We start from the raw sequence: 47,083 nt of genomic DNA on the forward strand, positions 1-47,083 counted from the left end.
ACACAGCTGGACCGGGTACATATCCGTTATTTAGGTAACGGCCACTTAGGGTTCCGCCTGACGGCGGGTCACTTTGGAAAAGAGCCGGAATGCCGGCCCAGCCCAAAGTAACCAAAGGGCTCTTGCCCCACCACTCGGCACCTCGCCTAGGCTCGGTGTGCCCGAACGCAGGCTTGAATCCGTGGGCCGCCGCCACGCGCCATCCATGGCGCGGGGGGCTAACCCGGCGTCCTGCCGGGTTACCCACGAATTCAAGCCTGCGTTCGGCCAGCGTGGTTTAACGGGGCGCTTGAGATCAAGATCAAGAGCAGAGCAAGAGCGACTCGCTTCGCATCGTGGTTACCGTATGCTGTTACAACCCACAAAGTTGTGTAGATACCTATGCCTTCGCAAGCCAGCTCACACATTTGGATCGCGGGGCATCAATTGGATCAACCTCTGCTAACAGCGCCCTCCCACACGTTTAGTCCTGATTCAGCCCCACCCGATACAACACACCGTCATCCTCATCCGTCAGCACATACAGAAAGCCATCCGGCCCCTGCCGCACATCGCGGATCCGCGCTTTCAATTCGCCCAACAAGCGTTCCTCGTGAACCACCTTGTCACCCTCGAACTGCAAGCGAATCAGCTCCTGGCTGACCAGCGCACCGATAAACAGGTTGTGCTGCCAGGCCTTGAACCGGTCGCCGTCATAGAACGCCATGCCACTGATGCCCGGCGACTTCTCCCACACATGATGGGGTGCCACTGTGCCCTCGGCCGTTTTGCCCTTGGCTTCGGGAATCGGCAACAGGGAATAGTTGATGCCATGGGTCGCCAACGGCCAGCCGTAGTTCTTGCCGCGTTCGATGATATTGACTTCATCACCGCCACGGGGCCCATGTTCATTTTCCCAGATCGTGCCGCTCCAGGGGTTCAAGGCCAGCCCTTGCGGGTTGCGCTGCCCATAGGACCAGATCTCCGGACGCACGCCGGGCTGACCGACAAAGGGGTTGTCATCCGGCACGCGCCCATCCGGGTAGATGCGCACCACTTTACCTTGCAGCTTGTCCAAGTCCTGGGCCGTGGGGCGGTCGTTGTTCTCACCCAGGGTCACGAACAGGTAGCCGTCACGGTCAAAGGCCAGGCGCGAACCGAAGTGATTGCCCGTAGATAGCTTGGGCTCCTGGCGCAGAATCACCTTGAAGTCCTCCAAGCCGCTCAAGTCAGCCGCCAGGCGCCCACGCCCTACGGCAGTGCCGGCCTTACCGCCCTCACCACCGCCTTCGGCGTACGACAGGTACACCAGGCGGTCCTGCTTGAAGTCTGGCGACAGCACCACATCCAGCAACCCGCCCTGCCCTTTGGCCCACACCTGCGGCACGCCCTTCAAGGGCGCAGAGAGCTTGCCGTCCGGGCTGACAAACCGCAGGTTTCCAGGCCGTTCGGTCACCAGAAAACCTTGCTGGTCGGGCAAAAACGCCAGCGCCCACGGATGGTCCAGACCCTTGGCGATCGGTGTTGCGGTGATGCTACCTTGCTCGCTGGGGAACTGTTGGCTATCGGCGGCATACACCGCGCTCAACGGCAGTAACGCGGTGGCGCACAGGGCGGCCATCAGGGTTTTACGTACAAACATAAGGCGAAATCCTCAGCGGCGATTGCCGTTGGCATCATAGGTGGGCACTTTGGGTGCGGTGGCCGGGCGGCTGGGGGCCGCCTCCTGCTTGGGGTAGCGGTTGCCGATGCCGCCGTTTTCCAGGGTCGGCCGCGGGTTGGCCGGGACAGGCTGAATGCTGGGAACCGCAGGTGCATTGGGCTGGGTGCCCTGCATGCTGTTGGGGTTGGCCCGGTGAATCGGGCCGTGGTCGCTGCTGCGGCCCGGCAGGTTTTGCGCCTGAGCCCATGGCCCAACGGCCAGGCCCAGCGCCAATGCTGCAAGATGACGTACACAAGGGTTCATGGCCAAACCTCTCTATGCCAGGTACTACGTGCTTTCGATAACACGCTACGCCGTGGGTTCGGGTGGTGACACTAAATAGTTTCTCATCAGGTGTAACACGATCTGTCCGAGCATCTATCCGCCGAAACTTTTGCCCTGCGCTGCGAGTCACCAGCACACAGGCTCTTCGTTGAGGAATCACACCTATGCCACGGGCAATCTGGAAAGGCGCCATCAGTTTTGGCTTGGTTCACATCCCGGTATCGCTGGTCTCGGCGACCTCTTCACAAGGCGTCGACTTTGACTGGCTGGACAAGCGCAGCATGGACCCGGTGGGCTACAAGCGCATCAACAAAACCACCGGCAAGGAAGTCACCAAGGAAAATATCGTCAAGGGCGTGGCCTTTGAAAAAGGGCGCTATGTGGTGCTCAGCGAAGACGAGATTCGCTCGGCCCACCCCAAGTCCACCCAGACCATCGAAATCATCGCCTTCGTCGCCAGCGACCAGATCCCCCTGCAAAACATCGACACGCCCTACTTCCTCGCCCCGGATAAACGCGGCGGCAAGGTCTATGCACTGCTGCGCGAAGCGCTGAAAAAAACCGGCAAGGTCGCGCTGGCCAACGTGGTGCTGCACACCAAGCAACACCTGGCTGCGTTGATGCCACTGGAGTCGGCCCTGGTGCTGGTCATGCTGCGCTGGCCCGCCGAAGTGCGCAGCCTGGACGAATTGGAACTGGGCAGCGATGTGACAAAACCGACCCTGGCCAAAGGTGAATTGGACATGGCCAAGCGCCTGGTGGAAGACATGAGCGCCGACTGGCAGCCCGATGAATACCGTGACAGCTTCCAGGACAAGATCCGGGCGCTGGTAGCGAAAAAGGCCAAGGCCGGCAAGATCGAAGACGTGGAAACCGCCGAAGGCGGCGAAGAGCGCAAATCTGCGGATGTCATCGACCTGACCGAACTGCTCAAACGCAGCCTGGCGGGTAAACCTGCGGCGAAAAAGAGCACCGCGAAAAAGTCCAATAACAAGGCCTCTTGAGCCTGCCATTGACGGGAGAACAACATGGCAAAGCCCCTGAGCGAGTACAACCGCAAGCGTGATTTCAAGATCACCGCCGAACCCGCCGGCAGCTCATCCAGCAAACGTAAAGCCTCTGCCTTAAGCTTTGTGATCCAAAAGCATGATGCGCGCAACCTGCATTACGACTTTCGCCTGGAACTTGATGGCGTGCTGTTGAGCTGGGCGGTGCCCAAGGGCCCGAGCCTGGACCCGAGCCAGAAGCGCTTGGCCGTGCATGTTGAAGACCACCCGCTGAGCTATGGCAGTTTCGAGGGCAGCATTCCCGCCGGCCAATACGGTGCGGGGGATGTGATCGTGTGGGATCGAGGCATCTGGCAACCCCACGATGACCCGCGCAAGGCCTACGCGGCGGGCAAACTCAAATTCACCCTGGTGGGTGAGAAGCTCTCAGGCGACTGGGCGCTGGTACGAACCCGTCTCAAGGGCAGCGGCGACAAGGAGCAATGGCTGTTGATCAAGGAAAACGATCAGCAAGCGCGCCCGGCCTCTGAATTCGATATTGTCCAGGCCGAGCCCGCCAGCGTGCTCAGCGATGCGGTGGTGGGTAAGCCAAAAGCCACGGCCAAGGCCAAGGCCAAATCCAAGGCAGCGCCAAAAGCCAAAGCGCCCAAGCGTACCGCTGCCCTGCCGGATGAGTTCGCCCCTCAATTGGCAACCCTGGTGGAGCGGGCGCCCGAAGGTGACTGGCGCTACGAGATCAAGTTCGACGGCTACCGCATCATGGCGCGCATTCGCGACGGCGAAGTGCGCCTGTTCACCCGCAACGGCCACGACTGGACCGAGCGCCTGCCGCGTCAGTGCAAAGCCTTGCAAGCCCTCAAGCTCAAGGACAGTTGGCTAGATGGCGAAGTGGTCAGCCTCAATGGCGACGGGCTGCCGGATTTCCAGGCGCTGCAAAACGCATTCGATATCGGCCGCAGCCTGGACATCGTCTATTACCTGTTCGATGCCCCGTTTTTGAACGGTCGCGACCAACGCGAAGATCCGGTCGAAGAGCGTCGTGCTGCGCTTAAATCCGCGCTGTCCGGCAGCCGAAGCAAACTGCTGCGCTTCTCCGAAGCCTTTGCCGCCAGCCAGCGCGATATTTTCGAAAGCGCCTGTGACCTGGCCCTGGAAGGGGTGATCGGCAAGCGTGCCGGCAGCCCCTACGTGTCGCGGCGCAGTGACAACTGGATCAAGCTCAAATGCCGCCTGCGCCAGGAATTCGTGATTGTGGGCTATACCCGCCCCCAAGGTTCGCGCAGCGGCTTTGGGGCGCTGCTGCTGGCGGTCAACGATGAGGCAGGCCTGGTGTATGCCGGGCGCGTAGGCACGGGATTTGATCAGGCGGCGCTGAAAAGTATCTATGCCAAGCTCACCGCGCTTGAGCGCAAGGACTCGCCACTGCAAAAGCCGTTGACCAGTGCCCAGGCCCGAGGCGTGCACTGGGTTGAGCCGAGCCTGGTCGGCGAAGTGCAATTTGCCGAGTGGACCCGTGAAGGCGTGGTGCGCCAGGCCGCGTTTGTGGGCCTGCGTACCGACAAGCCAGCCTCGCAGATCATTCATGAACAGCCGCGCGCGGCCAAGTCCGTCAAGGCACCCGAGGCATCGAAAGCCGGTAAAGCCCAGGCAACGGTGAAGAACGTGAAAATCACCCACCCCGAGCGCATTATCGACAAGCACAGCGGCACGCAAAAACAGCAACTGGCGCAGTTCTACACCGATATCAGCGAATGGATCCTGCCCTTTCTGCGCGGGCGCGCCGTGTCATTGCTGCGGGCGCCAGAAGGCATTGAAGGTGAGCAGTTCTTCCAGAAGCACTCTGAGCGCATGACCATCCCCCACATCAAGCAATTGGACCCGGCGCTGGACCCAGGCCATGCGCGCCTGATGGAGGTAGACAGCGTGGACGCCCTGGTGGGTGCCGTGCAAATGGGTACGGTCGAATTTCACACGTGGGGCGCCACCACGGACAAGATTGAGACGCCTGACCTGTTCGTCCTCGATCTCGACCCGGACCCGGCCCTGCCCTGGAAAACCATGCTGGAAGCGGCCCAACTGACCCTGTCAGTGTTGGATGAGCTGGGCTTGCAGGCTTTCGTCAAGACCAGCGGCGGCAAAGGCTTGCACCTGATCGTGCCGTTGGCGAGGCGCGATGGCTGGGACACCGTCAAGGCATTTGCCAAAGCCATTGCCCAATTCATGACCCGGCAACTGCCCGAACGCTTTACCGCCACCAGCGGCCCCAAGAACCGCGTGGGCAAGATCTTTATCGACTACCTGCGCAACGCCCGTGGCGCCAGTACCGTGGCGGCGTACTCAGTGCGGGCACGCCCGGGCCTACCCGTGTCGGTGCCGGTGAGTCGAGACGAGTTGAAAGGGTTGCGCGGCGCCCAGCAGTGGACGGTGGCGAACCTGCACCAGCGGTTGCAGGCCTTGAAGGACGACCCGTGGGCGGGGTATGCCAATCGGCAGAAGATCAGCAAAAAGATGTGGGACAAGTTGGGCGCGCAACCCCCTGGGTGATCCGCGCCCTGAGCCAGGTCAGATAAGAATGAAGATCAGCGCCAGACCGGCAAAGATCGCCCACTTTTCCAGGTAGTAGCGCGTGCGATTGCGCTTCTTGAGCTCTTTGCCACGCAGGCGAATCTTATACAGACGGGTAAAGGCACGGTTGAGACCGCCGGTCTTGTCGCCCGCATCGTTGGGCGAACCCGCGGCCGCCATCACATTGCGGCTGAACCAGCGGTTGAACGCAGCCGCCCAGCGGTACTTCATGGGCCGTTCGATATCACAGAACAGAATGATGCGGTTCTGTTGGGTGGTGTTTTCCGCGTAGTGAATGTAGGTCTCGTCGAACATCACCGGCTCGCCGTCGCGCCAGTAATAGCTTTCGCCGTCCACATTGATGTAACAGCCTGGATCGTTAGGCGTATCCAGCCCCAGGTGATAGCGGTACGAGCCAGCATACGGGTCGCGGTGACGCACCAGCTTGGAGCCCGGTGGCAGTTCGGCGAACATCGCGGCCTTGATCGAGCCGATGCTTTGCACCAACTCGGTGGTGCGTGGGCACAGCTTCATCGCCGAGGGGTGACTGTCGCCGTACCACTTGAGGTAGAAACGCTTCCAGCCGGTCTTGAAAAACGAGTTGAACCCTACGTCGTTGTATTGCTCCGAGCGTTTGATCTCCCCCGCCCGCATCAGATTCTGGCCTTCTTCGCGGATCTCTTCCCAGTGCTCCTGCAATGGGCTCAGGTCTGGAAAGTCGCTGGGCGAGAGGTAGGGACGGCTGGGCTGCTTGGAGAACAGGTACAGGAAACAGTTGATCGGCGCCAGGAACGTCGAGTGATCACTAAGCTGGCGACCCAGCTTGTGTCGCACCCGACCACGCAGGTGTACATACGCAATGGAAGCAACGTAGAGAGCAACAATGATGAGTTTCAAGGGATTCGTCACACGTCAGGGAGAGAACAGGCTGCTCCTGCGGGCCCACAACGGCCGAGGATGGATAAGCAGCACCTGAAATCACAATTCACATACAGGCGACACGCCCGGCGGATAACCGCCTGCGTGCGTCCATTGGCAGTTATTTAGCCACACTTTGTAACCAAAGGTTAACTAAGAATTGTGAAAAGCTGTCTACTGAGTGTGCTGGGGGTAGGCGCAGGCAGGCCCCTGAGCCTGCCTGTTTGAAGGGTTACAGCGGTGTGTCTTTATCCTCGCGGCGATCGCCTAATGCCGTATAAGGGACGGCCTGAGTGCGGCTGCGAACGAAGTAGCGGATCAGCGCAATCATCAGGCCCAGCAACAGCCCGCCGACCAGGCTCAGCGCGATGACCAGCGGTTTTTTCGGCTTGATCGGCGACAAAGGCTCCTGGGCTCGACGGTCAATCGTCACCAGCTTGAGGTTGCTCATGTCGATGTTCAAACCACGCAACCTGGCGACTTCAGCGCGAAGCGGCTCGACGTCCTGCAAGAAGATGTCTTCATTGCCACGCTTGCGCAGCACCTCAACCTCGCGGTTGCTTTCCAGCAGTTGCAGCTCTTTGCCGATCTCGGCAATGCGCGGGTTGGTAAAGTCATCACTGGTACGCTGCTGCAATGCAGCGCGCTCGGCTTCCAACGCCTCGGTCCCCATGAAATACAGCGGGATCTTCTGGTTGTTCACCTCGGTACGCATGACCTGGCTCGAACCCGTGCGGGTGGAGTCGGCCATAGAGGACGGCGTTGTCGGCGTACGAATGCCCATGGACTTGGCAATGCTGATCGCTTCGGCCAATTCGGCCAGGCGGTTGGTGCGCTCCATCTTCATCTGCAAGCGCAAAGCGCTGAGCTCGTCCTGCAGTTGGGCACGCTTGAGCCGGTCGGCTTCCAGCAGCTTGGCGATTTTCGATTCTTTATCGGTATCGTAGTTGGCGCGGGCGGCGTCGATCTTGCCCTTGAGCTCGCTCAAGCGGTTATTGACGATCACCTTCAGGTCAGCACCCACCTGCTGACGCTCGGCGGCAATGGCGTAGTCCACAAAACCGTTGAGAATCGCAACACCGTCGACGTCGGTCGGGTATTGCAGCTCCAGACGAATATAGCTGCTCAACGAATCGGATTTCTTCGGATCGGGCAAAATCAGATTGACCGAATTGCGGTTGAACGCCTCAAAGCTCTGCTCAAGGGTTTGCCCCGGTTTCTTGAACGCCTTGAATAACTCCTCATGGTCCTTGAAGAACCCCAGGCGCGCATCATAAGAGTCCAGCTGTGCACCTACTTTGAGCAACGCATCGGCAGGCGGCAACTTATACACTTCCGAACGGTTCAAGGCGTCTAGCTCGTTGATTGCAGCAGGCCGCAACACACTGCTGACTTCATAGGTCTTGGGTGCCAGAAAGGCATAACCTGCGCCTAATACCCCGGCCAGAAGCGTACACCCGACCACCAGCTTTTTTTGTCGCCAGATGGCGTGAAACAATTCAAATAAATCAATTTCATCAGACGCTGCGGAAGGTGGAAGCGGGGAAGTACGATTCAAAATAAGAACACCTTAAAATAATACTAAAAGGCCATCATTCTCAGAAGTCTAAAAGACTTCAAAAATCAGGGACAACGCCCTGGATACGGCAGACCAATGGCGATGTGACCACTCAGTCCCCTGAAATATCCCACAAACTTAGGGATTATTTCGGTTTCATTTCGGTGAGTAAGCCAAATGACACAGCCATGTCAGACTGATCTGGTTGCAAGCGTAGTCAATACAACATGAAAAAGCTGTCAAATACCTGTCTTATAAAGAAAAAAATTTCGCCTACAGGTGGAACAGTGTCAGCCTCACTACAATTGAACATTTTTTTGAACAGCAATAAGGAGTTTGCATGTCACCGCTTTCAGCCTCGGACTTTCACGCACTGCAAGGCACTTGGGAACAAACCGCCCTTGAAGACAGTGGCGTGCTCAACCCCGTGGATGCCCACAGCGCGCCGGGAGCGATAACGACAATTGCAGGGGATCGCTTCGAAGTGACCACGGTCGGTGGCGAAGTATTATTGGCAGGACGCTTCGTACTGGACGCCAGTACCACGCCCAAAAGCATTACCTGGACGGACGACATAGGTGATGACGCAGGCAAGCAGCTCCCCGCCAGTTACCGGCTCGACGGCGATGATTTCGTATTCATCGCAGCGGATGAAGGCATGCCCAGGCCCACCGTGTTCAGCACCGGCCCGGGGCAAACCATGCGCACCTTCGTACGGCGCTCTTGATCAAATGTGGGAGCTGGCTTGCCTGCGATAGCGGTGGGTCAGTCAACTAATCTGTCACTGATACACCGCTATCGCAGGCAAGCCAGCTCCCACATGTTGGAACGAGGGGCGTCAGGCAGATAGGCGGTGGCTGGCAGGCCGTTACGGGAGCAAGCTCCCTCGCCACAGGTGGACACATAAGACGTGATTATCCGATTTGATCACGGCATTTTCACAAGGCCTTCACTTTTCCACCTATAGGGTGAAGCCTACCTACTCCAGTGAATCACTTGGCCCGCCCTCTCCTCGCGGGCCTTTTTTTGCCTGCGCAAACCTTGATCAGCCATCACGCTTGATCGCTGTCAGGGTAAAGCACAGGGGCATTTGCGCGACCTGATGCTCATACTGTTCGTAAAGTTCTTCCCGGTTGCAATGCGGGTACTCCTGCAAATGAGCGATCCGCAACTGCGCTGCGATAGCCCCGCTGACCACGCTGCCCAGGGTATGTACGTACCAGTAGGAGGTCGGCCCGGGCCGCTCATCCTTCCCTTCATAGACAATTGCCTCCTGCAGCACAACGGGTTCACGCTGAAAGTAAGAACTGGCAGGCAGCATCGGGTTGGCCCCACAGGGGTCAAACACCTCGAGAAAGGGATGGGTTTCGTACATGACCAGCGTGCCGCCGGGCTTCAGCACACTGGCAACCTGGCGCATGAACAGCGCCACATCCGGCATCCAACCCAGCACGCCAATGGTCACCAGGGCAATATCGAAGCGTGCCTGCAAACGCTCGGGCAAATGGTGGATATCGGTCTCAATGAACTCAGGGCTATGCGGCGAGACCTCGGCCAATTCCCGTGCCTGTTCAAGAAACGCCCGGGATTGATCAACCCCCACCACCGAACGGGCGCCCAAGCCATACAGCGATAGGCTTTCGCGTCCGTTGTTGCAACACAATTGCACCACATCCTTGCCCATTACACCCACCTCTTGCAGCAAGGTGGTGATGGTCGGGTCAAGGCAGGAAAAATCAGGCTCGGCGACCGAGGCCAGCAGTGCCGTCCAGGTCGGAGTATCTTTGTGCAACCCGGCAGATTCATCCCAGGCATTTTTGTTGCTGGCGATCGCCTCTTGCGCTGAGGGCATGTCCATTGCTTCTCCAGAAACTCATTACAGTGGGCTTTGGAAAGTAAGTTAAATGCACGCAGGAGAAAAGCCTCCCCGACCGCGAAACTTATCACTCAGCCCACAGGTCACTAACCCAACGCGCGTTCAGCCCCTGAACGCCGCTCTTGAAGGTCGCATCGTGGCCCGTCATTCAGACCTGCGCATCGCTTTATCCCTGGACAGCCTGAACTTCTTTCTCGCCGATGTGCGCGACGGTCTCGGACCGTACCTGGCGATTTACCTGCTGGCCGTGCATCAATGGGAGCCGGCCAGCATTGGCGTGGTCATGACCCTGGCCGGCATCGCTGCCTTGTTGACCCAAGGCCCCGCAGGTGCGCTGATCGACCGCACTCGCAGCAAACGTGCGGTGGTAGCCCTTGCCGCGCTGTTGGTGACGGGCAGTTGCCTGATGCTGCCCTTTGTCAGTTCATTTGGTTGGGTGGCGTTGACCCAGGCCGCCAGTGCTGTAGCCGCCTCGGTATTTGCCCCGGCAATTTCCGCCATTTCGCTGGGGATCACCGGGCCGCGCGCCTTTACCCGGCGTACCGGGCGCAACGAGACCTTCAACCACGCCGGCAATGCCGTGGCCGCGTTGCTGGCCGGCGGGTTGGCGTACCTGTTCGGGCCGGTGGTGGTGTTCTACCTGATGGCCTTTATGGCGCTCGCCAGTGTCATTGCGGTCAGTTGCGTGCCGGCCAGGGCGATTGACCATGAGGTCGCCCGTGGTTTCGATCCAGCCCATCACACCGACCATGAACAGCCCTCGGGCCTGAAAGCATTGCTGGCCAACCAACCGCTGCTACTGTTCGCCATCTGCTGCGCGCTGTTTCACCTGGCCAATGCCGCAATGCTGCCGCTGGTCAGCCAGAAACTGGCGCAGATCAATTTGCAGATGGCCACCCCGCTGACTTCAGCCTGCATTGTCGCCGCACAGTTGGTGATGGTGCCAATGGCCTGGCTGGTCGGGCTCAAAGCCGATATCTGGGGGCGCAAGCCGCTGTTGCTTGTAGGTTTCCTGATACTGCCGCTGCGTGGCGTGCTCTATACCTTGTCCAGCGACCCCTACTGGCTGGTGGCCGTGCAGATGCTCGACGGTATCGGCGCCGGCATTTTCGGCGCCCTGTTCCCGGTGATCGTCAAGGACCTGACCCAAGGCACCGGGCGCTTCAACGTCAGCCTGGGCGCCCTCTCCACCGTATTTGGCCTCGGCGCGGCGCTCAGTAGCAGCCTGGCCGGTTTCGTGGTGCAGCAGGCTGGCTACAACGCGGCGTTCCTGACGTTGGCGGCGGTTGCAGCCGTTGCCTTGATGCTGTTGTGGCTGGCCCTGCCGGAGACCTTGGCAAAACCATCCTTCGCTCGCCATACAACTGTCGCCTGACATATGCGACAATGCGCGCCAAATTCCAACACACATCCAAAATTTTGTGTTCAGCGACCGGGTTTCGCGCCTTGACGTCGCTGTTGACGCATGCCTGAAGGCACCTGCCGTCACGCTCGCAACCCATTGATAGGTAAAGTAATTGATCTCCACAGCTAACATCACCATGCAGTTCGGCGCCAAGCCGCTCTTCGAGAACGTCTCGGTCAAGTTCGGCGCCGGCAACCGCTATGGTTTGATCGGTGCCAACGGTTGCGGCAAGTCGACCTTCATGAAAATCCTCGGTGGCGACCTCGACCCGTCCGGCGGGCAGGTCATGCTCGAGCCGAATGTGCGCCTGGGTAAACTGCGCCAGGACCAGTTCGCCTACGAAGAATTCACCGTGCTCGACACCGTGATCATGGGCCACGAGGAGCTGTGGAAGGTCAAGGCCGAGCGCGATCGCATCTACTCGCTGCCGGAAATGAGCGAAGAAGACGGCATGGCCGTGGCCGAGCTGGAAACCGAGTTCGCCGAGATGGACGGCTACACCGCCGAATCCCGCGCCGGTGAGCTGCTGCTGGGCCTGGGTATTCCCCTGGAACAGCATTTCGGCCCGATGAGCGAAGTGTCCCCAGGCTGGAAGCTGCGCGTATTGCTGGCCCAGGCGCTGTTCTCCGACCCGGAAGTGCTGTTGCTCGACGAACCGACCAACCACTTGGACATCAACACCATCCGCTGGCTGGAAAACATCCTGACCCAGCGCTCCAGCCTGATGATCATCATCTCTCACGACCGTCACTTCCTGAACAGCGTGTGCACCCACATGGCTGACCTGGATTACGGCGAGCTGCGCCTGTTCCCGGGCAACTACGACGAGTACATGACCGTGGCGACCCAGTCCCGCGAGCAACTGCTGTCGGACAACGCCAAGAAGAAAGCGCAGATCTCCGAACTGCAATCCTTCGTCAGCCGCTTCTCGGCCAACGCCTCCAAAGCCAAACAGGCCACCTCCCGCGCCAAGGCGATCGACAAGATCCAGCTGGCCGAAGTCAAGCCATCGAGCCGTGTGAGCCCGTTCATCCGTTTCGAGCAGAACAAAAAGCTGCACCGTCAGGCGGTCATGGTCGAGAAGATGGCCAAGGGTTTCGACGGCAAACCGCTGTTCAAGGACTTCAGCTTCCAGGTTGAAGCGGGCGAGCGCGTGGCGATCATCGGCCCGAACGGTATCGGCAAAACCACCCTGCTGCGCACCCTGGTCAACGAACTGACCCCGGACGCCGGCAGCATCAAGTGGACCGACGCCGCCGAGCTGGGCTACTACGCCCAGGACCACGCCCACGACTTCGAAGACGACGTGAGCCTGTTCGACTGGATGGGCCAATGGACCCAAGGCGAGCAAATGATTCGTGGCACCCTGGGCCGTATGTTGTTCTCCAACGACGAGATCCAGAAGTCGGTCAAAGTAATCTCCGGTGGTGAACAAGGGCGCATGCTGTTCGGCAAGCTGATCCTGCAAAAGCCCAACGTGCTGATCATGGACGAACCGACCAACCACTTGGACATGGAATCCATCGAAGCGCTGAACCTGGCGCTGGAGAACTACCCGGGCACGCTGATCTTCGTCAGCCACGACCGTGAGTTCGTATCGTCCCTGGCCACCCGCATTATCGAGTTGAGCCCTAGCGGCGTGATCGACTTCAGCGGCACCTATGACGACTACCTGCGCAGCCAGGGTGTGGTGTTCTAAGAGCAGCACTTAGCTGCAAGCAAAAGCCCTGCCCCTGTGACGGGGCTTTTTTGCATCAGCACTGTGCCGGGCGCTGATTCTGTGGGCCATGCATAACCAGTGTGGGAGCTGGCTTGCCTGCGAAAGCGGTGGTTCAGTTAAAGATTCAGTGACTGACACACCGCCTTCGCAGGCAAGCCCGCTCCCACAGGGATCGACGGTAGGCGTCCCTCGCTCCTACAGGGAGGCGGGATATGCCATGATGCTTTACCGCCCGCCAGCGATTGAGTATTCATGCCTGCCGCCCCCTCCTCCCTGTCGATCACCCTGCAGATCGTTTCCATCGTCTTCTATACCTTCATTGCCTTTATCTGCATCGGCCTGCCGATTGCGGTGATTCCAGGCTATGTGCATGAGCAACTGGGCTTCAGCGCCGTGGTGGCCGGGGTGACAATCGGCTCGCAGTACCTGGCCACGCTGCTCAGCCGCCCGATGGCTGGGCGGATGTCGGATAACGTCGGTACCAAGCGCGCGATCGTGCTGGGCCTGGCCGGCATTCTGATCAGCGGCGTACTGACCTTTATCGCCACGCTGCTGGACAGCCTGCCGAGCTTGAGCCTGGGCATTCTGATCACCGGTCGCCTGTTGCTGGGTGTGGCCCAGGGCCTGATTGGCGTGGGGACCATCAGTTGGTGCATGGGCGCAGTGGGCGCTGAGCACACCGCTCGCTCGATCTCCTGGAATGGCATCGCCTCCTATGGCGCCATTGCCATTGGTGCGCCGTTAGGCGTGGTGATGGTGGCTGACTACGGCTACACCAGCCTGGGTATTGCCCTGGCGGTGTTGGCGGCGTTGGGCCTGGTGCTGATCCGCAATAAACCGTCGGTGCCAGTGGTACGTGGCGAGCGGCTGCCATTCTGGGCGGTGTTCGGGCGTATCGCGCCGTTTGGCACCAGCCTGTGCCTGGCCTCGATTGGCTACGGCACGTTGACGACCTTCATCACCCTGTATTACCTCAATCGTGGCTGGACCGGTGCGGCATATTGCCTGACGGTATTTGGCGTGTGTTTTATCCTGTCGCGCCTGGTGTTTATTTCGGCCATCAGCCGGTTTGGTGGATTCACCGCCGCCATCGCCTGCATGCTCATCGAAACCCTGGGCCTGACGCTGTTGTGGCTGGCGCCGTCTACCGGCGTGGCCTTGATCGGCGCAGGGTTGACCGGCTTTGGCTTGTCACTGGTTTACCCGGCGCTCGGCGTGGAAGCCATCAAGCAAGTGCCGGACAGCAGCCGCGGCGCCGGGCTGAGTGCCTATGCGGTATTTTTTGACCTGGCCCTGGCGATTGCCGGGCCGTTGATGGGCGCCGTGGCGCTGAACCTCGGCTATGGCTGGATCTTCTTCTGCGCGGCGTTGCTGTCGGTCAGCGCGCTCGGCCTGACCGTATTGCTCAGGCGTCGCGCCTACTGATCAGCGGTCTGCAAGCCGGCGCGGGTGGCCTCGCCCAGGGTATGGCTGAAAAAACGCCCGGCCTCGGAGACCAGATCGCGGTGGATGCCTTCTCGATCAACCCCATCGGCATCCGTGCAAATGGCGGGCATGCTCGCCAGTTGATCGCTGTCACACGGGGCCATGAACACGAAGTGCCCGGCCCCGGCCAACAGTTTGAAATCCGGGGGCTGCGGCAACTTGCGCGCCAGGGCGGCGGCGTTCTTGTCCACGGCCACCAACTGGTCGCCATCGCCACTGTAGAGCAGCACCGGCACATGCACGTCCGCCAGGGTGTGGCGGCCAAACATCAAGCTCAGCGGCGCCATCAGCATCAAGGCATGGATGCGCGGATCGGCCTGGGGTTGCAAATCGTCGCGGTCGACCACCAGCTCGCCCTTGGTGGTGCACGCGTCGCGGTCTTCGGGGCGCTCTTGGCAGTAGCGGCGCAGACGTTCGAAATCAGGCTTGGCGCCGGCCAGGATCAATGCCGTCTCGCCACCGGCTGAATAGCCGATGACGCCGATCTGATCAATATCCACAAAGGGCGACAGCATCGGCTCGGCCAAGGCGGCGGTGATCGCCTGGGAAATCTGGATCGGCCGACCGTACAAATTGCTCACGGTGCCCAGGCGGCTGTGGTCCTTGTAGTTGTCACCGGGATGCAGCACCGCCACCACCACAAACCCCTTGCGCGCCAAGGCGGTGGCCAGGTCATGCAGGGCCAGCGGCGTGCCGGTATTGCCGTGGGACAACATCAGCATCGGGAATCGCCCGATCGCCACCTTGGCATCTTCGCTGGCCGCCACATGGTAGGCGCCCAGCGCGGTGGTGCGCTCGGCATCGGTGGAGGGGTAGAACGCGATGGCTTTCATCGGCTGCGCATCCAGCGGGTCGAGAAAACTCATGCGATGAAACCCCACACTCCAATGGGGGCGCGGTGCCGGCGCGGCGTGCACTGAAAGCAGGCCGCCCAACAGCGAAAGAACCAAAACAGCACAAAGACGCATCATGGGGATGTCCACCTTTGCTGCACAAGAACCGGCCTGTCGAATAAAAAGTCCAGGGTATCGAATGGATGTTTGCATAACCCGGGCCACAACGAAAAAACTCCGTACTCCGCTCGCGTTCAGGCGATCAGAATACAGAGTTTAGGCGCTCGGTTTCAGAATGAAACCGAGGACAGGGCAAATTTACATAAGCCTTACGCAGCGGCGAACAGTTGCTCGTTGATGCGCACGTTGGCGTCGCTCATGGCTTTGCTGCGCACTTCATCACCGTAGGCCAGGCCTTCGGCGCGGACGATCTCGATGTCGGTGATGCCGAGGAAACCGAACAGCAGCTTCAAGTAGCCTTCATGGGCAGCGCCCGAAGCTTGGTCGGCATGCAGGCCGCCAGCGGTGGAGACAATAATGACCTTCTTGTTGCCGCACAGGCCTTCAGGGCCGGCTTCGGAGTAGCGGAACGTCTGGCCGGCCACCGCGATGCGGTCGATCCAGGCTTTCAATTGGGTTGGGATGGTGAAGTTGTACATCGGCGCACCCACCACCACAGCATCGGCGGCGAGAAACTCAGCCAGCGACGATGCACTCAGTTCAGCCTCGTGCTTTTGCGCCGCATCGCGCAGTTCAGCGGCAGTGCCCAAGGCGCCCAGGGTAGCGCCGGAGAAATGGTTGATGCCTTCGCTGGCGAGGTCGCGGTAAGTCACTTCCACGCCCGGCTGAGCGGCCTGCCACGCCTTGACCACACCGGCGCTGAGCTGACGGGAGGCAGAGTTGTCGCCGAGGATGCTGGAATCGATGTGCAAGAGTTTCATGATGGATCTCCGAGGTGGGATCGACAGTGGCGATCAGATGGTGGTGATGCTACGCATGAAACCAATGGTCGATAAGCCATCTGAAATGCGATAGTTTGTCCCACTGACAGGACAATAGGCCCACCATGCAAGACCTCAACGACCTCTACTATTTCGCTAAAGTCGTCGAAGCCGGCGGTTTTGCTGCGGCTGGCCGGCTGCTCGGGATTCCAAAATCCAGGTTGTCACGGCGCATTGCCGAGCTGGAAGACCGCCTGGGCGCACGCCTGCTGCAACGCACCACCCGGCAACTGACCCTCACCGCCGTGGGTGAGCGCTACTTGCGCCATTGCCAGGCCATGCTGCTGGAAGCGGAAATGGCCGACGAGGCCGTGGCCAGCATGTCCAGCGAGCCGCGTGGGCGGCTGCGGGTCAGTTGCCCGGTGGGCCTGGCCCAACACATCCTGCCGGAGTTGGTGGCAGGTTTTCTGGCCGCTCACCCGCTGGTGCAGTTGGACATGACCCTGGTGAACCGCCGCGTCGACCTGGTGGCCGAAGGCATTGATGTGGCACTGCGCGTTCGCGAACAAGGCGATGAAGACCCGTTGCTGGTCACCAAGCGCCTGCGCCAGGCGCACACCGTGCTGGTGGCCAGCCCCGCGTTCATGCGTGATCGGCAGGTCGAAACCCTGGAAGACCTCAAACAGTTGCCCATACTCGGCGCACTTGAGGCCGACCGAATGGTGCATCAACGCATCATCGATCCCCAGGGCAATACCCATGAACTGGTGATGGAAGCGCGCCTGGGCATCGAGGACTTTATCGTGCGCAAGGCCAGCGCCATCATGGGCGTGGGCTTTACGATACTGCCGATGATGTACTGCGAAGAAGAACTGGCCAGCGGCCGGCTGGTGCAACTGCTGCCGCAATGGTCATTGCCGGGCGGCTGGCTGCAGGCGGTGTACCCGCACCGGCGCGGCGTGCTGCCGGCCATCCGGGCCTGGATCGACTATCTGGAAGAAGGCTTCAAAGGCTGTGGAGATCGGCTGTTATGAGCATGACAGAAGAACAAGTCGCGCGTTTCTGCCTGAGCCTGCCAGGCGCACGGGAAGACTATAAGTGGGGCGGCGTGCGGGTGTTTTCGATTGCCGGCAACAAGATGTTCGCCTTGCAGAACCTGCGCGGTGAGTCGCTGGCCTTCAAGGTCGACAAGGAGCTGTTCCTGGGCCACGTCGACCGGCCGGGCATTCACCCGGCGCCTTACCTGGCGAGGGCGCAGTGGGTCATCATGAACACGCCCTACCCTTTGGGCGCAGAGGAACTGCGTGGCTTGTTGCAGCGCTCCCACCAGTTGGTGGTCAGTAAACTGCCCAAGCGCACGCAGATTGGCTTGCGGCTAGAGGATTGACAGCAAGGTGCCGCCAAGAAACAACTGGTCCAGCCAGAACACCTGGTGCAACAGCACAATCACCCAGAACAGCACCTGGTAAGACACCTTGCGCGTCTTGTGCCGGAACACCTGCTGGGCGATCAACGCCCCCGGCCAACCTCCCGCTAGCTCCACCGCATGCAGGATGTTTTCCGGGGTGCGCCAGCCTTCGGTCTGCGCCTTGCGCTTGTCGCTCCAGTACAGGAAGAACGCCACCACGCTGACCACGCCGTAGGCCATCAACGGAATCACTGTTTCGCCCCGATACCACAGCAACGCCGAGCCCAGCAGCGGCGCGGCACACAGCAGTACAAAGATCAGCGCCTTCAGGCGTGGGTGCTGGATACTCATGGCTTGACCGCAGTCCAGTCGATCCAGCCGAACTGCCAGGTCGCCAGGATCACCAGGCCGAAGGCAATACGGTACCAGGCAAACGCCGCGTAGCTGTGGCTGGCGATGAACTTAAGCAGGGCCTTGACCGCAATCATCGCGAAGATGAACGAGGTGACAAAGCCAATGGCGAACACCGGCAGGTCCGCGGGCTGGAACAGGTCACGGTATTTATAGCCCGAGTACACCGCCGCACCGACCATGGTTGGCATCGCCAGGAAGAACGAGAACTCGGTAGCCGTCTTGCGCGACAGGCCAAACAACAGGCCGCCGATGATCGTCGCACCGGAACGCGAGGTGCCGGGGATCATGGCCAGGCACTGGGCCAGGCCGACTTTCAGGGCGTCTTTCCAGGTGATGTCATCGACGGTTTCAGCCCGCACCGCATGCTGGCGGCGTTCAGCCCACAACATGATCACGCCGCCCACCACCAGCGCTGTCGCTACCGTGATCGGGTTGAACAGGTAATGCTTGATCAGGTCGGCGAAGATCACCCCAAGTACCACTGCCGGCAATACGGCAATGATCAGGTTGACGGTGAAGCGACGGGCTTTGGGCTGGGTCGGCAGGCCGATGACCACGTCAAATATCTTGCGTCGAAACTCCCAGACCACCGCCAGGATCGCGCCCAGCTGGATGATGATGTTGAAGGCTTCGAAACGCTCGCCACCAAAATTGATCAGGTCGGCGACGATGATCTGGTGGCCGGTGCTGGAGATCGGCAAGAACTCCGTAAGCCCCTCGACGATGCCGAGAATCAATGCCTGTATGGCGGTCCAAAAATCCATGCTGTCTCCAAAGGTCATGCACGGGGCATGCCTCTTAGTCTTTTTTAAGTTCACTGACGACGAGCGCGCACAAGCGCCCGCGGTTGATTCTCAACGCCGGTCTGCAAAAATTCCGTGAAAAATCAGGCAGTACTCAGGTTTTTCGATTCCGGGCCGAAAGCCTATCAGACACGCCGGAAATCTCGAAGCAGCACCACAATTATAAAGAGCAGGGAGTGACAGGACGATGAACAGTTTGCGCAGCATGTCGATCAGCCGCCGCCTTTGGCTGATCCTGATAGTCGCCGTGTTGATGCTGCTGGCCTTGGGGCTGTTGATGCTCAACCAGATCCACGGCGACCTCTACCAGGCCAAGCGCCAGCAGACACAGCACGTGGTACAGACCGCCAGTGGCGTACTCAGCTATTACCAGAACCTGGAAAAAACCGGCGTACTGACCCGCGACGCCGCGCAACAACAGGCCTTGAGCGCGGTGCGCGGCCTGCGTTATGACCACGACGACTACTTCTGGATCAACGACCTCACCCCCGTGATGATCATGCACGCGGCCAACCCCAAGCTCGACGGCCAGAACCTCTCGGCGATTCGCGACCCGGACGGTTTCGCCGTGTTCAACGAATTCGTGAGCCTGGCCAAGGCCAAGGGTGCCGGCATCGTCAACTACCGCTGGCCGAAGCCTGGCGCCGAAGCGCCGGTAGAGAAAACCTCGTACATCCAACTGTTCGAACCCTGGGGCTGGATCATCGGCTCCGGCGTCTACGTGGACGATGTGCAGGCCGAATTCAGGGGCCAGGTGTGGAAAGCCTCGGCCATTGGCCTGGGTATTGCGCTGATGATGGCCGTGCTGGTGGTGCTGATTGCCCGCAGCATCGTGCAGCCGTTGCAGGCGGCGGTGAATGCCATGGGCAATATCGCCAGCGGCGAAAGCGACCTGACCCACAGCCTCGACACCCACGGCCGTGACGAATTGACGCAACTGGCCCAGCACTTCAATAGCTTCATCGCTAAGCTGCGCCAGGTGGTCGGCCAGTTGCAGGTGTGCGCGAACGCCCTGGGCCAGTCGTCCACCGAACTGGGCCACAACGCCAGCCAGGCCCATGACCGCAGCCAGCAGCAATCGCAGCAGATGGAACTGGTGGCCACCGCCATCAACGAAGTCACCTACGGTGTGCAGGACGTGGCAAAAAATGCCGAGCACGCTGCCAGCGAAATGCGCGATGCCCAGGCCCAGGCCCAACAGGGACAGGTCAATATCGACGGCAGCTTGCAGCAGATCGACCAGCTCTCCACCACCATCAGTCAGGCCGTGGAGGTGATCCGCACGCTCTCCAGCGAAAGCACGCAGATCGGCGGGGTACTGGAGGTGATCCGCTCCATCGCCGACCAGACCAACCTGCTCGCCCTCAACGCCGCCATCGAAGCCGCACGTGCCGGGGAGCAAGGCCGTGGGTTCGCGGTGGTCGCCGATGAGGTGCGCCTGCTGGCCCAGCGCACGCAGAAATCCACCGCCGAGATCCAGGTGATGATCGAGCGCCTGCAAGGCCACTCGGAAGCGGCGGTCAAGGTGATCAGCGACAGCCACAGCGCCTCGCAACTGACCATCGAACAAGCCGGCCAGGCGGGCGCGAGCCTCACCGCCATCGGCCAGGCGCTGCACAACCTCAACGGCCTGAACGCCTCGATTGCCAGCGCCACCCTGCAACAGGCCCACGTGGTGGAAGACATCAACCAGAACGTCACCCAAGCGGCCGGGCTGTCCCACAGCACCGCGCTGGCGGCGGAGCAATCCAGCGTGGCGAGTGCACAGTTGCGTGGCTTGAGCGAGCAGCTTGATGGGCTTTTGCGTCAGTTCAAGGTCTAACGCCCCTCAGCGGTGGGAGGGCTGCCCTCTCCCACCGCCTAGCGGCCTCACATCCCCAGCCACTGCGGCAGCGCGAGGGAAATGAACGGCAGGTAGGTGACCATGATCAGGAACACCAACAGGATCATCAGCCACGGCATCGCCGCGCGGATGGTCTGCCCCAGGGTCAGCCCCGTCACCGCCGAAGTCACGAACAGGTTCAGCCCCACCGGCGGATGCACCAGGCCGATTTCCATGTTCACCACCATCACGATGCCCAGGTGAATCGGATCAATGCCCAGCTTCATCGCAATCGGGAAAAAGATCGGCGCCAGGATCAGCACAATGGCCGAAGGCTCCATAAAGCTGCCGGCAATCAGCAACACCACGTTGACCATGATCAAAAAGCCAATCGGCGTCAGCCCTTCGGAGATCACCCAGGCGGTGATTTCCTGCGGGATCTGCTCGGTGGTCAGCACGTGGGCAAACAACATGGCGTTGGCGATGATGAACATCAGCATGATCGACAACCGCCCAGACTCCAGCAGCACTTTGGGGCAGTCACGCAGCTTCATGTCCTTGTAGACGAACAGCGCGACAAACGCCGAATACACCGCCGCCACCGCCGCCGCCTCGGTCGGGGTGAACATGCCGCTGTAAATGCCCCCAAGGATGATCACCAGCAGCAACAGGCCCCAGAACGCCCGGCGTGCGCAGCTCAGCCACTCACGGAATGTCGCCCGGGGTTGCGCTGGCAGCTTCTTGATGCGGGCGACGATGTAGATCGCGACCATCAACATCAGGCCCAGCAGCAAACCCGGAATCACCCCGGCCATGAACAATTTGCCTACTGAGGTTTCGGTCGCCGCCGAATACACCACCATCACGATCGACGGCGGAATCAGAATGCCCAAGGTCCCGGCATTGCAGATGATGCCCGCCCCAAACTCCTTCGGGTAACCGGAACGCACCATGCCCGCCACGGCAATCGAGCCCACCGCCGCCACCGTGGCCGGTGATGAGCCGGACAGCGCCGCAAACAGCATGCACGCCAGCACCGCCGCAATCGCCAGGCCACCGCGGATATGCCCGACACAGGCGTTGGCAAAGTCGATCAGCCGCTGGGCCACGCCGCCGGTGGTCATGAAGGCGCCGGATAACAGGAAAAAGGGAATCGCCAGGAAGGTGTAGGCGTCGCTGGTTTCAAACAACTTGATCGCCAGGGAGCTCACCGAGTCCTGGCTGAACATCAGGATCGACACCGCACCGGACAGCCCCAGGGCAATCGCAATCGGCACGCCCAGGAACATGAACACGAACAACAGCAGAAACAGACAGAGCACGGCCATCAGTGACGCTCCTCATGGCTGCCGGCCAACTTGCTGGCCTCACCGGCCTCGTCGGCCAACCCCAACCCCACCTGGCGGTGGGTAAAGATGCGGTAGAAAATTTCCAGGTAGCGGATCAAGACCAAGGCAAAGCCAATGGGCACGATCACCACGATGTCGCCGACATCGATGCCGAACTGGTCGAGGTCTTCGGCGCCGATATGCGCGGTCATTACCGCACTCACCCACTTGTAGCTGGCCACCATGAACAGCCCGGCATAGGCCAGGCAGCACAGGCAGGCGAGCATGCCGAGCAGGCGTTGCACCGGGCGCCGGGTCAGCCGCACCAGCGCATCCACGCCCAGGTGGCCAGCGGTGCGCACGCCGTAAGAAATGCCGAAGAAAATCAACCAGCCGAACATGGCCTTGGTCAGCGCCACGCTCCAGGTCATCTCTTGGGCCAAGGTCATGGTGCCGTCGCCCAGGGCATTGAAGAAGGGGCCGCTCCAGGCCCATTTGTCGGCCAGGGCAAAGAACAGGGTGTAGACGTTGTTGAGCATGACGTAGACGAATGTCACCAGGGTCATGGCGGCCAGCAGGAAAGCAATGAAGCCTTCCTCCAGGTGCTCCCAGACGCGCCTTAGCGTTTGCATGGCAAAACCTCGCGAGGCAGAGATAGGTAAAAGCCAGGTCAACCTGCTAGATCGTTCCCACGCTCCGCGTGGTAATGCCGCCCCGGACGTTCCACGTCCTGTATCACGCCGTGCGTAAGGCGACGCGGAGCGTCACGGGATGCATTACCACGCGGAGCGTGGGAACGATCAGTCGCGGGCAAGCCCGCTCCCACAGGGGATTACTGGTTGGACTGGTCCGCCGCCTTGATCAGGTCAGCCCCAATCTCGCCCTCGAACTTCTGCCACACCGGGCGCATGGCTTCGCGCCACAGCGCACGTTGCGCGGGGGTCAGCTCGATGATTTCGCTGGTCTTGGCGTCGATGATCTTCTGCTTGGCCGACTGGTTCAGTGCTTCAGCCTGCTTGTTCACCTCCACGGTGACCTCGGCCATGATCTGCTCCAGGGTGCTGCGCACATCCGGCGCCAGGCCGTTCCAAAATTTCGCGTTGGTGATCACCATGTAGTCGATCAGACCATGGTTGGACTCGGTGAAGTACTTCTGCACTTCGTTGACCTTCTGGCTTTCATAGTTGGACCAGGTGTTCTCGGTGCCATTCACGGTGCCGGTCTGCAGGCCCTGGTAGACCTCGGCAAAGCTCATCTTGCGCGGGTTGGCGCGGATCGCCTTGAACTGTTCTTCGAGCACACTGGAAGCCTGCACGCGGAACTTCAGGCCACGGGCGTCCTTGGGTTCATGCAGGGCCTTGTTGGCAGAGAGTTGCTTGAGGCCGTTGTGCCAATAGGCCAGGCCAAGGATGTTCTTATCCTGCATCGAGGTCAGCAGTAGCTTGCCCTCAGCGGCCTGGAAACGGTCGACGGCGGCCAGGTCGTTGAACAGGAACGGCAGGTCGTAGATCTGCACTTGTTTGGTGTAGTGCTCGAACTTGGCCAGGGACGGCGCGAGCATTTGCACGTCGCCCAGCAATAACGCTTCCATTTCCTTGCCATCGCCAAACAGCGACGAGTTCGGGTACACCTCAACCTTGACCTTGCCGGGCAGGCGCTCTTCAGCCAGTTTTTTGAACAGCAGCGCGCCCTGGCCTTTAGGAGTGTTTTCGGCCACCACGTGGGCGAACTTGATCACAATCGGGTCTGCCGCCTGGGCCAGGCCTGCGGTAAACAAGGTGGCGGCGCACAGCAGCGCCCGGGAAAGCTTGAGCATGGGAATCACCTTCTTATTGTTGTGTTGTAAGGCAAGGTGCCTGATGTAACGCGTGTCGTGAATTTCGAATTTTAGATACCTGCGTTCGGCCTGGCCGAACGCGTCCAGTGTGAGAGCTGGCTTGCCTGCGATAGCGGTGTGTCAGGCAACACAAACATTGACTGTTCTACCGCTATCGCAGGCAAGCCAGCTCCCACATTTTGCTCCCGGTTTTGTCAGTTACAGTTGCGCGGCCAGCAGCCGCTGCGCGCGCAGCAGTACCGGCGCATCCACCATCTGCCCGTCAATCTGATAAGCCCCTGCCCCATGGGCACCCGCCTCCACCACGCGCCTGGCCCAGGCCAGCTCTTCGGCGCTCGGCGCCAGCGCGGCATGGATCACCGCGACTTGCTTGGGATGAATGCACAATGCCCCGGCAAAGCCCATCTCATAAGCGTGCCGGATCGAGCGGTGCAGGCCTTCGGGGTCGTCGATGGCCGGGTGCACGCCGTCCAGCGGCGCCGCCAGGCCCGCCGCGCGCGAATGCACGATCAGCGCCAGGCGCGCCTGGTCAAGGGCCAGTTCGGCGGCGTGGGAGTGACTGCTCAGGTTGAGGTCCAGCGCCAGGTCCAAACCGCCGAACGACAGGCGCTCTACCTGGGGCGCCTGGGCAATCTGCGCCAGTGCCAGCAAACCCCGTGCGCTTTCAATAATCGGCCAGATACGTTTGCCGGTCGCGGCCACCACCGCCACCTGGGCCGCGCTTTCGACCTTGGGCAGCAACACCCCCGCCACATTTGCATGGGACTTGCAGAAGGCGACATCGGCAAAATGCTCGGCATGCTGGGGCGCGTTGATGCGTACCCACACCTGGGCTTCGGCATGCGCATGCAGGAACGCGCCCAGATTATCCCGAGCCTGACGCTTGAGCGGTTCTTCCACCGCGTCTTCAAAATCCACAATCACCGCGTCGGCGCCGCTGGCCAGGGCCTTGGCAAACCGCTCCGGGCGGCTGCCCGGCACAAACAGCGCAGAACGTACTAATGGCTTTGGCATCACTTGATTCCTGATTAGATAACGCCGCGCTCGCGCAGGCTGTTAATGGCCTCAACGGAATAACCCAGCTGGTCGAGGATGCCTTGGCTGTGTTGCCCCAGCGCTGGCACGCCGTCCATGCGCGGGGTAAACGCAGCGTTACGCGCCGGTGGCAGCAGCGACGGCAACGGCCCCGCTGGGCTGTCGACTTCGCGCCAGCGGTCGCGGGCCTTGAGTTGCGGGTGGTCCCACACGCCTTGCATGTCGTTGACCCGCGCACTGGCAATCTGCGCGTCTTCCAGGCGCTGGATCACCGCCTCGACGTCCAGTGGGGCAAAGCGCTCCACGATGATCTGGCGCAGCAGCTCGCGGTTGGCCGAGCGCTTGAAGTTGGCGCTGAAGCGCTCGTCCGTGGCCAGCGACGGGCTGAGCAGTACTTTGTCGCAGAACGCCGCCCATTCGCGTTCGTTCTGCAAGCCGAGCATCACCGTGCCGCCGCCTCCAGTGGGAAACGGCCCGTAAGGGTAAATCGTCGAATGCGCGGCACCCGCACGCGGTGGCGGCGGCGCGCCGTCGAAGGCGTAATACATCGGGTACCCCATCCACTCCACCAGGCTTTCGAGCATGCTCACATCGATACGGCTGCCCTGGCCGGTTTTGCCGCGCAGCAGCAGCGCCGACAGAATGCCGCTGTAGGCGTACATGCCGGCGGAGATGTCCGCGATGGAGCAACCGGCCTTGGCCATCTGTTCTTCACCTGGGCCACCGGTCACCGAAAGAAAGCCGCCCTCGCTCTGGATCAACAGGTCGTAGGCTTTCTTTTTCTCGTAGGGCCCGCCTTCGCCGTAGCCGGAAATATCGTAGACGATCAGGCGTGGAAAGCGCGCGTGCAGCGCCTCGAACGATAAGCCCATGCGCGCCGCCGCGCCGGGGGCAAGGTTTTGCACCAGCACATCGGCATCGGCCAACAACGCGTCGAGAATGGCGCCCGCCTCGTCCTGCTTGAGGTCCAGGGTCAGGCTTTCCTTGGAGCGGTTGGTCCAGACGAAATGCGACGCCAGGCCGCGCACCCGCTCGTCATAGCCACGGGCGAAGTCGCCGGTGCCGGGGCGCTCCACCTTGATGACCCGGGCACCAAGGTCGGCCAACTGGCGCGTACAAAATGGCGCGGCAATCGCGTGTTCCAGGCTGACGACGGTGATGCCGTCCAGCGGTCGTTGTTCAGTCATCACAATTCCCTCCAAGCCAATGGGCCATGGACGCGGTAGTGCGCAGGTTCCACACCTGCTCGATCAGGCGGTTGGCCTGGGACGGGGTGCGGGCGCCGCTGAAGTGGGCCAGGCGCTGGAACTTATCCGCCAGCTCGGCGCGGCTCAGGGTGTTGCCCGGGTCGCCCTTGGGTTCATCAATGGCACCGTGCAGCGTGCGGCCATCGGTGGTGGTGACGGTGACGCGGCCCAGCCAGCGTTGCGGGTAGGCGCTGTCGACCTCGGGGTCCAGGCTCATGCAGACCTTGTCGCGAAACGCCGCGACCGCAGGATCGCTCAACGCCAGGTCATGGAACTCAGGCAACCCGGCGTGGCCATGCACAGCGATCAATCCAAGCACGGTGCCCATGGAGAATTTGGCCTGGTGCACGGTGGCCGGCACCGTCACTCGGCCGAGTACGTCGATGGCGCCTTGGTGCACGTGGGTTTGCACCTGGGAAATCTGTGCAGCGCTCAAACCTTCACGCTGCATCAAGTCCAATAGCGCATCGGCAGCGGGATGGGTGTGACGGCAGGAAGCGTGGAACTTGAACGAGGTTTCCACCAGTGCCCAACGGCTGCCCAGGCCGGCAGACAATTTGCCCGGCTGCGCATCACTGGACATGCCCGCCGCCAAACCCTGGTCCCCTTCAAGAATATTGCGCGCGCCGGTCAGCCCATCGGCCGTAAGGTAAGCCGCCAGAAGGCCGTCCGCCGCGGCCTTAGCCGTGTGCAGTTGCTTGGAGTCGGCGGCATCGCGCAGAAATTCCCAGAGCCCGGCGGCCTGGGTGCCGGCGCTGCCGAGCAGGTTGATGAATTGCTCTTCGTTGAAGTCGAGCAACTTGCCCACCGCGACCGCTGCCGCCAGGGTGCCGACCGTGGCCGTGGTGTGGAAGATGCGGTAGTGGGAACGCCCCAGGAACTCACCGATGCGAATCCCCGCCTCATAGCCGGCCACCGAGGCCAGCAACAGTTCACGGCCAGACTTGCCGAGGTCCTGGGCGGCGGCCAATGCGGCGGGAAACACCACGGTGGCCGGGTGCAGCACCGAGCTGTTGTGTAAGTCATCCTGCTCCACCAAGTGCGAGGAGGCAGCGTTGACCAGTGCGGCGAAATACGCGCTGGTGCCGGTGCCGTTGACGATCACCTGGGCCGGGCCGCTGCTCGGGCCCATCTTCTGTGCGTAGCGTTCAAACAGGGGAATCGGGTGCGCGCCCTGGCTGGCCAAGGCGGATGCGAGCCAATCCAGGTAAAGCTCTTCGGTGCGCGCCAGTACGTGCTCGGGCAACTGCGCGTAAGTCAGCTCGGCCAGGAACCGGCAAAGGGCTTGGGTATGATGCATGCTCAACGCCCTCAGAAGCTGCGCGGCAGTTCGAGCAAATGCTCGGCCACGTAGGACAGGATCAGGTTGGTGGAGATCGGTGCCACTTGGTACAGGCGGGTCTCGCGGAATTTGCGCTCCACGTCGTACTCGCAGGCAAAGCCAAAGCCGCCGTGGGTTTGCAGGCAGGCGTTGGCCGCTTCCCAGGACGCCTTGGCCGCCAGGTACTTGGCCATGTTGGCACTGGCCCCGGCGTTTTTGCCGCTGTCGTATTCCTCACAGGCACGCCAGCGCATCAGGTCCGCCGCTTCAATCTCGATATGCGCCTCGGCAATCGGGAACTGCACGCCCTGGTTCTGCCCGATGGGCCGGCCAAACACCACACGGTCGCGGGCATAGGCGCTGGCCTTTTCGATAAACCAGCGGCCGTCACCGATGCACTCGGCGGCAATCAGGGTGCGCTCGGCATTCAGGCCATCGAGGATGTATTTGAAGCCCTTGCCCTCCTCGCCAATCAGGCTGTCCAGGGGCAGCTCCAGGTTGTCGAAAAACAGCTCGTTGGTCTCGTGGTTGACCATATTGGCAATGGGCTGCACGGTCAGGCCGTTGCCGATGGCCTGGCGCAGGTCCACCAGGAAGATCGACATGCCTTCGGATTTTTTCTGCACTTGGGCCAAGGGCGTGGTGCGTGCCAGCAGGATCATCAGGTCGGAATGCTGCACCCGCGAGATCCAGACTTTCTGGCCGTTGACCACGTATTTGTCGCCGCGCTTGATCGCCGTGGTCTTGATCTTGGTGGTGTCGGTGCCGGTAGTGGGTTCGGTGACGGCCATCGACTGCAGGCGCAATTCACCACTGGCCAGCTTGGGCAGGTAGAAGCGTTTTTGCGCCTCGCTGCCGTGACGCAGCAGGGTGAACATGTTGTACATCTGGCCATGCACAGTGCCCGAGTTGCCGCCGCAGCGGTTGACTTCCTCAAGGATCACCGAGGCTTCGGCCAGGCCCAGGCCGGAACCGCCGTATTCCTCGGGGATCATTGCCGACAGCCAACCGGCGTCGGTCAGCGCCTTGACGAAGGCTTCGGGGAAGCCCTTTTCTTCATCGATCTTGCGCCAGTAAGCGGCATCGAATTCGGCGCACAAGGCACGCACGCCGTCGCGGATGGCGTTGAGTTCTTCAGTGTCGTGGGCATTCATTAACGGCTCTCCGCCTGTTGTTATTGGGTTATTCGAAATGCACCTGGGCGGTCTGCGCCAGGCCTTCAGTGTTGCCAGCCCAGAGTTCTGCGACGCCGGTTGCGGTGATGCGCCCGCCGACCTCAAAAGGCTGTGGCGCGGTCAGTGGGCGCACACCGCGATAGGCAAAGCGGCGCAGGGTCGCTTCGGGGTGCGCCCGGCAGAACGCACGCAGGCTCAAGGTGGCGATCAGCGGGCCATGCACCACCAGGCCGGCATAGCCTTCGGTGCCCGTGACATAGGGGTAGTCGTAATGAATGCGGTGGCCGTTGAACGTCACGGCGCTGTAGCGGAACAGCAAGGTCGGCGTCGGTTCGACCGCCTCTGTCCATTCGCCTTGGGCCAGCGCGTCGCCGCTGCCCGCCTTGGGTGGCGTAGGTTCGCGGTAGACGATGTCCTGCTCCTCGCGGATGGCCAGGCGACCGCCCTGGGAGTAGTCATGGCGCACGGTGACGAATAACAGTGAACCGGTGCGCCCAGTTTTTTCTTCGACCTGGGTGATGGTGGATACGCGCGTGGCCGCCTCGCCAGCCCGCAGTGGGTGCAAAAACTCAAGGCGCCCACCGGCCCACATGCGATTGCGGTTATCGGCCGGAGGCAGAAATCCGCCGCGTGCCGGGTGACCGTCGCTGCCCAGGGCCGATTCGGGCAACGGGTCCTGGAAAAAACACCATTGCCACAACGCAGGCACCGCGTTGCCATCGGCAGGCACGGCTTCACCGAACGTGGCGGCGATACGCTTGAGCAGGTTATGGCTCAGGTGGTCGTGGGCGGTCTCACTTCGGCCGATCCAATCAGTAGCGCTCATCGGGTGCAGGTCCTCAGGCAGTGGGTGACTGCCGTGGATCATGCAAGGGCCTGCCCGTTCTGAGAATTTGCATTTCAATAAACCAGCGTTCGGTTATGCTGAACGCTTACAGCCACACCGTGAACCAATGTGGGAGCTGGCTTGCCTGCTCCCACAGGAAACCTGTTGTCCGGGAGTTTTGCATGCACTTCGATCTCGCCGACCTGCGCCTGTTCATCCATATCGCCGAATCCCCCAGCCTTACCCAGGGCGCCAAGCGCGCCTTCCTGTCGCCGGCTGCCGCCAGTGCGCGGATCAAGGCCCTGGAAGGCCAGCTCGACACGCGCCTGTTGTACCGCGACAGCCGGGGCGTGGAGATCACCCCGGCAGGCGAGCGGCTGTTGCACCATGCGCGGTTGATCATGCGCCAGGTGGATTACCTCAAAAGCGAGTTCACGCAATACGGCGTGGATTCGGCCGGACATATCCGTATCTTCGCCAACACCACGGCTGTCACCGAATTTTTGCCGGAGGTTCTGGCGGGCTTTCTGTCACAGCGCCCCGGCGTCACCGTCGACCTGCAGGAACGCCTGTCACGGGACATCGTGCGCGGGGTGCTCGATGGCACCAGTGACATGGGCATCATCGCCGGCCCCGTGGAAGCCTCCGGCTTGCAAGTACTGCATTTCAGCACCGATGAACTGGTGCTGATGGTGCCGGTCGGGCATCCGTTGGCCGACCTGCCTTCAGTGACCCTTGAGCAGACCCTGGCGTATCAGCACATCGGCCTGCATGAAGGCAGCACGCTGTTGAGTTTCCTGCGCGAACACGTCGAGCGCCTGGGTAAGCAATTGTCGCTGCGTATCCAGGTCTCGAGCTTCGAGGCGATCTGCCGGATGGTCGAGGCCGGCGTGGGCATCGGCATCATTCCCGAGTCCGCCGCCCTGCGTCACAGCCGCACCATGCAGCTGGTGACGGTGAAACTGGACGAGCCCTGGGCGATTCGCGAGCGCAGCATCCTGGTACGCGAGCTGGAAGCGCTGCCAGGGACCATTCGCGCGCTGATCGCCACGTTGATGCCCTGATCCTTGCTCGAAAAAAACCTCAACGATAACGGGTGTTTTCTGGATAAACGCGGCGCCTGTGCGTTTTTCGCGAGCGAGCTCGCTCCTACAGGTGGCTGTTAACAGTCTTTGACAGTTTCCCGACAAAGCACTCAAAGATTCCAAGCCCCCGCCGCCCTAGCATTCCAGCATCCAAACCATCGCTCGGGTGCTCTTGATGTTTCGCAGGTTGCGCGGTATTCCGCTCTTGGGTTGCCTGATGGGCAGTATCGGTTGCCACTCGCAACCGCCTGCCCCGCCGCCGATTCAAAAAGGCGATTACGGCGCAATCATCCGCTACTTGCAAACCCGCATTCCCCGGGAGATGGCTCGGGACAATGTGGCAGGTTTGTCGATTGCGCTGGTCAATGGTCAGGAGCTGATCTGGGCCCGTGGCTTTGGCCTGGCTGACAAAGACCAGGGGGTGCCGGTCACGCCCAATACCGCGTTTCGCGCCGGTGGCATTTCCAAACTGCTGAGCGCCACGGCGGCGCTGCAGCTGGTGGAGCAGCACCACCTGGCGCTGGATGCACCGATCCAGCAGACCCTGCGTGAGTTCTACGTACGTTCACGCTTTCACAGCGACCAGGCCGAGGCGGATCGAGCGATCACTTTGCGGCGCTTGCTCAGCCATCAATCCGGCTTGCCCAGCGAGCACCTGCGCGACCTGCGCAGCACCTACGCCATGGGGCAAATGCCGATGCGCGTGTCGGGTGTGTGGCTGAGCAGCCTACCGGGGTCCCAGGTGGCGTACTCCAACCTTGGTTATTCACTGGTGGGCGCGGCCATCGAGCGCAGCAGCGGTAAAAGCTTTGAAGCCCAGTTGCAAAGCAGCCTGCTCACGCCCCTGCGAATGAACCAGTCCAGCTTCGTAGGCACCGGTGCACAAATGAGCTTTCGCGCCCATGGTTACGAGGACGGCAAGGCCAGCACCGACGCCCAAGTGCGTGACCTCGCCGCCGGTGGCCTGTGGACCAGCCCCAAAGACCTCAGCCGCTACGTACGCATGCTGTTTGCCAACGGCACCTACAAGGGCAGCCAGATCCTCGGCAGCGCTTCTATCGACGCCATGTTTACCCAGCAAAACACCGGCAACGCCCTGGATTTCGACTGCCAGATCGGCCTGGGCTGGTTTCTGGCGCCCTGCGGTGACGAGCCCATCGGCCCCGGTGTGCGCACCTACCAGCACAGCGGTGGCGGCGATGACTTCGTCGCCCAATTGACCCTGCTACCGGATCAGCAACTGGCGGTGATCATCATGGCCAACGACAGCAACGCCGAAGACATGGTGGTGTCACTGACCACCGACAGCCTGCGCCTGATGCTCCAGGCACAGACTGGCCAGCCCGTGTGCGCCGATGACTGCCAGGCGCCGAGCCACGGCCTCAAGCTGCGCCATGTGCCGGCGGCGGTGGATCGCAAGCGCCTGGCTGGTTTCTATGCGACCGCCTGGGGCGTGTTCCGCATCAGGGATGACCATGCACGCTTGACCGGCGAACTGGCCGGCTACGATTTCGAGCTGTTACGTGATGAACAAGGCTGGCTGCGCGCGCAGAAAAAGATCCTCGGCTTCTGGCGCAAGGACCTGGGCGAGTTGGGCCGCGTGCAGTTGGATGTAATCCAGGTACAAGGCCGCCAAATGCTCACCGCGCGCAGCCACGGCCAACGCATTGCCATCGGTGAACGCATCGAGCCACCGCCCTTGCCTGCCGCCTGGGCCAACACGGTCGGCACCTATCAGGTGCTCAGCAGCCATGAACCCGACGCGCCATTGAGTGGCATCAGCGTGCGTCAGGAGGACGGCTTTCTGGTGATTCGTGGCCAATTGCACGGCGAGCCGCTGACCGACTACATCCTGCTGCCCATCGACAACGCCCATGCGGTACTGGCCGGCAACGGTTACGGCTTGGGCGATACCGTCAGCCGCCAGGTCAACGGGCTGAGCGCTTCGGGTTATTCCTTCAAACGTACCCAATCACCCCACATACCCTCGAATTTCTAACCAGGAGAAACACCTGATGCACGCAAAAAACCTGTGCCTGTCATTGACCTCACTGTGCCTGCTCGCCGCCGATACGGCGCTTGCCGAAGACTGGCAATACAGCCTCAAGGCCGGCATGGCCAACGCACCCCGCTACAGTGGCAGCGACGAACGTATGACGGCGCCTGTACTCGGCGGCAAAATCATCAGCCCCTGGGGCGTCTTCCTCGATACTGATACGGGCCTGGGCTGGGGTTACGAAGGTAATGCCCTGAGCTTCAGCGCATACGTTGGCGCAAGCGGTTCGCGCAAGGATAAAAATGAAAGCATGCAGGCCGGCTCCAAACGCCTCAAAGGTATGGGCCAGATCAAGTCGCGTCCGCAATTGGGAGTGAGTGCCGCCTACAACCTCGGCAGTGTGATCATCGGCGCCACCCTGGAACATGCGCTTGAAGAAGATAAACACAAGGAAACCAGCAAGGCTTTTACCCATCTGGAGTTGAGCGTGGGTACCCATCTGTATGAAGGCCGCTACGGCTGCGTCGATGCCGCCATCAACAGCCACTTCGGTGACCGCAATTACCTGCAAACCTGGTACGGCGTGACTACCGACCAGGCCACCCGCAGCCGCTTCAAGGAATACAAGGCAAGTGCCGGCAATATCAGCAATGGCATGAGCCTTTCATGGAGCGTGCCGATCAACGAACACACGCAGTTCTCGACCTTGCTGGATGTGCAATACCTGGCGGACAAGGCCGGCAAGAGCCCGATTGTGGAGCAGCGGTTGCAGGCGTCGGTGTCGGGGGAGTTGCAATACACCTTCTGATCTACCTTGCCCTCTGTAGGAGCGAGCTTGCTCGCGAAAAACGTCAACGATAACGCGTGTTTTCTGGATAAACGCGGCGCCTGTGAGTTTTTCGCGAGCAAGCTCGCTCCTACAGAGACAATGCCAGCTCCTTTTAGTAGCCCAACGACAAGCCCGTGTTGCGCCGCGGGTCATTGGCCCCATAGAAACGGTTGTTACCCACCGGCTTGCCGTCCAGGGAAGGCGCGCCTACCAGGATGGCGGCCAAGTGGTTGGCATCTTGCGGGCCGGCAAACTTGTGGCCCCAGCTTTCGAGGATCTTCTGGGTGTCCGGGCTGACCGCAAATGTCTCAAGGTTGGTGGTTTCCGGCATCCATTGCTGGTGGAAGCGCGGTGCGTCCACGGCTTCCTGGATGTTCATCTTGTAGTCGATGACATTCAGGATGGTCAGCAAGGTCGCGGTGATAATGCGGCTGCCCCCCGGTGTGCCAACGACCATTACTGCCTTGCCGTCCTTGGTGACGATGGTCGGGCTCATCGATGACAACGGCGCCTTGCCCGGTGCGATGGCGTTGGCTTCGCCCTGCACCAGCCCATACATATTCGGCACGCCGACCTTGACGGTGAAGTCATCCATTTCATCGTTGAGAATCACCCCGGTCTTGCTGGCCATCACCCCGGCGCCAAACCAGTCATTGAGGGTATAGGTCACCGAGACCGCGTTGCCCCACTTGTCGACGATGGAATAGTGGGTGGTGTTATTGCCTTCGTGGGGCGACACACCTGGCTTGATCGCCTGGGAGTCACCGGCCTTCTGCGGCTCGATGGCAGCGCGTAGCTTGGCCGCGTAGTTCTTGTCCAGCAGATGCTCGATGGGGTTCTTCACGAAGTCCGGATCACCCAGGTAGCTGTTGCGGTCCACGTAGGCATGGCGCATCGCTTCGATCTGGTAGTGCAGGCCCTGGGCCGAGTGATAGCCCAGATCGGCCATCGGGTAGCCTTCGAGGATGTTCATGATCTGGCAGATCACTACACCGCCCGAGCTGGGTGGCGGTGCCGAGACCACATGGTAGCCACGGTAGTCGCACTCGATGGGGGCCAGTTCGCGGGTTTTGTAGGCGTCGAGGTCGGCCTGGGTGATGATGCCTTTGCCGGCCTGGCTGGAATCCACCACCGCCTTGGCAACCCAGCCTTTATAGAAACCGTCGGTGCCCTTGGCCGAGATTTCCTTGAGGGTCTTGGCCAGGTCCTTCTGCACCAGCTTCTGACCCACCTGCATCGGTTTTCCGTTGTGCAGGAAGATCCCGCGCATGTCCTGGTCTTTTTCGAACTCACCGGTGGCAGTGTGCAACAGGTCGATATCGCCCTGCTCCAGCGCAAAGCCGTTTTCGGCCAGCTTGATCGCCGGGGCAATCACTTGCGCGCGCTTGAGGGTGCCGTACTTGCTCAGGGCCAGCTCCATGCCAGACACCGTGCCCGGTACGCCGACCGCCAAATGGCCTTTGGCGCTGAGGCCTTCGACCACATTGCCGGCCTTGTCGAGGTACATGTCGGCCGTTGCCGCCAACGGGGCTTTTTCGCGGAAGTCGAGGAAGGTCTTGCGCCCGTCCGCCAGTTGCACGGTCATGAAACCACCGCCGCCCAGGTTGCCCGCCGCCGGGTACACCACCGCCAGCGCGTAACCTACCGCCACCGCCGCATCGACCGCGTTGCCGCCGGCCTTGAGCACATCGACACCCACGTGGGTTGCCAGGTGCTGGGCCGTGACCACCATGCCATTTTCACCCGCAACCGGGGCTTGGGAAGCTGCGTGCACACCGTTGACCGTCAAGACCAGCGCGGTCGCAATCAACGTGTGACTCAAGGGTTGGTATTTCATCCATGGCTACTCTGATTATTGAGATGCACCAAAATAGCCCCTAGCCGATTCAATCCCCAGCGCAATGGCGTTTTTATTACAGAACTTGTCGGTCATGGAACGCACACCGCTGCGCACGTCGGCAATCAGCTCTGGCCTATAAAATTAATGGCGCTAGAATCGGCGCCATTCTTTTACCGCCGCCCTGATACGAGCCTGTCCATGAGCTTTGATTTCGACACGATCCACCCACGCTTCGACACCGGCAGTACCAAGTGGAGCCGTTACCCGCAAGACGTCCTGCCGATGTGGATCGCCGACATGGACATCGCCGCGCCGCCCGCCATCTTGCAAGCCCTGCACGCGCGCCTCGACCAGCAGATTCTCGGCTACAGCGTGGCCGGCCCGGACGTGCGCGACGCTATCGTTGCCGACTTGTGGGCCAAGTACGCCTGGCGCGTACAGCCTGAAGAACTGCTGTTTCTGCCCGGCGTGGAGCCTGGCTTCAATATGGCCCTGCACGCCTTCGTCCAGCCTGGCCAGGCGGTGGTACTGCAAACCCCCAACTATCGGCCGATTCGCCTGGCGCCCGGCAACTGGAACCTGCCACGCATCGAAGTGCCGTTCCAATTGATCGATGGCGAGTACCGCACACCGCTGCCGGCCATGCGCCAAGCCTTGAGCGGGGCCGGGGCGCTGTTGCTGAGCAACCCGCACAACCCCATCGGCAAGGTGTTTGCCCGTGAAGAGTTGCTGGCGGTAGCCAATGCCTGCCTGGACACCGGCGCATTGATCATCAGCGACGAAATCCACGCAGAGCTGTGCTTCGACGGCCGTCGCCACATCCCCACCGCCAGCCTCAGCCCCGAGATCGCCCAGAACACCATCACCCTGATGTCAGCGAGCAAGGCGTATAACGTGGCCGGCCTGAAGACCTGCTTCGCCGTGGTCCAGAACGCCGAGGTGCGCGAGCGTTTCAATCAGGCGCGCTGCGGCATGGTCGACAGCGTCAGCCCCCTGGGCCTGGAAGCCACCCGCGCCGCCTACAGCGAATGCATCGACTGGCTCAACGCGCTGGTGCAGTACCTGCAAGCCAACCGTGACTACCTGCTCGACGCGGTAAAAACCCGACTGCCCGGCGTAGTGATGCATGCGCCGCAAGGCACGTTTCTGGCGTGGCTCGATTGCAGCGCATTGGGCCTGGAAGACCCGCAACGGTTCTTCCTGGAACAGGCCAAGGTGGGCCTGAGCGCGGGGATTGAATTTGGCGATGACAGCCAGCAATTCGTGCGCCTGAACTTTGGTTGCCCACGGGCGATGCTGGAGGAAGGCGTGCAGCGCATGCAGATCAGCTTACAAAACCGCTGACGTCGGTCGGAACCGCACGGGAGATTTTTCGCACATACCGGGCTTAGCTGCCCGCTGTGCCATTGAAATTCTCCCGGAGCCGCCCGTCGATGATTCTGCCGCCACGCCCACTCCCCCTCATTGCCTGGGATTTCAAACCCATCGCCGGCGATACCCCGCAGGCCTTGCCGGCCTACTCAGTGGAGCCTCTGCAACCGCCACGCAAACCGGCGTTGAGGCAAAACCTAAGTACATCGGTAGACCATCAGAAAGCCCTCTACCGGCAGCTGTTGCAGGCCACGCACACTGCGCTGCCCAGGGTGCGCGACGAAGCCAAGCAATGGGCCGAGGCGCTGGTGTTCAAGTTGACCGGGCGCAAGGTCGATGCCGACGCCATCTTCCTCAATCGCTTTCAGCAAGCACAAAGTGCCAATACCGTCACCGACTGGGAACATCTGGGGGAAGAGCCCACGGTTTCCCAGGCGCTGCCGGACGCACTGTTGAGCAACTTCAGCGAACACGATGCGCTACCCGGCGTGCTTGACCAGCAAGCCGGCTTATACACGGTCGGCCGCGGGCAAAGTACCCAAGGCGGCTATGGTGCCCATAACCAGTTTGCGCTGGCGCCTTCCCAGCTGATGCATGAAAGCTGGAAAACCGACTTTCAGGCGCACATGACTCAAAAGCTCGAACGCTTCTGGCGCGACCATGGCGATGACTACCGCACCGCCTTGAAAGGCGAGTTCATTTATCAGGCCCGTGAACAGCTCAAGGCCTACGAGCGCGCCTCACCCGCCGAACGCCTGAACATGCCGGCCGAGCAGCGCTTTAACCGCGATGATTACCGCCTGGTGATGGGCGCGGCCGCCAACCTGTCCCTGGATGAAAACCAAGCCCTGAGCGTCGAACAACTACGAGCGACAGCGCCGGTAGAAGGCCGCACACGGGTTCACGTGTTTGACATCAACGGGCGCCCCGCTCACGACATCCTGCGTTTCACCGCCACTGACTACGGCAGCCACGGGCAATTACGTGATCGTCGAGACGGCGTGCAGGTCCTGTATATGCCGGGGCACAAGCCCGCTTTCCTGCGCTTTGATTCCCTGGACGCGATGGACCAATGGGTGGCCGAGCAAGGCCGGCATGCCGAGACGCGCAAGGCGCTGCAATCGCACTTCGCCCTCAGGGACCGACAAGACAGCGACTTGGGGTTCTGGAGCAATTTCAAATCCTTCATCACCGGCGATTCGCGCTCGAACAAAGGCGCGGACAGCGCCATTCGCTACTTGGCCAGCGGCTACTGGGACACCCTGGAAGGGACCGTTATCGACAGCGCCAATGTGCGCATTCACGGCGACGTGTTCAGCGTGATCAAAGACGCCACCCGCGAACGCATGTCCCGCGATGCAGACGTCATGATTAAGTCCAACAGCGAGGTCACCCGCGATACCTGGCTTAACGATTTGACCGTAGCCGCCGGCCTGGCGGCCAAGTTCGCAGTGATTGGCGAGCCGGTTGTGGTCGGTGTCGCGGCCGCCGCCGGCCTTGTAGAAGCCCAATTGGGTGTCGAGCAATCGATCACGGGTGACACGCAGGCCGAGCGCAAACACGGCAGCAGTGCCGCACTGGATGGCGCGCTCAATGAGCTGTTCGCCATCGTGGGCGGTACCGTGAAGGAGCCTGCCTTTGAGCAACCGGCCGCGATCCCTCTGACTCGGGAGCTTTTCAGCGACGGCCGGCAGGCAATGGTCATCGAACACCCTTTGAGCCCCAGTGCCTATACCCTGCCACGCGCCAATGGCTATGACCTGGTGGACCGTGGTCGGGTCTATCGCTACCTCAATACAAGACCTGGCGAGCTGACCGACCTGCAAGCAACAGAACACGCCAAGCCCTTGGAGGACTTTGAGGCGTTTTGCCCTGTGCCCGCTCTGGGTGGGCGGGTGCGACGCGGCATTCAGGATGAGTGCTTCGTTAAACGTGTCGCCGACCTGCCCAAACCCGAACAACGCCTGCAGGCCCTGGAGCACGTGCGGTTGTTCCCGTCCAAGGCCGGGCTGTTCACGCGCGAGCGCACGGTGGTCTATGAAAAACGCCTGCACAAAATAGTCAAAGGCGACACCGGCCCCCAACTGGTGCCCGTCGCAAACGGTGAACGCATCACTTACAAGGCGCACGTGCGCGGCCAGCTCATTGACGACCCCGATTTCGGCTTTTACACAGGCGACAGCGCCGACACGCTTGCTAAAGATACCCGGGTGGTCAAGCTCGGCAGCATCAGCAATGCCAGCAATGATCAACGCCAGCTCAGAGGCGTGGTCGTCACCAGCGGCAGCCAGCGCTACCTGGTGGTAGAGGCTGACACTGCCGAGTTCTATTACGCACCATTGGATAAAACGCAAACCCGGGATATCAGGTTCAAGAAATGCGGGCCTCTAGAGCTGAGCCTTGCGCAAGGGTACCGCCAGTTTCTGAGTGCCAACCATGCTGTGCAGGCCCTTCAGGCCGACTTTGTTGCGCTGGCTCCGCTCAAAAAAGCCTTCAAGCAGCTGCAGCGCTCAGGTTTTAGCAAAGCCGACATCGACGAATTGAAGCGCCACTGCAAAGGCATGAACCCTGAGCAGCAGCGCGAAGTGGTGTACCGGCTGCAACAGGCCAATGCCATCTTGAAACCGGATGTGGCCTTGCGCCCCCATCGTGTTTCACCGTTGCCTGGCAACCAGGTGCATCCGGCCGCAGCCCTGGCCAGGGCCGACGCGGCCAGGCTTACCCTGGGCTGGTTGCGGCGCACCGCCAAGCTGAAAGCCGCCAATACCGTGCAGGTGACCATGGGTGAAGCCACGACACTCACGAGCGGCAACGACGTGCTTTCTACCCGCAGCCTGACCGACTGCTCGGCCATTGCGGTGCTCACCGACTGGGACGGTGCGCGTTACCAGACCCGCACGCTGATGCACCTGACCGGCAGCAACCTGGAGCTGGGCCTGCGGGGCGGCAATACCCAAGCGTTGCTGAACCGATTGAACGCATCACTGAACAAAGGTGGGCAGGTCATCTTGGTAGGCGGGGTCAATTCAGATTCGCTGCAAGGCATGGCCACCACCATCGGGCAATCGTTGCAGGGCGAACAACCGCTCAGGACACTGCTTCAAGCACGGCCCGGCGTCAGCGTCACGCTGGCCAGCTCCCTGGGCATCACGCTGAATGCCGATGGCACGTTCGAGCTGATCGAGGGAACGGGCAAAGGTGTCATGCCTGAGGATCAGGTCAGGGAAATTTTCAATCGAGTTGACTGAGGGCGCTGCCCCACGCCTTTCCCTGACCCTGTTGGGCGCTCACAACTTGGCAATGGACACTTCTGTGGACTTCACAAAGGCAATCACTTCACTGCCCACCTTCAATTCCAGGTCACGCACCGAGCGTGTGGTGATCACCGACGTCACAATGCCCGAGGCGGTCTGCACGTCGATTTCCGACACCACTTCCCCCAGCAGGATCTCCTTGATCACGCCTTTGAACTGGTTGCGCACGTTGATCGCTTTGATGGTCATGTCGGCTTTCCTTTTGGCTGTTGGGTCAATCCGCACGAATGCGCAGGCCCTCAAAATGCGCTGCCGGATAGAATATTAAAAGGAATAAATATCTATTTATTTATTCGATAAAGACATAAGAAGAGTGATGTTTCATGACCCGTCCACGGCTGAATGTGTGTGTGCCAGCGACCTATGACCGCACATCTTGTGCGTTGACCAACGTTGTCACACCCCATATAGTGTGCCCACAAACAGATCAGACCACTACATAGTGTGCAGCATCGGTATTTACCGACCACACTACGCGCAGTATTTCAATGCCTTGTAGCCTGCAAAAACATTTATTTTTCGAGTACCAGGAAGGAGTATTTCCATGCTGAGTTGGGATGAAGTCGACAACGAAGACACCGGTGCAGCGGTGATCAAAGGCGCCAACGCCGGCCACGCCACCGAAGCCAACATGGACCGCCTCGACGGTGCCGGCGCCGCTGCCGCCGTGGAAGCCCGCGCCGTCACCGCCAACGACTCTGCCGCCATCGTGCGCGCCAAGGCCGCCCTGGACAAACTCGACGTCGCCGAAGGCCTCGCCGAGCTGGAAGGCGCCTCCGCCCGCGTCGCCGTTGACGAAAAGCGCATGATCAACTGCCGCGCCGACCTCAACCAACTTGTGCCATTCAAGTACGACTGGGCCTGGCAGAAGTACCTCGACGGCTGCGCCAACCACTGGATGCCGCAAGAGGTCAACATGACCGCCGACATCGCCCTGTGGAAAAACCCTGAAGGCCTGACCGACGACGAACGCCGCATCGTCATGCGCAACCTGGGCTTCTTCTCCACCGCCGACTCCCTGGTGGCCAACAACCTGGTACTGGCCGTGTACCGCCTGATCACCAACCCGGAGTGCCGCCAGTACATCCTGCGCCAGGCCTTCGAAGAAGCGATCCACACCCACGCCTACCAGTACTGCATCGAATCGCTGGCCATGGATGAAGGCGAGATCTTCAACATGTACCACGAGATTCCATCGGTGGCCAAAAAGGCCGCCTGGGGCCTGAAATACACCCGCTCGATCTCCGATCCAAAGTTCGAAACCGGCACCGTCGACACCGACAAAGAACTGCTGCGCAACCTGGTCGCCTACTACTGCGTGCTGGAAGGCATCTTCTTCTACTGCGGCTTCACCCAGATTTTGTCCATGGGCCGCCGCAACAAAATGACCGGCGTGGCCGAGCAGTTCCAGTACATCCTGCGCGATGAGTCGATGCACCTGAACTTCGGTATCGATGTGATCAACCAGATCAAAATCGAAAACCCGCACTTGTGGGATGCCGAGATGAAGGAAGAAGCGACCCAGATGATTCTGCAGGGTACGCAGCTGGAGATCGAATACGCTCGCGACACCATGCCTCGTGGGGTGTTGGGCATGAATGCGGCAATGATGGAAGATTATTTGAAGTTCATCGCCAACCGTCGTTTGACGCAGATTGGCTTGAAGGAAGAGTACCCAGGCACCACCAATCCATTCCCGTGGATGAGCGAGATCATGGACTTGAAGAAAGAGAAAAACTTCTTCGAGACCCGTGTGATCGAGTACCAGACCGGCGGTGCGCTGAGCTGGGACTGACGTAACGCTGTAGGAGCGAGCTTGCTCGCGAAGAACGTCAACGATAACGCGCTCATCCTGAATGAACGCGGCGCCCTTGGGATCTTCGCGAGCAAGCTCGCTCCTACCGTCAACGGCTTCAGTTCGACACCTGCTCCAGGAAAATCAACTGCAACGGCTCGCTGAGCAACGCATCCGCCGTGGCGGCAAAGCGCTGGAAGTAAGGCGTGGCAAAATGCTCATCCAGTGCCGCCTGGTTCTTGAATGCCTCGCGCATGTAGAACGTGCCGGGTTCGTCGCGTCGCTCGAACAACACGTAATCCAGATTGCCAGGTTCGGCCCGCGTCGGTTCGATCAGGCTCAGCAAGCCAGCTTTTAGAGCGTGCTCTTGGCCAGGTTTGGCCTTGAGTACGGCGAGGGATACCAGGGGTTTGGGCATGGCGATGTCTCTTTGAGTAGGTGGGTTGGAACAGCCGGCAACAGCGGTGAACATCACGGCGTACAGCCAGGCTTTGATCGGTGTTTTCATGGGTGTCGCTCGCAATGGATTGAAGCCATCGTTGCCCACTTGGCGACAAAGAAACACCGACTAAACACGCTTACACTTTCTTCAAAGGCTTGAAAATGCCGCACTCCATCAAGACCCCTTGCGTCGGCCTGTGCTCCACCGTCTACGGTGACCTGGTCTGTCGGGGCTGCAAGCGCTATCACCACGAGGTGATCCAGTGGAATGGCTATAGCGCCGAGGAAAAACAGGCGGTGTGGCTGCGTCTGGAACAACTGCTAGTGCAGGTGATGGCCAGCAAGCTGGAAGTGTTCGACCCGCACTGCCTGCGACAGCAGCTGGAAGCGCGCAAGATTCGTTTTATGCCGCACCAGTCGCCGTATTGCTGGGCATACCAGCTGATCGCACGGGGTGCGCGGGTGATTTCCAGGCTCGATGCCTATGGGTTGGCGTTGCTGCCAGAGTTTCGCGAGCGCCACCTGGCGGATTTGCGCGATGCGATAGATCGAGAGTTTTTTCTGCTGTCCGAGGCACATTACGAACGCTATATCGCCCCGGTTTTCTTGAAAGAGTCATTCGGCCCGGCGCTGATTGCCACGCGTTGACCCACAGTTGTGTTTAAAATGCCGCCCGCCCGATGACTGACCCTTAACGATGAACCCAGACGCACTCGCTACCCTGCACGCCCACTTGCTCACTGCCCTGGCTGACGCGCCTGCGGAAACCCGGCGCCTGTTCCATGGCCGTGGCCGCTGCTGGCCGGGCCTGGAACAACTGACGGTGGACTGGCTGCAAGGGGTGGTGCTGGTGGCGTTGTTCAAGGAAACCGAGCACCTGCAGGCCCTGAAGCAGACGCTACTGCACATCGACTGGGCCGCTTTCGGCGCGCACACCGTGGCCCTGCAACACCGCTACCTGCCGCAAAGCACCACCGAATGGCTGGTGGGCGACGCCATCGACGAGCTGACCATCACCGAGGACGGCCTGCGCTACCTGATCGACCTGGGTAAAAAACAGAACAGCGGGCTGTTCCTCGACATGCGTTACGGGCGCAACTGGGTGCGCGAACAGGCCCAGGGCCAGCGCGTGCTGAATTTGTTTGCCTATACCTGCGGTTTTTCCGTGGCCGCCATCGAAGGCGGCGCCGACCATGTGGTGAACCTGGACATGGCCCGTGGCGCCCTCAGCCGTGGCCGCGACAACCATCGCCTGAATGGGCATGACCTGAGCCGGGTGAGCTTCCTGGGCCACGACCTGTTCAAGTCCTGGGCCAAGGTGACGAACAATGGCCCTTACGACCTGGTGATCATCGACCCGCCCTCCTTCCAGAAAGGCAGTTTCCTGCTGACCAAGGATTACCAGCGCGTGCTGCGCCGACTGCCAGACTTGCTCAGTGCCCAAGGCACCGTGCTGGCATGCATGAACGATCCTGCCTTCGGCGAAGATTTCCTGATCGACGGCGTGACCCGCGAAGCACCGGGCCTGCGGTTTGTACAGCGGCTGGAAAACCCACCGGAATTTCCTGATATCGACCCCCAGAGCGGGTTAAAGGCACTGGTGTTCCGTCAAGGCTGATGCCGAAACATCCTACGCTTGCTACGCTAACGGATACGCCGGGCGGTGAACCTTATCCTCCCCTTCCCGGTCGATACCTGCATTCCCTGGCCAGACTCGACGGCGCTACGTCGTCGGCTGCCCCGTTTGACCTTTTGGAGAACCGCCCGTGATATCGACCCTGCATGTAGCCAGACTCAAAGCCTGGGGCGCCCACGGCTTTACCGCCACCGGTGTGGTACTGGCCTTTTTGGCCACCCTGGCGCTGCTGGAAAACTCCCCCAAGGCGTGCCTGCTGTGGCTGGGCCTGGCGCTGGTGGTGGATGGCGTCGACGGCTCGCTGGCGCGACGGGTGAATGTCAGCACGGTGCTGCCCAGCTTTGACGGCTCGGTGCTGGACCTGGTGATCGACTACCTCACCTACGTATTCATTCCGGCACTGTTTATCTACCGCTACATCGACCTGCCCGATTTCACCCACCTGTTTGCGGTGTCGGTGATCCTGGTGTCGTCGCTGTTCTGCTTTTGCAACGTGAACATGAAGAGCAAGGACAACTACTTCGTCGGCTTCCCTGCCGCCTGGAACGTCGTTGCCCTGTGCGTCTATATCATCCAGCCGGATGCGTGGGTCACCCTGCTGACCGTGATCGGCCTGGCGCTGTTGACCGTGACGCCGATGAAGTTCCTGCACCCGTTCCGGGTCAAGCGCTTCATGCCGATCAACATTGCGGTGACCACGATCTGGCTGTTGTGCAGCTTCCTGATGGTGGTGGACTACCCCAACACCAACCCATGGACATTTGGTCTGTGGTCGCTGATGTCGGCCTATTTCCTGGGTATCTGCATCTGGCGCACGGCCGTGGAATGGCTGGGCGCGCACAAATAACGCTCTAGAACGCCCCGTTGTCGTGGGGTACGACATCGGGGAACACCGCCGCTACCTGCCACTGTTCAGCGATCTTTGCATGCGCATCGACTCTGAACAGGTCCCAGAAGGTGTGGGTTTGACCATTGACCCGCCCTTCTGACTGGACCGCGACAAACTCACCTTCAGCCACCATCTTCCTGATCGCGACATACTCCTTGTCGCTCACCGCCAACGCTTGCGTCAGGCAAGCGGCGCCATCGGCAATTTCCGTAATGTGCTGTGCCAACCCATGCTTGCTGATGAACTCGGGCAGGCGCTGATGCTGCTTGTCGACCAGTACCGTCTGGACGAAGGCTTTAGCCGTGTTTGCGCTCTGCTGCGTCATGCCTGCATGTTCAACCGTCGCCGGGCCGTCAAGCTGGGTGCGGCCGGAGGCAGAAATGCGTATCACGGGCACCGACGCATCCCAATGTTCCTGGATCTGATCATCCACGACGCGGAACATGTCGACGCCGACAACAGCTTCGCCGCCGGTGAATACGCCGTTGAGCCAGTTGCGATGAATACCGTGCAACACCACCAGGTCGCCGTCGCTGAAGATCCGCACCAGCTCGTAGCTGTAGTCGTCTCGCAGGCTTGCCACTAACTGCTCAAGACCTTCTCGGCCGGTTTGCACATAAGGGCTGTGCTGCTCGTAGGTCGGGGCGACCCACTTCTGGATAACGGCCGGGTCCTTGGCGGTCATCAGTTCGGTCCACATCGTGGTTACCACGTCTTTTGCGTTCATGTTTCACCTCGTCTTTGCAATTGGGAACTGTCGCAGTCGCTACTTCGCGTCGCCGTCAACAGCGCGCGCCAGGCCGAAATCGCGCAGCGCGACGTAGGGGTCCCAATGCTCGCGATAGGTTTTGATCTTGCCGCCGTCCAGCGTCACGATCGAAATGTAGTTCTGCTCATAGAGCTTGCCCGAGCCCTTGATGGTGGCCGTGCCGGTGTATTCGTAAACGTAGGTATGCGGGGTCTTCAGCGTATGGATGATCCAATTTTCTACCGGTCCGATATCCAGATTTTCCATATAAGGCACGAGCGAGCTGAAGTAGCGCTTCATGGCCTCGGCTCCACGGACCTCCTTGAAGAACAGGCCAAACTCTATGGGCGCGAACGGAAATTCCCAACCGCCGTCCGGGGTGAAATAGGGAATCATCCGTGTCGGGTTTTCGGTCCAGCCGTTGACTGCATTGCAGACAAAGCGCGCCACTTCCAACGCATCGTCGGGGCCTTTGTAGATGTGTTTCATGGTCTACCTCCAGGGGTCAGGTCATGCACGGGTGTGAATGGGATGGCTTCAGGTGATGGGGCGCAGTTCTCGCAGGAAGAGCGACAGCGCCAGGCCGATCTCGGCCGGAGAGTCTTCCTGCAGGCTATGAATGCCCGGCACGCTGACCTCGCGTTGATTGGCCCAGGTGCGGGCATAGGCCAGCGCACGCCCGGTGAGCACCGCGCCTGGCTCCCCGACGATCAGCAGCTTGGGCAGTGCCTCGGTCGCCAACCATGCGCCAGACGCCTCGATGATCTTGACGACATTGGCCGGTTCACCCTCGATAGGCAGTTCGCGGGGCCAGGCCAGGGTCGGCCATCGGTCTTCCCGGGTGGCAAAAGGCGCGCGGTAGGCGTCCATTTCCTCGACGCCCAGGGTGCGCAATGTGGTGCGAGGCAGGATCCCTTCGATGAAGAGGTTCTCCTCAAGGATCATCTGCTCGCCTGGTTCCGAGCGCAGGGCTTTGAAGAGGTCCTTGCCTGCGCCGGCGTAGTCGTCCCAGCTTCCCGGAAACACCACACCTTCCATATACACCAGCGCCTGTACACGATCCCGGTTGCGGTTGGCCCAATGCGCTCCCAGTGCAGTGCCCCAGTCATCGGTGACCAACACAACGTTGGTCAACCCCATGGCCTCGAACCAGGCATCGAGATAGCGGGCATGATCCTCGAAGCAATAGGCGCGAGTCGGCGACTTGCCCGAGAGCCCCATACCCACCACGTCCGGCGCCAGGCATCTGCCGTGTGGCAGCGCGTGAGGAATGATATTGCGCCACAGATAGGACCACGTGGGGTTGCCGTGCAGGAAGACGATGGGGTCGCCTGCGCCGACGTCCACGTAGCTCATGTCGGTGTCGAGGACGGCAACTCGCTGGCGTGGATGCGGGTCGCCATATTGCGCAAGATTGTCGGCGGTAAGCAGAGGCATGTCGGGGGCTCCTTGAGTGCCAGCTGATTCGGTGAGTCATCAGCCTAACCAAAGGACAATCATCACAATAGATGCTAGTTTTGAACCCTCTGTTACTTGAAACCGGACAATAGAATGGCCACCCAGGCTGTGCTGGAGGACCTCAACGATCTCTACTATTTCTCCATGGTCGCCGAGCACGGCGGGTTCTCAGCGGCGGGACGGGTGCTGGG

Annotated in this window: 41 protein-coding genes; 18 read left to right on the forward strand and 23 right to left on the reverse strand. The window is 60.8% G+C overall.

Annotated elements, in window-relative coordinates; genetic code table 11:
* Positions 1-463 precede the first annotated feature (463 nt).
* A complete protein-coding gene (locus GIW04_RS06255) occupies positions 464-1,621 on the reverse strand; it encodes a PQQ-dependent sugar dehydrogenase (protein WP_034135553.1) in 1,158 nt (385 codons plus the stop codon).
* Positions 1,622-1,633: 12 nt separating this feature from the next.
* Entirely contained in the window at positions 1,634-1,945 is a 312-nt protein-coding gene (locus GIW04_RS06260) for a hypothetical protein (protein WP_003191071.1), read from the reverse strand.
* 185 nt (positions 1,946-2,130) lie between these two features.
* Here GIW04_RS06260 and ku point away from each other — a divergent pair, with 185 nt between their 5' ends.
* The gene (gene ku / locus GIW04_RS06265) at positions 2,131-2,970 is read left to right on the forward strand and encodes a non-homologous end joining protein Ku (protein ID WP_003191069.1); all 840 of its coding nucleotides are present in this window, start codon (positions 2,131-2,133) and stop codon (positions 2,968-2,970) included.
* Between the two features lie 24 nt (positions 2,971-2,994).
* Positions 2,995-5,517: a DNA ligase D gene (ligD, locus tag GIW04_RS06270; protein ID WP_120247995.1), complete on the forward strand. Its 2,523-nt coding sequence runs from the start codon at positions 2,995-2,997 to the stop codon at positions 5,515-5,517.
* An 18-nt stretch (positions 5,518-5,535) separates the two neighbouring features.
* Here ligD and lpxO read toward each other — a convergent pair whose 3' ends face one another.
* The gene (gene lpxO, locus GIW04_RS06275; protein WP_094775566.1) at positions 5,536-6,435 is read right to left on the reverse strand and encodes a lipid A hydroxylase LpxO; all 900 of its coding nucleotides are present in this window, start codon (positions 6,433-6,435) and stop codon (positions 5,536-5,538) included.
* Between the two features lie 253 nt (positions 6,436-6,688).
* Positions 6,689-8,014 carry a Wzz/FepE/Etk N-terminal domain-containing protein gene (locus GIW04_RS06280; RefSeq protein WP_003191065.1) on the reverse strand — a complete coding sequence of 442 codons (1,326 nt, stop codon included), beginning with the start codon at positions 8,012-8,014 and terminating at the stop codon, positions 6,689-6,691.
* A 340-nt stretch (positions 8,015-8,354) separates the two neighbouring features.
* Between GIW04_RS06280 and GIW04_RS06285 the strand changes: the two genes are divergently transcribed.
* Positions 8,355-8,741, forward strand: coding sequence for a TIGR03067 domain-containing protein (locus tag GIW04_RS06285; protein ID WP_120247994.1), 387 nt, complete (start codon positions 8,355-8,357; stop codon positions 8,739-8,741).
* A gap of 318 nt (positions 8,742-9,059) precedes the next feature.
* Here GIW04_RS06285 and GIW04_RS06290 read toward each other — a convergent pair whose 3' ends face one another.
* Positions 9,060-9,872 carry a class I SAM-dependent methyltransferase gene (locus GIW04_RS06290; protein WP_003191062.1) on the reverse strand — a complete coding sequence of 271 codons (813 nt, stop codon included), beginning with the start codon at positions 9,870-9,872 and terminating at the stop codon, positions 9,060-9,062.
* Positions 9,873-10,026: 154 nt separating this feature from the next.
* Between GIW04_RS06290 and GIW04_RS06295 the strand changes: the two genes are divergently transcribed.
* The 3 genes from GIW04_RS06295 (at position 10,027) to GIW04_RS06305 (ending at position 14,440) form a co-directional block, all read left to right on the forward strand.
* Positions 10,027-11,265, forward strand: coding sequence for an MFS transporter (locus GIW04_RS06295; RefSeq protein ID WP_236478946.1), 1,239 nt, complete (start codon positions 10,027-10,029; stop codon positions 11,263-11,265).
* A gap of 142 nt (positions 11,266-11,407) precedes the next feature.
* On the forward strand, positions 11,408-12,994 hold the full coding sequence (locus GIW04_RS06300; RefSeq protein WP_003191057.1) for an ABC-F family ATPase: 1,587 nt from the start codon (positions 11,408-11,410) through the stop codon (positions 12,992-12,994).
* A gap of 273 nt (positions 12,995-13,267) precedes the next feature.
* On the forward strand, positions 13,268-14,440 hold the full coding sequence (locus tag GIW04_RS06305) for an MFS transporter (protein WP_034135547.1): 1,173 nt from the start codon (positions 13,268-13,270) through the stop codon (positions 14,438-14,440).
* On the opposite strand, the gene GIW04_RS06310 is transcribed toward GIW04_RS06305, so the two are convergent.
* Together GIW04_RS06310 and GIW04_RS06315 are read right to left on the reverse strand one after the other, a co-directional pair.
* Entirely contained in the window at positions 14,434-15,471 is a 1,038-nt protein-coding gene (locus GIW04_RS06310) for an alpha/beta hydrolase family protein (RefSeq protein ID WP_034135546.1), read from the reverse strand. The two genes, GIW04_RS06305 and GIW04_RS06310, sit on opposite strands and share 7 nt — an antisense overlap.
* Before the next feature lie 191 nt (positions 15,472-15,662).
* The gene (locus GIW04_RS06315) at positions 15,663-16,274 is read right to left on the reverse strand and encodes an FMN-dependent NADH-azoreductase (protein ID WP_034127345.1); all 612 of its coding nucleotides are present in this window, start codon (positions 16,272-16,274) and stop codon (positions 15,663-15,665) included.
* Between the two features lie 125 nt (positions 16,275-16,399).
* Between GIW04_RS06315 and GIW04_RS06320 the strand changes: the two genes are divergently transcribed.
* Together GIW04_RS06320 and GIW04_RS06325 are read left to right on the forward strand one after the other, a co-directional pair.
* Entirely contained in the window at positions 16,400-17,308 is a 909-nt protein-coding gene (locus GIW04_RS06320) for a LysR substrate-binding domain-containing protein (protein ID WP_003191049.1), read from the forward strand.
* Positions 17,305-17,661 carry an MmcQ/YjbR family DNA-binding protein gene (locus GIW04_RS06325; RefSeq protein ID WP_034127343.1) on the forward strand — a complete coding sequence of 119 codons (357 nt, stop codon included), beginning with the start codon at positions 17,305-17,307 and terminating at the stop codon, positions 17,659-17,661. Before GIW04_RS06320 ends, GIW04_RS06325 begins: the two co-directional genes overlap by 4 nt.
* Here GIW04_RS06325 and GIW04_RS06330 read toward each other — a convergent pair.
* Together GIW04_RS06330 and GIW04_RS06335 are read right to left on the reverse strand one after the other, a co-directional pair.
* Entirely contained in the window at positions 17,650-18,033 is a 384-nt protein-coding gene (locus GIW04_RS06330; protein ID WP_032892008.1) for a DUF1294 domain-containing protein, read from the reverse strand. The genes GIW04_RS06325 and GIW04_RS06330 overlap by 12 nt on opposite strands.
* Complete coding sequence (locus tag GIW04_RS06335) at positions 18,030-18,860, reverse strand: undecaprenyl-diphosphate phosphatase (protein WP_044273643.1); 831 nt, start codon at positions 18,858-18,860, stop codon at positions 18,030-18,032. Before GIW04_RS06335 ends, GIW04_RS06330 begins: the two co-directional genes overlap by 4 nt.
* Positions 18,861-19,086: 226 nt before the next feature.
* Here GIW04_RS06335 and GIW04_RS06340 point away from each other — a divergent pair, with 226 nt between their 5' ends.
* The gene (locus tag GIW04_RS06340) at positions 19,087-20,721 is read left to right on the forward strand and encodes a methyl-accepting chemotaxis protein (RefSeq protein ID WP_120247992.1); all 1,635 of its coding nucleotides are present in this window, start codon (positions 19,087-19,089) and stop codon (positions 20,719-20,721) included.
* Between the two features lie 47 nt (positions 20,722-20,768).
* Here GIW04_RS06340 and dctM read toward each other — a convergent pair whose 3' ends face one another.
* From dctM to GIW04_RS06380, 8 genes are all read right to left on the reverse strand, one after another.
* Entirely contained in the window at positions 20,769-22,049 is a 1,281-nt protein-coding gene (dctM, locus tag GIW04_RS06345) for a C4-dicarboxylate TRAP transporter large permease protein DctM (protein ID WP_003191042.1), read from the reverse strand.
* The gene (locus GIW04_RS06350) at positions 22,049-22,681 is read right to left on the reverse strand and encodes a TRAP transporter small permease (protein ID WP_003191040.1); all 633 of its coding nucleotides are present in this window, start codon (positions 22,679-22,681) and stop codon (positions 22,049-22,051) included. Before GIW04_RS06350 ends, dctM begins: the two co-directional genes overlap by 1 nt.
* A 200-nt stretch (positions 22,682-22,881) precedes the next feature.
* A complete protein-coding gene (locus GIW04_RS06355) occupies positions 22,882-23,865 on the reverse strand; it encodes a TRAP transporter substrate-binding protein (protein ID WP_034135545.1) in 984 nt (327 codons plus the stop codon).
* Between the two features lie 219 nt (positions 23,866-24,084).
* Positions 24,085-24,900, reverse strand: a complete 816-nt coding sequence (locus GIW04_RS06360; RefSeq protein ID WP_003191038.1) for an HpcH/HpaI aldolase/citrate lyase family protein — start codon at positions 24,898-24,900, stop codon at positions 24,085-24,087.
* 14 nt (positions 24,901-24,914) lie between these two features.
* Positions 24,915-26,108, reverse strand: a complete 1,194-nt coding sequence (locus tag GIW04_RS06365) for a CaiB/BaiF CoA transferase family protein (RefSeq protein WP_236478947.1) — start codon at positions 26,106-26,108, stop codon at positions 24,915-24,917.
* Positions 26,101-27,468: an MmgE/PrpD family protein gene (locus GIW04_RS06370; protein ID WP_120247991.1), complete on the reverse strand. Its 1,368-nt coding sequence runs from the start codon at positions 27,466-27,468 to the stop codon at positions 26,101-26,103. Before GIW04_RS06370 ends, GIW04_RS06365 begins: the two co-directional genes overlap by 8 nt.
* 11 nt (positions 27,469-27,479) lie before the next feature.
* On the reverse strand, positions 27,480-28,643 hold the full coding sequence (locus GIW04_RS06375; protein WP_003191034.1) for an acyl-CoA dehydrogenase family protein: 1,164 nt from the start codon (positions 28,641-28,643) through the stop codon (positions 27,480-27,482).
* A 28-nt stretch (positions 28,644-28,671) separates the two neighbouring features.
* On the reverse strand, positions 28,672-29,490 hold the full coding sequence (locus tag GIW04_RS06380) for an FAS1-like dehydratase domain-containing protein (RefSeq protein WP_120248197.1): 819 nt from the start codon (positions 29,488-29,490) through the stop codon (positions 28,672-28,674).
* A gap of 182 nt (positions 29,491-29,672) precedes the next feature.
* Between GIW04_RS06380 and GIW04_RS06385 the strand changes: the two genes are divergently transcribed.
* The 3 genes from GIW04_RS06385 (at position 29,673) to GIW04_RS06395 (ending at position 33,379) form a co-directional block, all read left to right on the forward strand.
* Complete coding sequence (locus tag GIW04_RS06385) at positions 29,673-30,554, forward strand: LysR family transcriptional regulator (RefSeq protein ID WP_003191032.1); 882 nt, start codon at positions 29,673-29,675, stop codon at positions 30,552-30,554.
* Positions 30,555-30,750: 196 nt separating this feature from the next.
* Positions 30,751-32,574, forward strand: coding sequence for a serine hydrolase domain-containing protein (locus tag GIW04_RS06390; protein ID WP_120247990.1), 1,824 nt, complete (start codon positions 30,751-30,753; stop codon positions 32,572-32,574).
* A 16-nt stretch (positions 32,575-32,590) separates the two neighbouring features.
* Positions 32,591-33,379 carry a MipA/OmpV family protein gene (locus GIW04_RS06395; protein WP_120247989.1) on the forward strand — a complete coding sequence of 263 codons (789 nt, stop codon included), beginning with the start codon at positions 32,591-32,593 and terminating at the stop codon, positions 33,377-33,379.
* A gap of 133 nt (positions 33,380-33,512) precedes the next feature.
* Here the strand turns inward: GIW04_RS06395 and ggt are convergent, their stop codons facing one another.
* A complete protein-coding gene (gene ggt / locus GIW04_RS06400; protein ID WP_034135541.1) occupies positions 33,513-35,237 on the reverse strand; it encodes a gamma-glutamyltransferase in 1,725 nt (574 codons plus the stop codon).
* Between the two features lie 201 nt (positions 35,238-35,438).
* Here ggt and GIW04_RS06405 point away from each other — a divergent pair, with 201 nt between their 5' ends.
* A complete protein-coding gene (locus GIW04_RS06405; RefSeq protein ID WP_094775407.1) occupies positions 35,439-36,584 on the forward strand; it encodes a MalY/PatB family protein in 1,146 nt (381 codons plus the stop codon).
* 89 nt (positions 36,585-36,673) lie between these two features.
* Positions 36,674-39,859 (forward strand): dermonecrotic toxin domain-containing protein, encoded by a 3,186-nt coding sequence (locus tag GIW04_RS06410; protein ID WP_183043770.1) that lies wholly within the window; start codon positions 36,674-36,676, stop codon positions 39,857-39,859.
* A 39-nt stretch (positions 39,860-39,898) separates the two neighbouring features.
* Here GIW04_RS06410 and GIW04_RS06415 read toward each other — a convergent pair whose 3' ends face one another.
* The gene (locus GIW04_RS06415; protein ID WP_003173733.1) at positions 39,899-40,114 is read right to left on the reverse strand and encodes a TOBE domain-containing protein; all 216 of its coding nucleotides are present in this window, start codon (positions 40,112-40,114) and stop codon (positions 39,899-39,901) included.
* 355 nt (positions 40,115-40,469) lie between these two features.
* Between GIW04_RS06415 and GIW04_RS06420 the strand changes: the two genes are divergently transcribed.
* A complete protein-coding gene (locus GIW04_RS06420; protein WP_003191024.1) occupies positions 40,470-41,720 on the forward strand; it encodes a ribonucleotide-diphosphate reductase subunit beta in 1,251 nt (416 codons plus the stop codon).
* Between the two features lie 118 nt (positions 41,721-41,838).
* Here GIW04_RS06420 and GIW04_RS06425 read toward each other — a convergent pair whose 3' ends face one another.
* Entirely contained in the window at positions 41,839-42,138 is a 300-nt protein-coding gene (locus GIW04_RS06425; RefSeq protein WP_032901053.1) for a putative quinol monooxygenase, read from the reverse strand.
* 185 nt (positions 42,139-42,323) lie between these two features.
* Here GIW04_RS06425 and GIW04_RS06430 point away from each other — a divergent pair, with 185 nt between their 5' ends.
* From GIW04_RS06430 to pcsA, 3 genes are all read left to right on the forward strand, one after another.
* Positions 42,324-42,809 carry a DUF1289 domain-containing protein gene (locus GIW04_RS06430; protein ID WP_003191019.1) on the forward strand — a complete coding sequence of 162 codons (486 nt, stop codon included), beginning with the start codon at positions 42,324-42,326 and terminating at the stop codon, positions 42,807-42,809.
* A gap of 49 nt (positions 42,810-42,858) precedes the next feature.
* A complete protein-coding gene (locus GIW04_RS06435; protein ID WP_057709934.1) occupies positions 42,859-43,779 on the forward strand; it encodes a class I SAM-dependent methyltransferase in 921 nt (306 codons plus the stop codon).
* A 148-nt stretch (positions 43,780-43,927) separates the two neighbouring features.
* On the forward strand, positions 43,928-44,644 hold the full coding sequence (gene pcsA, locus GIW04_RS06440) for a phosphatidylcholine synthase (RefSeq protein WP_003191017.1): 717 nt from the start codon (positions 43,928-43,930) through the stop codon (positions 44,642-44,644).
* A 4-nt stretch (positions 44,645-44,648) separates the two neighbouring features.
* Here the strand turns inward: pcsA and GIW04_RS06445 are convergent, their stop codons facing one another.
* From GIW04_RS06445 to GIW04_RS06455, 3 genes are read right to left on the reverse strand one after another with little or no spacing between them, the layout of a single operon-like run.
* Positions 44,649-45,413, reverse strand: a complete 765-nt coding sequence (locus GIW04_RS06445) for a nuclear transport factor 2 family protein (protein ID WP_120248206.1) — start codon at positions 45,411-45,413, stop codon at positions 44,649-44,651.
* 39 nt (positions 45,414-45,452) lie between these two features.
* Positions 45,453-45,923 carry a nuclear transport factor 2 family protein gene (locus GIW04_RS06450; protein WP_120248207.1) on the reverse strand — a complete coding sequence of 157 codons (471 nt, stop codon included), beginning with the start codon at positions 45,921-45,923 and terminating at the stop codon, positions 45,453-45,455.
* A 48-nt stretch (positions 45,924-45,971) separates the two neighbouring features.
* Positions 45,972-46,871 (reverse strand): haloalkane dehalogenase, encoded by a 900-nt coding sequence (locus GIW04_RS06455; protein ID WP_120248208.1) that lies wholly within the window; start codon positions 46,869-46,871, stop codon positions 45,972-45,974.
* Between the last annotated feature and the right edge of the window lie 212 nt (positions 46,872-47,083).

The sequence above is a fragment of the Pseudomonas sp. PA-4-8C genome, assembly GCF_021606625.1.
GTDB classification, from domain to species: Bacteria; Pseudomonadota; Gammaproteobacteria; order Pseudomonadales; family Pseudomonadaceae; genus Aquipseudomonas; species Aquipseudomonas lactis.

What these genes read in the sequence shown, in the direction of transcription:
- GIW04_RS06255 (WP_034135553.1), bottom strand. Translation starts at nt 1,621, where the DNA reads ATGTTTGTACGTAAAACCCTGATGGCCGCCCTGTGCGCCACCGCGTTA.
- GIW04_RS06285 (WP_120247994.1), top strand. Translation starts at nt 8,355, where the DNA reads ATGTCACCGCTTTCAGCCTCGGACTTTCACGCACTGCAAGGCACTTGG.
- GIW04_RS06385 (WP_003191032.1), top strand. Translation starts at nt 29,673, where the DNA reads ATGCACTTCGATCTCGCCGACCTGCGCCTGTTCATCCATATCGCCGAA.
- ligD (WP_120247995.1), top strand. Translation starts at nt 2,995, where the DNA reads ATGGCAAAGCCCCTGAGCGAGTACAACCGCAAGCGTGATTTCAAGATC.
- GIW04_RS06415 (WP_003173733.1), bottom strand. Translation starts at nt 40,114, where the DNA reads ATGACCATCAAAGCGATCAACGTGCGCAACCAGTTCAAAGGCGTGATC.
- GIW04_RS06370 (WP_120247991.1), bottom strand. Translation starts at nt 27,468, where the DNA reads ATGCATCATACCCAAGCCCTTTGCCGGTTCCTGGCCGAGCTGACTTAC.
- GIW04_RS06375 (WP_003191034.1), bottom strand. Translation starts at nt 28,643, where the DNA reads ATGAATGCCCACGACACTGAAGAACTCAACGCCATCCGCGACGGCGTG.
- GIW04_RS06435 (WP_057709934.1), top strand. Translation starts at nt 42,859, where the DNA reads ATGAACCCAGACGCACTCGCTACCCTGCACGCCCACTTGCTCACTGCC.
- GIW04_RS06350 (WP_003191040.1), bottom strand. Translation starts at nt 22,681, where the DNA reads ATGCAAACGCTAAGGCGCGTCTGGGAGCACCTGGAGGAAGGCTTCATT.
- GIW04_RS06390 (WP_120247990.1), top strand. Translation starts at nt 30,751, where the DNA reads ATGTTTCGCAGGTTGCGCGGTATTCCGCTCTTGGGTTGCCTGATGGGC.
- ggt (WP_034135541.1), bottom strand. Translation starts at nt 35,237, where the DNA reads ATGAAATACCAACCCTTGAGTCACACGTTGATTGCGACCGCGCTGGTC.
- GIW04_RS06405 (WP_094775407.1), top strand. Translation starts at nt 35,439, where the DNA reads ATGAGCTTTGATTTCGACACGATCCACCCACGCTTCGACACCGGCAGT.
- GIW04_RS06290 (WP_003191062.1), bottom strand. Translation starts at nt 9,872, where the DNA reads ATGGACATGCCCTCAGCGCAAGAGGCGATCGCCAGCAACAAAAATGCC.
- dctM (WP_003191042.1), bottom strand. Translation starts at nt 22,049, where the DNA reads ATGGCCGTGCTCTGTCTGTTTCTGCTGTTGTTCGTGTTCATGTTCCTG.
- GIW04_RS06310 (WP_034135546.1), bottom strand. Translation starts at nt 15,471, where the DNA reads ATGATGCGTCTTTGTGCTGTTTTGGTTCTTTCGCTGTTGGGCGGCCTG.
- GIW04_RS06380 (WP_120248197.1), bottom strand. Translation starts at nt 29,490, where the DNA reads ATGAGCGCTACTGATTGGATCGGCCGAAGTGAGACCGCCCACGACCAC.
- GIW04_RS06365 (WP_236478947.1), bottom strand. Translation starts at nt 26,108, where the DNA reads ATGACTGAACAACGACCGCTGGACGGCATCACCGTCGTCAGCCTGGAA.
- GIW04_RS06360 (WP_003191038.1), bottom strand. Translation starts at nt 24,900, where the DNA reads ATGCCAAAGCCATTAGTACGTTCTGCGCTGTTTGTGCCGGGCAGCCGC.
- GIW04_RS06410 (WP_183043770.1), top strand. Translation starts at nt 36,674, where the DNA reads ATGATTCTGCCGCCACGCCCACTCCCCCTCATTGCCTGGGATTTCAAA.
- GIW04_RS06430 (WP_003191019.1), top strand. Translation starts at nt 42,324, where the DNA reads ATGCCGCACTCCATCAAGACCCCTTGCGTCGGCCTGTGCTCCACCGTC.
- GIW04_RS06340 (WP_120247992.1), top strand. Translation starts at nt 19,087, where the DNA reads ATGAACAGTTTGCGCAGCATGTCGATCAGCCGCCGCCTTTGGCTGATC.
- GIW04_RS06335 (WP_044273643.1), bottom strand. Translation starts at nt 18,860, where the DNA reads ATGGATTTTTGGACCGCCATACAGGCATTGATTCTCGGCATCGTCGAG.
- GIW04_RS06455 (WP_120248208.1), bottom strand. Translation starts at nt 46,871, where the DNA reads ATGCCTCTGCTTACCGCCGACAATCTTGCGCAATATGGCGACCCGCAT.
- GIW04_RS06315 (WP_034127345.1), bottom strand. Translation starts at nt 16,274, where the DNA reads ATGAAACTCTTGCACATCGATTCCAGCATCCTCGGCGACAACTCTGCC.
- GIW04_RS06330 (WP_032892008.1), bottom strand. Translation starts at nt 18,033, where the DNA reads ATGAGTATCCAGCACCCACGCCTGAAGGCGCTGATCTTTGTACTGCTG.
- ku (WP_003191069.1), top strand. Translation starts at nt 2,131, where the DNA reads ATGCCACGGGCAATCTGGAAAGGCGCCATCAGTTTTGGCTTGGTTCAC.
- GIW04_RS06395 (WP_120247989.1), top strand. Translation starts at nt 32,591, where the DNA reads ATGCACGCAAAAAACCTGTGCCTGTCATTGACCTCACTGTGCCTGCTC.
- GIW04_RS06420 (WP_003191024.1), top strand. Translation starts at nt 40,470, where the DNA reads ATGCTGAGTTGGGATGAAGTCGACAACGAAGACACCGGTGCAGCGGTG.
- GIW04_RS06320 (WP_003191049.1), top strand. Translation starts at nt 16,400, where the DNA reads ATGCAAGACCTCAACGACCTCTACTATTTCGCTAAAGTCGTCGAAGCC.
- GIW04_RS06450 (WP_120248207.1), bottom strand. Translation starts at nt 45,923, where the DNA reads ATGAAACACATCTACAAAGGCCCCGACGATGCGTTGGAAGTGGCGCGC.
- GIW04_RS06445 (WP_120248206.1), bottom strand. Translation starts at nt 45,413, where the DNA reads ATGAACGCAAAAGACGTGGTAACCACGATGTGGACCGAACTGATGACC.
- GIW04_RS06305 (WP_034135547.1), top strand. Translation starts at nt 13,268, where the DNA reads ATGCCTGCCGCCCCCTCCTCCCTGTCGATCACCCTGCAGATCGTTTCC.
- GIW04_RS06425 (WP_032901053.1), bottom strand. Translation starts at nt 42,138, where the DNA reads ATGCCCAAACCCCTGGTATCCCTCGCCGTACTCAAGGCCAAACCTGGC.
- GIW04_RS06355 (WP_034135545.1), bottom strand. Translation starts at nt 23,865, where the DNA reads ATGCTCAAGCTTTCCCGGGCGCTGCTGTGCGCCGCCACCTTGTTTACC.
- GIW04_RS06260 (WP_003191071.1), bottom strand. Translation starts at nt 1,945, where the DNA reads ATGAACCCTTGTGTACGTCATCTTGCAGCATTGGCGCTGGGCCTGGCC.
- GIW04_RS06325 (WP_034127343.1), top strand. Translation starts at nt 17,305, where the DNA reads ATGAGCATGACAGAAGAACAAGTCGCGCGTTTCTGCCTGAGCCTGCCA.